This window comes from Sphingobacterium tenebrionis (genome assembly GCF_037126265.1).
Lineage (GTDB): Bacteria > Bacteroidota > Bacteroidia > Sphingobacteriales > Sphingobacteriaceae > Sphingobacterium > Sphingobacterium tenebrionis.
The window spans coordinates 1-57524 of sequence record NZ_JAYLLN010000014.1 but is presented as its reverse complement, the minus strand read 5'-3'; the positions used below and the strand labels follow the sequence as shown (position 1 = coordinate 57524).

The window sequence follows — 57524 nt, the reverse complement described above, 5'->3', positions numbered from 1 at the left end:
AGATCAAGGTGGATCTATGTTTATTGGGAACAAATAGTCTTTCTGTAGAGGAAGGGATCACTGATTCGGATTGGGAAGTAGTACAGATCAAGAAGGCGATGATCAAGTGTTCCAAAAAACTTGGTGTGCTGAGTATTGTGGAGAAATTGAATTCGAACCAGAAGATGCGGGTGTGTCCTTTAAAGGATATTAATTACTTGATTACGGATCTTGATCCGAAACACCCGAGTTTGAAGGATTTTAGTAATCAGATAACGGTTATTTAGGAAGGCTGGTTTTTCGGAAGGTTGGGTAGGAAGATTGCTTCGTCGTACCTCCTCGCAATGACGCGGGAGCACTTATTTATCAGACATTTTTTTACGAATGGCTCTTTCAACGAGCCATTTGTTGCTTTCGATAAATAGGTTATGCCAAATCATGTTATAATCCACCTTACGGTTAAAAACACTACGTTTAAGGTGTTTTAAAATTCCTTTCGGAGAATAGCTCATTAAACCATTAAAAGGTTTTGCATAATATCCAAGGTGATGCTTATCCCATTCCTGCACAGCAAAGCGGTCTACCAATTCCAGGTAATCATTGCCTTCCAATTTCTCCTGAAGATCCCCCAATAGTTCCTTTGAAGCAGCTTCTGAAAGCAGATCCAATTGAGCTCCTTTCTTTTCAACCACATGCATCTGAAAGCCGGATAGATTCTTTCCCTCAAATTGCAACTCTAATAATCCCCCGGTATTCCACTGCGGATGGTTTGATGGATAATCAAAATAAAAGTTACCCAAGCTGTAACAGATGAGTTTCCCTTTATAGGTTTCTATTCCTTGAAGCACATGGGGATGATGTCCCACAACCACATCAGCGCCAGCTTCAATCAATTCTTGATAACGCGTTTTCCATTCGGGGATGGGAACATCCAACAATTCCACACCAGCATGCACCTGGACGATCAGGACATCAACCTTTTCTTTACAGCGTCTTAATTTTTCATCAATACCATCGGCATTCACCCAAGCATGACCGAAGGATCTATCTCCGTTCAATGCCCCATATCCATTCTCCCCAAAAGCCATAAAAGCGAACTTCACCCCTTCCAGCTCCCGAACAACAGGCTCTAATGCTTCCCGTTCATCTCCAACTCCAACCACATCGTCCTTTTTAAATAAGGAAATGGTCTTTTTTAAAGCTTCCTTCCCATAATCGTTGATATGGTTATTGGCCAAAGAAAATAGATTAAAGCCTTCCTTATACAACCAATTGACCGACTCTGTATTCTGACAAACATGCGGTCCGGTTTTGGCAATAGCCTTCCCATAGCCCGCAACTGGAGCTTCAAAATTGCAGGACAAAACAGCGGCCGAAGCCAATAACTGCTGTAAGGCAGCCGAAAATTCGGGTTTACTGTTCATCACCACATCCCCAGCAAAAAGAAGTTTATGTTGTTTAGGCATTTTTGTCTCTCTTTTTTAATAGAATCTCGATCGGTTTTATGGTAATATAAGCAAAATAAGCTTCCAACAGTTCATTCTTTGCCCCCAATAATTTAAGGACACCCTTAACCTTAGGGGTATGCATTAAGGTCTGGAAAACCCTTTCCTTCTTGCCAATATGCTGAATCTTACTATTTATCCATTCCAGGTAAGCTGGTTTTAGGTGTTCCTTTAACAGGTCCACATCCAAAGGTGCCAGGTTCTCATGCAACAAGGAATAGTAATTCAACGAATTCTGATAGGTATATTTATGTTTCTCTTCTTCAAAAAGCAGGTTGTTTTTGCGGAAGAAATCCCTTTGCCAATTTCTGTTCTCTTTTCTTTCCTTCGGTAGGTTCAACATCGCTAGGGCGATCTCTTCCTCCACGAAAGGTGAATATCCAGGAAAGCCCATTTTAGAAGGCACCGAGATCAGGTATTGCAACAACATCATCTTGGTTCGCATGGCGGTAATGATCCGGAAATCAGGATCTTTCAGATGTTCCTTCTGCTTATCAAAAACAGGCTCCACAATGGATAGGTAATCTACGTCCATCGCCAACTTGGAATTGGCACTCATGCCGTGGGTATAGCCTAAGGTTCTATATTCCTGAGCGGAATGGATCATCGGTACATGTACCGCTCCGGCCCAGGCATCGCCGATAATCCCACTTAATAAGTGAAGTTTTTTGAAATTCTCCTTTTCCTTGATTTTTTGGTAGAACTCCATATGGTAAGTTCCCGATGCACCAACAGTAGGACCAAATTGGTCATACCACTGCTCCATGTACACATTGAAAATGCCCAAAGGAATTCTGGACCATTGTGTGCCCAAGCGTTCGGACAATAATCCCGCATAGACCGATTCCCGAGAAAGCCCTTGATTAAAGGAGGTTCCGTAAGTATAGGCATGGATACGAGATTTATCATCGATCAGCACATTCATTAGTCGGGAGTCAAAGCCTCCACTGGTCGGTATCAGAATATCTTCCTCAAAACCAGAAGCCCAGCTGTTCAACGATTGATGCAACTTCGCAAACACATCTTCTTCTTGACTTTTTTTACCGATCAATTGGATGGTGGAATCGGATTCTTCCCTAACCTCCAATTTACCATCATTCAACAGCAGGGTCTGATTCGGCAATAAAAAACGAACATATTTAACCGGAGTATGCCCAAATACACTGTATCCGAAATCGAGATAGGCCGCCAATCCTTCTGGATCGATTTCCAAATTGGTATAATCAATTACCTCATTGATGTCCTGGCTGAATTTTCCAGTTTTCTCATGGTAAAATACCGTTTCGTAACCAACCCAATTTCCTTTTGCAACTTCCATTAAACTTTTTTAGATATTTTTTTTTTTGCCAAATCCAGCACCTCCATCCAAATCTGGTTTTTGATAAAATGGTTGATGCCGATGTAAATCAAAGCGAATATAAGGGTTTGTACCACCAATAGGAACAAGTTATTGCTAATCCAACCGAAATATAGCGGCAAATAAGCAATGACCGCAGCGAGCAAGCTAATCAGAAAAGAAGAAAAAAGGTCTTTTGCTTGGGCAAAGATGGTGTATCCATATACTTTTACACTCATGCTGGCGGCAATGATATAACACAGGATTCGAATAGCCAATTGACCAAAAACAACCGCTAATAGGCCATGCTGGTAGGTGAAAAAGAAAATCCCCACTGCAGATCCAACCTTGATAACTTCCAGCATCAAGGCGAATTTCGACTTCCCCTTGATGTTCAGAAAATTCACATTCATATCCGTCAGGGAAATGAATAAGCCTGCAAAACAGAGCCATTGAAAAAGAGGGATGGCATCATTCCATTTCTCTTTTAGGAGCGTCTGAAATGCCGGTTCAGCAACACAAATAGCCAGAAAACTTACCGGAAAAAGTAAAAACGCAAGTGAAGACATGGTTTTCCGGCAGGCATTCAAAAAGCGTGGGAAATCATCCTGTAGCGGAGTCAAGGTAGACAAGGTAGTCCCTTGGACGACGGAAGAAATCAACAAATTAGGCGATTCTCCCAATTTATTTGCCATACCATAAATACCCACATCCTCGGTGGTATAATTCATTTTCAATAAATTATTGTACAAGGGGCTCAGGAGTTTCCCTAACAGGTTGGAGATCATGAAGGAGATGGAAAATCCCCAATGCGTCCGCATGGACTCCTTACTGAACGATAAATCCAGCTTCCAATTTCCCCATACCCATAACAGGACGGAGCGGAAGAAGGCATACAATACGGCTTGCAATAAAAGCCCCCAAAAGCCCAACCCTATCCAGGCCAAAAACACGACCACGATGGCAGAGCCCAATACCGCAATAAAGTTTACCCTGGCCGTCAGGTTGAACTGAAAGCTCTTGAGCATCTTTACATATTGGACAATCCCAAAGGCTTGGACCAAAATCTGCAGGAATAAAACCCGGGCATATAAACTGAGGTTATTGATCTGATAGAACTCTTCCAGATAAGGTGCAGCAATAAAAAGGATCAGATAAATAGCACCACTAACCAGCAGGTTGAAGACAAACATGGTGGAATAGTCGACATCCTTTACCACCTTTGAGCGCACGAGCGATGTCGCTAGGCCCGAATCCACCAAGGAAGTAGCAATGGTGGTAAAGATAGCCAGGACATAAATGACCCCAAAATCATCAGGAGCGAAGATTCTTGCCAGCACAATGGTGGTCAGATTGGTTATGACCTGATAGCCAAACCGATCTATGGCATTCCAAAAAAGCCCCTTAATGGTTATGTTTTTTGCGTTTTCGCTCATGAAATGGTATAATCAGCAAATTTAGGAAAGATTCCGACTTTATCTCCATATATTTGATTTTGAATTGATTGATTTTCGAGCATACATGTTAGCACCGATCGCACTTTTTGTTTATAATAGACCCCAACATACGAGAAAAACATTGACAGCTTTAGAGGCCAACCCTTTGGCAGAAGAATCTGACCTGTATATTTTTTCGGATGGCCCCAAATCAGCAAATGATATCGACATGGTGAACCAGGTTCGTTCTTTAATAAGAGAGCCTTGGAAATTCAAACACATCTATATTATCGAACGGGCACAGAATAAAGGTTTGGCCAACAGTATTATCGATGGTGTCAGTCAGGTTATTCAAAAACACGGCAGGATCATTGTCCTCGAGGATGACCTGGAAACTTCGCCATTTGCCCTACAATATTTCAATGATGCGCTGAACAGATATGAAGATGAAGAGCGGGTCATGGAGATATCGGGCTATATGTATCCCGTAGAAAGGCCTAAAAGCCTACAGCAATCTTTCTTTTTTCGGGTAGCCAATAGCTGGGGCTGGGCAACCTGGGAAAGAGCATGGAAGCATTTCAACCCAGATATTGAAGAATTGACGAAAGATTTTAAGCGTAAGGATCGCAAGGCTTTCAGCGTGGATGGAACGGAGAATTTTTGGAAACAGGTTCAGCAATTTAAGGCTGGAAAGATCAATTCCTGGGCCATTCGTTGGTATCTATCCATTTTTAATCAGCAGGGATTAGTGTTATATCCTCGTCGATCTTTTATTCAAAATACCGGCACAGATGGTTCTGGCACCCACTCAGATGTTGATCAGGTATATCGTGTGGAACTTTCTACCAAACCTGTGCATCGCTTTCCAAGCGTCATTCAGGAAGATCCAACGGCCTATGCAGCCATCAAACATTTCTTCAAACATCGGAAAGGTACCTTCTTTGAGCGTTTGGCTAGGTTCTTAGAGAAAAAGATTAATGCCTATAAAGCCAAGAAATCGAAAATCTCCTAAATCGATGGATTTAAATTTAGCGAGATAAAAAAATTAAAAATTCGTGAGATCGCTGCGTTTAAAAAACAAGGTCCGTTTTGTTTTTGCTACTAAGGAATATCCCTTGCTCAGCATCAATTGGTAAACCTCTGACTTATTCAATTCTGGAATAGAGAGCTCTTCTTCCACCAACACGAAAACCGGTTTATATTTCTCCCAATTATTGGATTTAAGGACAATCAGGTCAAATCCTTCCGCGTCTACTGAAAGAAAATCGATCTGTTTTCCAGGAGCCAAATATTTATCCAGCACATCCGACAAAGGCAAGGTAGGAACTGGAATGGTCTTTAAGAGGTGATATTTGGCGTGCAAACCATCCCTACTTTCCGAAACTTCTTGGGAGAACCCATTCAATGCAGGTTCGTTGAAACAGTAATAGGTCAATTCCTGAGGGCTTTCGCTGATGCCGATATTCAGATTCACATCCTTGGGTCTGAACCATTTAAACCAACGCATGGCATCAGGTGAGGGTTCAATATTGATTCCGCGCCATCCTTTTTTATAGAAATAATTGGTATTGGAAAATCGGTAAGGGTGGTGGGCACCCACGTCTACATAAACACCTTTATATCCTTTTTTAGCTTCGTAAAATCCACGAATAACCATATCCTCCCCTTCTTGGGAAAAAGATCGTGCATGGAAAAATTTATGGATAGGAAAGTATTTTAGAATGGTTTGTTTAAGTGTTGACATATTTTCTTGGAGACCTGGAATAACTATGACCTAAATTTATAAATGGATTAAAATCTCGCTTTAAATTAGCATTTATATTTAATTAATCAATGCTCTCCGTTTTTATATTGGTCCTTTATGTTTTAAAATGTGCTTACATTTGATGTCGGAATGGTCACATCATAACGATTATTATCCATTTTCTTAGCGAGATTCAGGACTTCATGGTTCAATATATGTTTGATTTTGGGTTAGAATCGTTGTTTAAGTATGCTTAAAGCAAGGTTAAAACATTGAAAAGTATGCAAAGCATAGGTTTTACATACTTTAACATTACTTTCAGTATGGTTTAGCAGCGAAGCCAACTTGTTAGATAATATTTATTTCCACTTAATTCCCTATTTTTGTGCCGTTGCAATACAATCCATCATGACATTCGCAAAACCCAAAATATCCATCATTACCATAGTGTACAATAATGTACGTGATATTAGGTATACCTTGGAATCAGTTGCCCAGCAGACCTATCCCAATATAGAATACCTTGTCATCGATGGAAATTCCAATGATGGAACCTTGGATGTCATCCAGGAATACAAAGACCATATCACCGTTCTTGTTTCCGAAAAGGATAAAGGTATCTACGATGCCATGAACAAGGGATTACGCTTGGCAACAGGCGATTATGTACTCTTCCTGAATTCTGGGGATGAACTTTATGCCCCTGACACCTTGGAAAAGGTTTTTAATTCCGGAGAAGATGCAGATATCTATTACGGCGAGACCAAATTGGTCAATGAAGATCGGGAGATCCTGGGCGATCGTCGACACAAATGCCCAGATACCTTTGATTGGAAGTCCTTCAAATACGGGATGAATGTATGCCATCAGGCGATCTATGTCAAAAGGGAAATTGCAGAACCGTATGACATGCAATATAAACTCAGCTCGGATATCGACTGGGTGATCCGTGCAGCTAAAAAAGCGAAGAAAACGGTCAATGTGAAAGACTATGTGGCCAAATACTTGGTCGGAGGCATGTCGCAACAAAGGCATAAACAAAGCTTAAAAGAACGTTACGAAATCTTCAAAAAATATTATGGCACGATTCCAAATCTCATCAACCATGGAATCATTGCCCTACGTCTATTAAAACACCGATTGACCCATGGCAAAACAAGAGACTAATTTCATGGATCCGAATATCTTGGTGGAATTGGCCAACATGAAGATGCCTTTCGGAAAATATCAGGGTTATCTTCTTTGCCGATTACCAGAGCCATACCTCGTATGGTTCAAAAAAAACGGCTTTCCGGCGGGTAAATTGGGCGTTTTATTGGAAACCCTGTACGAGATCAAACTGAATGGACTGGAGTATTTATTGACCCCCTTGATCAAAAAGTGATCGCCGTCAATTTTTATTTTTTCATTTTCCTTATCTTTGCATAAAATTTAAAAACATTAAACGCCGTTTGCAGCGGTATCAATGAATATATGGCACAATATCAAACATTGCTGTACTATTGCTACAGCCCTATCGAAAACGCGGAACAATTCGCGGATAATCATTTAGCATTTTGTAAATCCCTAGGTCTTGTCGGCCGTATCATCGTCGCAGATGAAGGTTTGAACGGTACAGTATCCGGTACTCCTGAGGCTTGTAAAGCCTATATGGAAGCGGTACATGCCGATCCTCGCTTTGCCAAGACTGAATTTAAGATCGATAATGTCGATGAACTTTCCTTTATCAAGATGCATTGTCGTTACAAAGAGGAGATTGTCCACTCCGGACTTCGCGACCCGAAAATCATCGACCCCAATAAACAAACTGGTAAGCATTTGGAGCCTCAGGAATTCATGCAGATGAAAGATGAGGAGGATGTGGTCATCCTGGATGTTCGTTCAAATTACGAACATAATGTAGGCCGTTTTAAGAATGCAGTTACGTTAGATATCGATAATTTTCGCGAATTCCCTGAAAAAGTGAAGGAACTGGAGCATCTGAAAGGTAAAAAGATCCTGACCTATTGTACAGGGGGTATCAAATGTGAGAAAGCTTCTGCATTATTATTGAAAGAAGGTTTTGAAGATGTTTACCAATTGCATGGCGGTATTATCAAATATGGTAAAGAAGCTGGTGGAAAGGATTTTGAAGGCGAATGCTACGTATTTGACAACCGGGTTACCGTACCTGTCAATTCGGTGAACCCATCCATCGTCTCAACCTGTAAGAATTGTGGAACGGTTACCGCAAAAATGATCAATTGCGCAAACCCTGTTTGCAATGAGCACTTCACCCAATGTGATGAATGTGGTTGGAAATTGGATGGCTGTTGTTCAGATGCCTGTAAAGAGAGCCCGAATAAACGAGAATACGATGGTACTGGCTATTATGTAAAAATTCCTCAGCCCGTTAACTTGGACAAAATTTCTAAGCGAAAGCACAAAAAATTTATAAAAAATTAAAGTTTTATCAGAAAATTGAAAAAATCCGTTTATCTTCATTATATAAACGGATTTTTTTATTCATCAATAACCAAAATAAAATGGAAAGCAATAGAGTAGACATGTTCTTAATGTCTAACAACAAATTTTTTGAATCCTATCATCTCATGGAGATCCGAGACTTATTGGCCAAAGCGGATGATAGTAAATTGACAAATGTTCAGATTCAACAATATAAAGATCCGACTACTGTCCTTATAGTTTCCCTTTTAGCTGGAACATTTGGTATTGATCGTTTTATGATCGGTGATACGGGATTGGGTATCGCTAAATTATTGACCTGTGGTGGTTTAGGAATATGGACCATCATTGACTGGTTTTTGATTATGGGATCCACTAAATCAAAGAATTTTGAAAAATTAGTAACTGCGTTAAATTACTAATTCATGATAGCGAAGAAGAACAGATTATACCTTATCACAGGTATAATCTGTTTTCTTGGAATAATATGGCTTGGGTTCTTACATTATTTCCATGCAGCGGTTACACTCTGCCCTGTCAAGAACCTAACAGGTTATCCTTGTCCTTCGTGCGGTTCTTCGCGAGCTATTGATGCCTTTTTGCATGGAAACATCTGGGAGGCCATACTGATCAACCCTCTAGGGATCATCTCTTTATTTTTGCTGGCCAGCATTATCTGCTTGATCCTGGTTGATCTGATCACCAAAAGGGATTATTATTTCAGGGTATACAACGCAGCGGAAGAGTTCCTCAAAAAAAACAAGCTTATTTCCGTTTTACTTATTATATTATTGATTGCCAATTGGATATGGAACATCAAGAAGGGATTATAACATTTACACCCCAACAGGTATCAGAAGACGAAAGAGAATATGCTTCCAACAGCTATTTGATGTCTTTATTTGCGCTATTTGCAGGACTGCCTTTACCCATTTTTAATTTATTGGCCACCATCATCTTTGTTGTGGGCAAAAAAAGATCCACCAAATTTGTTCGATGGCATGGGATGCAGGCATTGATATCCCAAATTTTCATCTTCTTTTTCAATACTGTGGGTTTCTGGTGGACCATCTCCGTGATTCTTCATAAAACGGAAATAACCAATTACTATATCGCTTATATCTTTTTGATAGTTATCATCAATATCATTGAAATTGTATCAACCATCTATACCTCCATTCAAACCAGAAAAGGTATTCATGTACGTTGGTTTTTGTTCTCAGACATTACGGATAATATTATTAAACCATGAAAATCTTAACGAAAACCCTCCTACTTCTTGTGGCAATCGCTGGTTCCTACTTTTTACTTGCCCAAATAAATTGGACCGGTATATTCCAGGTCCAAGAAAATGGAAAGAAGATGGAGAAAAAACTAGGATCCATGATCATGAACCATATCTATGATACTTATGAGGTATTGGATGGGGAAGATTCCATCATGACAACACTTGACTCCATCTGCCTGCCTATTTTAAGCAAAAATGATATCGATAGTACCAATTATAGCTTTCATATCATCGTGGATGAGGAAGTGAATGCCTTTGCTCTTCCTGATGACCAGATTTTGGTAACCACCGGTTTAATCGACTTTTTGGATAGTGCAGAATACCTTTCGGGGATTATAGCCCATGAAATCGCGCATTGCGAAAAGAACCACGTGATGAAATCTTTGGTCACCAATTTCGGATTGGACCTACTGCTTTCCAGTACAGGAACCGCAGAAGTGACTAACTTCCTAACCGGACAAGCCTTTTCAAGGAGTTTGGAAAAAGAGGCAGATGAAACGGCAGTGGAATATTTAAATGCCGCAGATATTGATCCTAAGAACTTGTCTAGGGTCATGGAACTCTTCGACATCCATGTGGCTGAGGATATAGATCTGACCTGGATCTCAACCCATCCTGCGCCCGCCGATCGAAAAGCGTATATCCAAAATCGTATAAAACGCTTGAATCCAAAGGCCTCTACTTATCAGCAGGCTTTAGATCCAAGCACTTGGACAAAATTTCAGGATCAGGTTAGGTATTAATTGCCCCATCTCCATTCTCCTGAAATTTGCAAAGGTTCTTTTAGGCCGGCCTTGTTCAGGAAATCCACCAATTCATTGTCTGCTAATTTTTTAGCAGGCAGCTCCTCTGCATTTGCCAATATATAAAGATAGGCTGCGCCGACACGGATGGTCTGCGTCAATCCGGCTTTGTCCACCAAACTAAAATCATCTTTATTAGAGTGGTAATACATTCCTGCATTATTCGGAAGCTTACCTCCTCGGCCGGTTCCCGTTGGGATCCCTCTTAGCATAAAAGGCTGATGATCACTATGCAGACCCACACTTATCGCATTATTGTTTTTAAATGTACTGTCCAAGGCAGCATAATTTTCACCTTGTGCGTTTGAGTAACGGGATCATTTCTTCCCTTGTAGTGGAAAAACCAGTAGGTGCATTGACCATGTCAAAATTCAGCATGTATTTGATCTGATCCAGAGAACCTTCTTTCAGCACGGCATCAACGTAGGCTTTTGCGCCTAATAATCCCTGCTCCTCCCCCATAAACAGGACAAAGTCAATGGATCTCTTGTTGGCTAATGCTAATTTTTTGAATGTCCTGGCAATATCCATTACCGCATAGGAGCCGATTCCATTATCAATTGCTCCGGTTGCCAGATCCCAGCTATCCAAATGTCCACCTATAACAATCTTTTCGTTGGGCAGCTCCGTACCTTTCATACGGACAAGTATATTTCTCGATTGGGTTTCCCCTGCCTTATTCCGCATGTTAATGCTCACCTTAACAACCTTGCTTGCAAGGGCTTCCTTCCATTTCAAACCATCCTCCAATCCAATACAAATGGCCGGAATATTTATTAATTGACCCGTAATCGAAGCTGTACCGGTTAATAACACATTATTTGCAACGCTATTGATGAATATAATCCCTTTTGCACCATATTTTTCGGCCAAAGCTGTTTTCTCTGATCGATGAAGGTTCTTGAGGTCTTTTCCGGAATTAGGGAGAATATGTAAATAGACTAATGCAATTTTACCCTTGATTTTATCACCCACCCGTTGATAATCTGCTTCCAAACCATTCCCTAAATCAATGATTTCTGCGTTTAAATCCACTTTGATCGGAGAATGAGCCAAGGCTACCGCAGCAATAGGATCTCCGTTGAAGGATAAGGAAAGAGATTCCCTAGACCAACTTTCGGATGAAAAAGGTTGATAGGAGACATCCAATCCATAGGATTGAAGAAGTTTGAATGCATATTCCTCCGCTTTTCTTCCATTTTCCGAACCTGTGAGGCGGTGCCCCAAATGTTCGGTACTGTATTTCAACCGGTCGTAAGCTTCAGCATGCTGATTTACTTCCGAAATAATGCGAGAGAAGGTATTATTTAGGTTTTCTTGTGCCTGAGCACTATTTGGGTTTTCCTGTGCTTGAGCCACAAAACCCGAAAGTAGGAGGCAGATTAGGTAAATTCTTTTCATAATGAAATGAAGTTACAAAATCTGCCTTTTAAATGCTTATCCTTTAGTCAATTTCCACTGCACGTAATTGATGTTCTTGTCGTGTGCAAGGTATTTTTTCTCGTAATAGGTTTTGATGGAAAGAACCTCATCCACTAAATCGGAATGGTAGAGATCGGTAGTTTCCTTTAGTTTAGGAAGTTCCTGTAAGGCGATCTGCTCAAGGGTATAGGCATAGAATCCGTCATTATCCGTTTTCAGGTGCATGATTCCACCTGGAACAAGGACATGTTTATAACGCTCCAAGAATTTCGGGTTGGTCAACCTTTTTTTCTCGCGGCTATCCTGCGGTTGAGGGTCTGGAAAAGTAATCCATATTTCCTCAACTTCCGCTTCTGCAAAATGCTCCAGCAAAGTTTCGATCTGTATGCGTAAAAACCCTACGTTGGATATTCCCTCTTCCAAGGCTGTTTTTGCACCTCTCCAAATTCGGTTTCCTTTATAATCGATACCAATAAAATTACGCTCTGGAAATAGTTTCGCTAAGTTTACTGTGTATTCCCCTTTGCCACAGGCCAGTTCAAGAACGATTGGCTTATCGTTTCTAAAGAATTCTTTGGCCCATTTTCCTTTATATGCTTTCCCGGCATCCATTTCCACTACATTCTCGAAGGTGGCAATCTCTGCGAATTTTCTAAGTTTATCCTTACCCATAACTGATAATTAAGTCGCAAAATTAACCTTATATTTGCAGTAAACAAGATATTCAGGTGGAAAAACAAGCGAAAATTTATGTTGCTGGACACCGCGGAATGGTGGGGTCTGCTATTTTGCGCAAATTACAGGAGTTGGGATATGAAAATATCATTACTAGAACATCCGGTGAACTGGACCTCCGTGACCAACAAGCGGTTAAGGAATTCTTTGAACTGGAAAAACCCGATTATGTATTCCTTGCGGCGGCAAAGGTGGGTGGCATCATGGCCAACAATACCTACCGTGCAGATTTCATCTACGAAAATCTAGCCATCCAGAACAATGTGATCCACTTTTCCCATGAAAATGAGGTGAAGAAACTGATGTTCCTGGGCTCGAGCTGTATCTACCCGAAGATGGCTCCGCAGCCGTTGAAAGAAGATTTCTTATTGACCGGACCATTGGAGTATACCAATGAGCCATATGCCATTGCCAAGATTGCAGGAATCAAGATGGTGGAATCCTATCGCTTGCAATATGGCGATAATTATATTTCCGTTATGCCGACCAATCTTTACGGCATCAACGACAATTACCATCCTGAAAATTCGCACGTACTACCTGCGCTGATCAGGAAATTCCATGAAGCCAAAATGAATAATGCGGCTTCTGTGAGCATTTGGGGATCCGGAAAACCTTTACGTGAGTTTATGTATGCGGATGACCTAGCGGATGCCTGTGTATTTTTGATGGAAAATTACGACGAGGAGCAATTTGTCAATATTGGCGTAGGTGAAGATATTTCCATTAAAGATCTCGCGCTGCTGATCAAGGAAGTGGTTGGTTTTGAAGGTGAATTGGAGTTTGATAGCAGCAAACCTGATGGTACGCCAAGGAAACTGATGGATGTTGGAAAATTAAAAGGGTTGGGTTGGTTGCCTAAAACCAGTCTGAAGGAAGGTATTGCTTTAGCTTACGAAGATTTCAAACAGAAAAACCAGGCTTAACAAAAAAAAGAAAAACCAAGGTCGAATGACCTTGGTTTTTTATTTTGCTATCAGGCCTCGCGCCTAATAAGCTTCGCTATCCTTTGGGATACCGTAAATATTATCCTGTACAGACTCCTCCGCCGTAATCATCGGTGGATGTTGTGGAGGAACGGGGTTTATCACCTCGCCCACCGGAGCCTCTACCTTGTTTTTCTTCTTTTTCTTTTTGGGTTTGATCATGTCTGTAATCTTCCCTATCCAGGAGCTTACATTATCTTGATTCACATTTTTTGCTGCAGTTTCCGAAGCTAACAAGACTAACCCTTTTTTGATCCAACCTGCATTCTTAAGTAAGGTCTTGTTCAACACCAATGGAAGGCCTAATTGAAGCGTTTTGGTCAACCAATCGGATTTGTTGCTTTTATTTGTAACCTCTCCGATTCCTTGAACCAATCCCTTGATGGTACTTACTCCAGGAACCCTATTCATCAACATATTGGCGATACGAGCTGGTGTCTCAATTTTATGTTTGAGCAGGGAATATTGATTTTTCAAGAAATCTTCTTGCTCTGTTTTGAGACTCTTCAACCTGGCAATCTCTGCATTTAGATCATCAATGTTGTTGACACTACGTCTTTTATTATTGCTGTCTATGATCATTTTCTATCGGTCCTTCCTGGTTAACATCTTGTTTCACTTCCTCCATATTAGGCTTTACGATGGGCTGTTCCTCCTCATCATCTTCATCGTCCCATTTTGTAAGGATTCTTTTGATGGTTACATTCATAAACTTGGCTTCCAATTTAGGTTCCATAGCTCGGATAATCAATAAGATCACCAAGAAAATACCACCTGTGGATAAGAAGCCTAATGAATAGCTACCCATTAATTCTCCTAAATAAAACCCTAAGGCAAGCGATACAAAGAACACAATCAATAGGGTCAATAAGACCTTACTGGCATCCACGATCAAGGATCCTAAAATCCTGGACATTCTGGAAATAGCTTTGAGTTTCAATAACTCAAATTGTGTTTCTACGTATTCCTTAGATTTATCAAAGGACTCAGAAAATGAAAATTTTTGTTCTTCCATGCAGCAATTCCCCTTTCCGCTTACGCGTGTTCTTCAATCTCTTCGTCGATATACGAATCTGCTTTACCAAGTTTCGTTTTTAATGTAGCTACGATTTTTTCTTTAAAGTCATTCAATTGATCGAATTGTTCTTCTGCGCGCTCTTTGATCGCATCGCCAAGATCGGCCAATGATTCATTGATTTTTTCTCTAGTTTCGCTTCCTTTTTCAGGTGCGAACAAAATTCCCAATACTGCGCCTGCTGCTAATCCAGCTAATAATGCTGTTACAATTTTACCGTTATCGTTCATTTTAGTATGTATTTTAATTTTTTGTAATTTCTTTACCGTTTTATATAGTGTTAACAAAAAATAGACCGAATCGTTTTAATAAATAATATTTTATCGATAATCAATAGTCATTCGGCTACAGCCTGTTCCCACGGTCACTTATAATATAAACATTTATCTCAAATTTTGAGCCCATTTTGTTCTGCAAATAATTTATTTTATCTGCAAATTGAATTATTTTCTTATATGTTGACAAAAACATACAGTAGCGCTGTCTTTGGCATTGGTGCCCGGACTATCACCGTAGAAGCGAACATAACGACCGGAACCCACTATTATATTGTTGGATTGCCAGATATAGCTGTCAGAGAGAGCTTATTACGGATAGAAAGTGCCATATTGTCTATTGGTTTTCACATGCCCAGACGTAAGATCCTGATCAATCTGGCCCCTGCGGATATACGAAAGGAAGGTTCTTCCTATGATCTCAGTATTGCTATTGGAATACTTGCTGCTTCCGAACAGATCCCTACCGATAAACTCGCTACGCATATGATCTTGGGAGAGCTTGCTCTTGACGGCAAAATCCTGCCTATTAAAGGGGTATTACCCATTGTCCTCCAGGCGAAGAAAGATGGTTTTCAAGGAATCATCTTACCCAAACAGAATGCGGAAGAGGCCGCCATTGTAGATGGGATTGCCGTATATCCGGTAGAAGATCTTTCGGATACTTGTTCTTTTCTATTGGGCATCAGGGAGGTTTCCCCGATGAGGATTGATGTGCAGGAAATATTTAATCAGCAGGTGAATGGATACGAGATGGACTTTTCGGATGTCAAAGGACAGGAGAATATCAAAAGAGCGTTGGAAATAGCGGCTGCTGGGGGGCATAATGTGATTTTGATTGGTCCTCCAGGTTCTGGGAAAACTATGTTGGCGAAGCGAATCCCCAGCATACTCCCGCCTTTGTCCATGGAGGAATCTTTGGAAACCACCAAAATACATTCTGTATCTGGCCAATTGGCTGCCACAGAGTCGCTATTGACGATTAGGCCGTTCCGATCTCCTCATCATACCATTTCCGATGTGGCTTTGGTGGGTGGCGGAGCAAATCCACAACCGGGAGAGATTTCCTTGGCGCATAATGGGGTTCTTTTCCTGGATGAGCTGCCTGAATTTAAAAGGTCTGTTCTGGAGGTTATGCGTCAACCTTTGGAATCTCGATCGATTACCATTTCCAGAGCAAAGATCACGGTGGATTATCCGGCCAGTTTTATGTTGATCGCGGCCATGAACCCCTGCCCTTGTGGTTTTTATAACCATCCCAGTAGGAATTGTACCTGTGGATATATTAATGTGCAGAAATATTTGAGCAGGATTTCAGGTCCTTTATTGGATCGAATTGATATACACATTGAAGTGACGCCTGTTGAATTCAATGAATTGACGACGGTTAGAGCAACCGAAAAAAGTGGAAGTATAAGGGAAAGGGTGATTCTTGCTCGGAGGATTCAGGAACAGCGGTTTAAGGATTTGGAGCATATTCATTCGAATGCGCAGATGCGGGTAAGGAATATTCGAGAATATTGTCTGATTGATGAAATCGGGAAAGGTTTGTTGAAAAAGGCAATGGATAAATTGAATCTTTCTGCGAGGGCTTATGATAGGATATTAAAGGTCGCCAGGACTATTGCTGATCTGGATAATTCTGTGGCCATTAAAATCGAGCATTTAGCTGAAGCTATTCAGTATAGGAGTTTGGATCGAGAAAATTGGACGAATTAGGAATAGAATTACTTTGATACTTTTAAATCGTAATCTTTTATAAGCAGCTGAGGAGGAATGTTTAATAATTCACTGAACATTCTAATCATTGTTAGTGATAAAGATTGTTTATAATTTAAGACTTTACTAATAGTTCCTTTATCCCCATATTGCTTTGCTAGATCAGATGGCTTATAGCCAAAATCTTCCATCCTACATTTTATTATTTCGATAGGATCTAATTCCATAAATTTAAAGGTGGATTTTTCATACTCTGAGATAAGATGTACCAAAAGTTGTTTTTCTTTGAAGGCAAGGCTTCCTTTAGGGGCGTACTTTATCTCTTCGTATCTTTTAACTACAATATTATATTCTTCTTCAGTTTCAATTAAAAACCATTGAGGGTATTTTCTCATAATATCTTTAAATTTTAGGATTTAAAATCCCGAAAGTCCTATATAGTCTCTGCATTGATAAGATCATATTCAGAGTGGGTTCCTATAAATCTAATTTCTACAATATGTTCAACATAGTTGACCTCTACAATTAGACGATACTTGTTTCCAACTATTTTGAATCTAGCTCTATTACCTTTTATGAGCTTCGCATTAGGGAAAGATTTTATAATATCATGAGGTTTTTGCCAATTAGCGTCTTTCGCTATAGAAAGCCAACCACTTAATGATCTAGCACAATCCGCATGCTTTTCAGCAAATTTGTGAATTTTTGAAATAAAAATTACATTCATTTCTATGGGTTAGCCTTAATCTCCCCACTCTTGGTTGAGAAATTAATTGTATACAAAATATTCCCAAATTATCTGTTTTTCAGTTGCTCTTTCAGACTACAATACAAGTATACAAAATAGTTGGTAATATACCAACTTAGCAATAGATAAATTTGTGGGAAATAGAACAATCTTAAAACTGCCCAATAAAATGATTGATAATTCCAGGGAACATCAGAATAGTAAGCACCAATCCCGTCAATGCGCCAAATAAATGCGCATCATGATTGATCCCATCATTGGAATTCTTGGAAGCCCATATACAATACACCAAATACAAACCAGCGAATAAAAAAGCCGGAAGCGGAAGGGCAAAAAAGATATAAAGCTTAGTAAGTGGGTTAAATAAAATATAACTGAACAGCACTGCAGAAATAGCTCCAGAAGCGCCTAAACTATGGTAACCATAATTATCCTTATGTCTCATGATCGTAGGAATATCGCTCAGCACCAATGCCACAATGTATAATACCGCAAACATCACATGCCCCAAAACCCCTAATTGTGCAACAAAAATAGCTTCCAGTCCGAAACCGAAATAGTAGAAGGTAATCATGTTAAAGATCAGGTGCATCCAATCTTTATGGATAAGCCCACTGGTAAAGATCAAATAGGCATATTTCTTATCTCTTGAAATACTATATGGATGCAACATCAATTTACCATACCATTGCGGATTTGCAAAAACATAGATGCTCAATCCGATAGTAAGGGCAAAAATAACACTGGCTACAGGTAGATTAAAAAGATAATAAGCTAACATTTAGAAACGGTCTTCGAGTAAAAATAAATAAAGTTCTTTAGGTCCATGGGCACCAAGTACCAAACGCTTTTCGATATCGGCAGTTCGGCTAGGCCCTGTGATGGTACTGATCATGGAAGGCAGGTCTGCTCCATATTTTTGACGAACCACCGCCATTCCGTGCTTCAGGTCCATCACCAATTGAGAGGCTCTTGCAATCACAATATGTACCGGTGGATAAACACTCAATCGGCGTCCCGATTCATTGGCATTGCTCAGCATGATGCTTCCATTACGGGCGATCAGGGCTTCACAACCCGTAATACTGGCCTCCACCTCCTCGAAATTCACTTGCGTGCTTCGATAAGGGAAACCATATTGATCCAACAGCTGTTGAACAGTCTTTTCCCAAACATATAGCTTGGAAATTTCCAGCTTCTCCACCAAAATGATCAGGTTTTCGATCAGATTGATCTCTCCATCACAATACACAAACTTTCCCGATACCTGCGTGAATTCACGGGCAAAAGTGACGTCCAACGGTTCTTCTTCATCCTTATACAGCGGGGTCTCCTCAAACATAGGATGAGGGTTCTCCTTCTTCTGAAGAAGTGCCTGACGGATCTTCTTCAACATCTTCTCTTTCGCCGTGGTATTTCGGGTGTTCATGCTATAATATAAAACAAAAAGCTAGCAATAGCTATAAAAAAAACAGACAAGGTTTGGGAAAGCCTTGTCTGTCTATGATTTGATTAAATATTTTCAGAATTTGTATTAGGCTTGTTGTCTGCTGCTTGTTCTGCATCATCCACATCGCCTGTCGGAATCGGAAGATCCGTTTGAGGAACACCGCCACCATCAGCCCCACCATTCACGAATTCATCGTAAGTAGTTTTATTGGCAAATGGACGCTTCCCTAAGATCTCTTCCAGATCTGCTTGGAAAAGGATTTCTTTTTCCAATAATTTCTCTGCGATTCTGATCAATCCCTCTTGTTTCTCCAGCAACAATTGTTTCGTACGCTCGTAAACTTCAGAGATCAATGTTCTCACCTCATCATCGATCAACTCTGCCGTTTGATCGGAATATGGTTTTTGGAATTGGCTATCGCCAGAGCTATCACGGAAAGAGACATTACCCACTTTGTGGTTCATACCGTAAACCGCTGTCATTGCATAAGCCAATTTGGTGATACGCTCTAAGTCGTTCTGTGCACCGGTAGATATTCTTCCAAAAGTAATATCCTCCGCAACACGACCACCCATTGTCATACACATACTGTCAATCAACTGCTCAGTGGTGTATAAGAACTGCTCTTTTGGCAGATATTGGGCATAGCCTAAAGCAGCAACTCCACGTGGAACAATGGAAACTTTAACCAAAGGGTCCGCATGTTCCAGGAACCAACCCGCAATCGCGTGACCTGCCTCGTGGTAAGCCACGATCTTTTTCTCATCCGGAGAGATGATTTTATTCTTTTTCTCCAAACCACCAATTACGCGGTCAATCGCATCTTGGAAATCCTGCATTTCAATTGCTTTCTTGTTCTTACGAGCCGCAATCAAGGCTGCCTCGTTACATACGTTCGCAATCTCTGCACCAGCAAAACCTGGGGTCTGTGCCGATAATTTCTTCGCATCAACCTCTTCCGCCAATTTCAATGGCTTCAAGTGTACATTAAAGATATGTTCACGACCGATCAAATCTGGTTTATCGATCGAAATCTGTCTATCAAAACGTCCTGGACGCAATAAAGCTGAATCCAATACATCTAAGCGGTTGGTAGCCGCCAGGATAATCACCCCAACGTTGGTTCCAAAACCATCCATCTCCACCAATAACTGGTTCAACGTGTTTTCGCGCTCGTCATTTCCGCCCATAATGGAATTCTTTCCACGAGCACGACCGATCGCATCGATCTCATCAATAAAGATGATACATGGCGCTTTTTCTTTTGCTTGCTTGAACAAATCGCGAACACGGGATGCACCAACACCTACGAACATCTCCACGAAGTCAGAACCTGACAAAGAGAAGAAAGGTACCTGTGCTTCGCCTGCAACCGCTTTCGCCAGCAAGGTTTTACCGGTTCCCGGAGGGCCTACTAATAGCGCTCCTTTAGGGATCTTACCCCCTAAATCGGTATATTTCTTCGGGTTCTTCAAGAAATCAACGATTTCCATCACCTCTTGTTTCGCCTCTTCCAATCCAGCAACATCGTTGAAGGTGATGTTGATCTGAGATTCTTTGTCGAAGAGTTGTGCTTTAGATTTACCGATATTAAAAATGGCACCGCCGCCACCTCCTGCTCCACCGTTCATTCTGCGCATCAAGAAAATCCAGATGGCAACAATAATCAACAATGGCAACATGAAAGATACGAACCATCCCGCCCAAGGGTTTGAACGGTCTTCGAAGCTAACTCCAACACGTGGTTGATTAGCCGCTAGGCTATCCTGAGATGCTTTTAATTTATTCTCTAATGCCTCGGCATTTGCTTCCGAAAATACATATTGTGGGCTTTGCGTTTTAGTGAAGTTCAACGAATTGCCTTTTGGTGCAACATCCTTATATTTCTCTTCTCCTAAACGATCTTGCTTAATATATACTTCCACATCCCACAATTCCCCATTTTTATAGGCAATCAATTTATCGACATCACCTGGGATTAGGGATTTCGTTTCAAATTCTTTATAGGTTATCTTTTTAGCTCCCTCGCCACTAAACAAATACTGGAGCCCAAAAAAACCAATAAAAATTGCTATCCAAAGCCATATCATATTAAATTTTGGTGGCATTGGCGTAATCTTCTTACTTGGAACTTTCTTCATTTATTCTCTATACTACGTTTCTATACAATCAATTCTTAAGCGCTCTGATAGCTGCTTGCTTCTGCATCGCCCCAAAGGTCTTCCATCCGATAATGCGAACGTTTTTCCGTTTGGAAAATGTGAACTACTACATCCACAAAGTCCAATAAAATCCATTCCCCATTTCCTTGGCCTTCTTTATGCCATGGATCTTGGTTAAAAGCCTTATAAACTTCGTCTTCTACACTTTTTGCGATAGCATTTACTTGTGCCGTGGAGTCGGCATGGCAGATTACAAAATAATCGGACAATGTCCCATTAACTTCCCGCATATCCAACCGCACTATTTCGTTTCCTTTTTTTTCCTGCATCCCATGAATCACAATGTCTGCAAGCTTTTCTGATAAGGAACCTTTTTTGTTTTTACTCATTAAGAAATATTATACTTTTGATAAATATTTTATTAAAACTCTTTCTTTTTGCAAAATAACACATTTTCGGGAGATTCACTACGCCAAAAGATAATTGTTTTGGAGCAAATTGGCTCAACAAATGATTATTTAAAATCTCAACTGTCAAATTTCAAGCCATTACCAGAATGGACTGCCATAATGGCAAGGCATCAGACCCATGGAAGAGGCCAAAGAGGCAATGTATGGACCGTTCCGCCAAATAAAAACATCACCGTAAGCACCTTGCTCTATCCAAAATTCCTAAGCTTGCAAGATCATTTCCTGTTGAATATGCTGATCAGTTTAGGGATCATCGATTGGTTGAAAAGTCTTCAAATTGATGCAGAAATTAAATGGCCGAACGATATCCTCTTGAACGGAAAAAAAATAGCGGGAATCCTGATCGAGAACAGTAGTACTTCAAAAACGATAAACAATGCCATAATTGGCATAGGCATCAACGTCAATCAACAGGAATTTCCAGCGGAAATCAAAGCAACCGCCAGTTCTATTTTAAAAGAGACCGGAAATGAAATCCACGATCTGGTAAAAGCATGCGAAGAGCTCCTGCAATCCATTCAAAATAAATACGATGCTTTTAAATCGGAGAAAATTACAGAAGAGGAATTATTGAATCATTATAACAAATTACTTTTTCAAAGGGACATTCCAGCTATTTACACGTCTAATGTTATACAATTCGAAGGAATAATCAGAAAAGTGGACAGAAATGGCCTTTTATATATAGAAAGTGCCAGTGAGTTAAAAAGTTACCAGTTCAAAGAAGTCGTATTTCATTTGCAAAAAATTGATTACACTCGAAAAAAAAATAACTAAATATGACAAACTTTGAAACATATTATTCTAACTTTGAATTAAACTATATTAAAAATTAATAGTCAATTACACAAACGGTTTTTTATGAAAAAAATAAATTTATTAATTGCCTTCGTACTATTCGCCATTTCAGGTGCATTTGCGCAGGTATTGAAACCAGTAGAATGGTCGGTTGCTACGAAGAAAATCAACGCTAAGGAAGCGGTTGTTTTTATCAAAGCGAAAGTAGATGAAGGATGGCATATCTACGGGTTAAGTGTTCCTGAAGGAGGCCCAATTGCTACCGAATTCAACATCACTGCAGACAATGGTGCAAAATTAAACGGTAAAGTTGCAGCGAAAGCACCAAAATCTAAGTACGAGGAAACCTTCAAAATGAATGTTCCTTACTACAATGGAGAAGTGATTTTCCAACAAAAAGTTAATTTAGCTAATGGTAAACCTACTAAAGTTAAAGGTACTGCTACCTTCATGGTATGTGACAAAGAACGTTGTCTTCCACCAGATGAGTACGAATTTGCTGTAACAATCAAGTAAAATATTATAAAATATCTTATCTAAAAAGGCAGGGTTCCCTGCCTTTTTCTTAGCTTTGCCGCGATAAACTAACAATTATGTTCAATTTAAAACATATTTTAATTGCCACATGTTGGCTTTTACTTTCATTAACCACACCTCTAGCAGGTTTTTCACAAGATTCTTTAATCAATACAGATGATATCGAGTTCAGTTCGGGGGAAGAACAAACGACATCTGATGACACATTGCTAACTGATGTTGGAGATCTAGAGTTCTCCGATGGTCAGGATACCAGTGCACAAGACACAACTACTACAACTGTTGCCGCTGCTCCATCTGATGCAGATGGGGAAGACACCAGCATGTGGGGGATTTTCATTAAAGGGCTGATCGGTGGATTTATTGCATTCTTAATGCCATGTATCTTCCCAATGGTTCCTTTGACCGTAAGTTTCTTCACCAAAAAATCAGGAAGCACAGCACAAGCTGTTCAACAAGCTTTCCTTTACGGATTATTCATCATCGTAATCTATGTAGCCTTAGGTATGTTGATTACCATCGCTTTCGGTGCCGATGCCCTGAATGTCCTCTCTACAAATGGTATATTCAATTTCCTATTCTTCCTACTCTTGGTGGTATTTGCAGCTTCTTTCTTAGGAGCATTCGAAATTACCCTTCCAAGTTCTTTTGTCAACAAAATTGATGCAAAATCAGACAAAGGTGGATTGATAGGTCTTTTCTTTATGTCCGCAAGTTTAGCGGTAGTATCATTCTCCTGTACAGGACCAATTATTGGTACTTTATTGGTTGATGCGGCTACAAAAGGTGATCGCTTAGGCCCTGCCATTGGTATGTTGGGATTCTCGATCGCATTAGCTATTCCTTTCGTACTATTTGCGATGTTCCCATCCCTGTTGAAATCAATGCCTAAATCAGGGGGTTGGTTAAACAGTGTGAAAGTGGTATTAGGTTTCTTAGAGTTAGCTTTGGCCTTAAAATTCCTTTCGAATGTCGATTTGGCTTACAACTGGCAATTCCTAGACCGTGAGGTATTCCTAGCATTATGGATCGTGATCTTTGGCTTGATGGGTCTATACCTGATCGGAAAAATCAAATTCTCTCATGATAGCGACCTGAAATTCATGTCGGTTCCAAGAACAATCTTGGCCATTATCGTATTCTCCTTTGTGATGTATATGGTACCTGGTATGTGGGGAGCACCGTTGAAATCTATTTCAGCATTCCTTCCTCCGATCGGAACCCAAGATTTTGATATCTCTGCCGGTGGCGGTGGAGGTCATGCAGCTCCTGCAGGTTCAGCCGATGCTTCTAGCCGTAAATATTATAACCATTTCCATCCAAGAACAACCTTGAAAGGAATGGATCCTTATTACGATTATGATGAAGCTTTAGCAGCAGCAAAAGCGCAGAACAAACCGCTTATGGTCGATTTCACAGGTTGGAACTGTGTAAACTGTCGAGAGATGGAAGCTAACGTTTGGTCTGATCCAAGCGTAAAAGCCATGATCAATGAGAAATTTATCCTTGTCGAACTTTATGTAGATGATAGCGCTTTGGAATTGCCAGAATCTGAACAGTATATCTCTAGAATCAATGGTAAAAAAGTAACCAAAGTAAGTAAGAAGAACTCGGAGCTACAGATCGAGCGTTTCAACTCCAATTCACAACCATTATATGCTTTATTGGATAATAATGGTGAATTACTGGTTCCAACCAGTGGAGCGAACATGGATATTGCTAGCTACAAAGCATTCTTGCAATCAGGTTTGGATAAATACAACGCGAAATAAGTTAACATAATCATACTTTTTAAACGTAAGTAAATCGGTATATTTGGCATATGAGTAACATTAAAAACATTGCCGTTTTAACTTCTGGAGGTGATTCTCCAGGTATGAATGCCGGTATCCGTGCAGTTATCCGTTCAGGTATTTACCATGGAATGAACATGTTTGGTATCCGTAGAGGATACGATGGCATGGTTCAGGGAGATATTATTGCGATGGATGCTAAATCTGTAGCCAATATCATCCAACGTGGTGGTACCATCCTGAAAACAGCAAGAAGTGATGAATTCAGAACTGTCGAAGGAAGAAAACAAGCTTACGAAAACCTTAAAAAACATGATATTGATGCCTTAGTGGTTATTGGTGGAGACGGAACCTTTACGGGAGCATCCAAATTCATTGAAGAATTTGATATTCCTATTATTGGTATGCCCGGTACCATCGATAATGACTTGAATGGTACAGACTTTACGATCGGTTATGATACGGCCATCAACACCGTAGTGGATGCTGTAGATAAGATCCGTGATACCGCAGAGTCCCACGACCGCCTATTTGTGGTGGAAGTGATGGGTCGCGACTCCGGTCTGATCGCTTTACGTTCAGGAATCAGTACTGGTGCTGAAGCCGTGCTTATCCCAGAACTGGAAGTGGATTATGATGCCATCATGAAACGCCTGGATAAAACCAGAAAGAACAAATCATCCCGTATCATCATCGTTGCTGAAGGTGATAAAGAAGGTGGATTGGTCGTTGCCGAAAAAATCAAGGCCAACTTCCCTGCTTATGATGTTCGTGTTTCCATTTTGGGACATATCCAACGCGGTGGATCACCAACCTGTATGGACCGTGTGTTAGCTAGCCGTTTGGGTGTTGCCGCGGTAGAAGGACTTCTCGAAGGTCGTAAAGGCGAAATGGCCGGATTGATCTGTGGAAATGTACAATTTACCCCGTTCAACAAAGCCATCAAGCATATTGATAAAATCAATACCAACCTTACTCGGATCGTTGAAATCCTTTCCTTGTAAGGAAAAAAAATACCTGAAATCCCGTTTCCAACAAAGAAACGGGATTTTTTATTTTATACCTTTGTTTAAAATTTTTGGAGATGCAAATAGCTGAACTTTATCAAATCTACCTAGACTATCCAACCATCTGTACGGATACGCGTCAGATCACTAAAGACTGTATATTTTTTGCCCTTAAAGGGGAATCTTTTAATGGGAATACCTTTGCCGAAAAAGCATTGGAGGCCGGGGCTAAATATGTGGTGCTGGATGATCGGGAATATGTTCAGGATGGCCCCGCTTATATCCTAGTAGAGGATGTGTTGAGCAGTTTGCAGGCCTTGGCTACCCATCATCGGAAACAATTGGATATCCCTTTTGTGGGGATTACGGGAACCAATGGTAAAACTACCAGCAAGGAATTGTTATACAGCGTCCTTTCCCAAAAATTCAAGGCTTTTGCTACGAAGGGAAACCTGAACAACCATATCGGTGTTCCTTTGACTATTCTTTCCTTACCAAAGGATCTGGAACTGGCCATTATTGAAATGGGTGCTAATCATCAGGGAGAAATTGAATTTCTATGTCATATCGCGCAGCCAAGCCATGGTTTGATTACCAATGTGGGCAAGGCTCATCTGGAAGGGTTTGGTTCTTTTGAGGGAGTGATGAAGACCAAAGGAGAGCTTTATGATTACCTGAAGGAGCATAATGGGCAGGTTTTTATTCAAGGGGATAATGAGTTTCTGATGAAGATGGCGGAGGATAGGAAGTTGAAAGATATTTTTTATTACGGTTTTTCGGATAAGAATGATGTTCAGGGAGGATTGGTGGTTGCTGATCCTTTATTGACTATTTTTTGGAAAGAGCGGGGGGAGAATGGAACGCATGAGGTGAATACGCATTTAACGGGGGCTTATAATACGGAGAATATGTTGGCTGCTGTTGCTGTTGGATTGCATTTTGGATTAAGTGCGGAGGAGATTAATGCAGGGCTGGAGGGATATGTGCCTCAGAACAATCGTTCACAGATTACAAAGACTGACGGTAATACTATTATTGCAGATTATTATAATGCGAATGCTAGTAGTATGGCGGCGGCAATTGAAAATATTAAGGTGATCAAGGCGGAGAGGAAAGCGGCGATATTAGGTGATATGTTCGAAATGGGGGATCAGAGTGTGGAGGAGCATAGGAAGGTCATTGCAGCAGCTACTGCTGTTGGACTGGATAGGTTGATTTTTGTAGGGAAAGCTTTTTTTGGATTGAGGGATGAGGTTGTTGAGGGCGATAAGGATGTAGAGAACCTGATGGTTGATGAAACAAAAGGGGTTGAATTTTATGAAACAACGGAAGAAGCAAAAGCGGCTTTGGTTAAGGATCCGATAAAGGATTTTATGATTTTGTTGAAAGCCTCTCGCGGGATGGCATTTGAAAGGTTAATGGAAGTTTTGTAGAAATACGGGGTTGCACTTTTAAATTCATTGTGTGGTCGCCTCCGTATTTGCGAGGCTTTAAAACGTCATTGCGAGGAACGAAGCAATCTTTCGACTTTGTCATCCTGAGCGTAGTCTTTGTCATCCTGAGCGTAGTCGAAGGATCTGTACGGTTACTTACGAACAGTTGCTTCGACTTCGCTCAGCATGACATGCGGGAAGATTGCTTCGTCGTACCTCCTCGCAATGACGAATATATCGCAATGACGAGTATAACGTAATGACATATTTATCGCAATGACGAGTATTAGGTTATGCTCATATATGTCGCAATGACAAAGAAACCTACCTCCCCGTCTCCAGGTTCAATTCCTTCTCCTTATTGATCAAATTCAAAATACTAGTATCATTCAAGATCTGCAGCATCGCATTCCTAACCTCAATAAACGTATCCCGAATCCCACAAGCATGCTCTTCCACACATTCCTCACAAGAGCGGTAAAAATTCAAACTCACACAAGGCAACAACGCAATCGGACCATCCACCAAACGCATCACCTGCGATAGATAAATATCCTCCGGCGCCTTGTTCAAGCTATAACCACCTCCAGCGCCCTTCTTGGAATACAAAATCCCCGCATTGCGCATCTCCAATAGTATCTGTTCCAAGAATTTCTTCGGAATACGTTCCTCCTCCGCAATCTTTCCGATCTGCATAGGCTCCTTTCCATAATTCCTTCCCAATACCATTAGGGCTTTGATAGCGTATTTTGTTTTCTTCGATAGCATATTTTTCCTCTACTAGCTTATCCTCAAAAATATGAAAATTTAAGGACTATTTCTGTAAGACCTCCACAATAGGCTGCCCTATAGAACCATTAGGTTCCATCACATGCAATAGCGCACTGATCGTAGGCGCAATATCCGTGATATGCACCATTTTATTCGTCTTGCCCTTATTCACACCCCATCCCATAAAAACCAATGGAATATGCGAATCATAAGGCGTCCAAGTACCATGGGTGGTTCCGGTAGATCTTGGCGTTCCATCATACCATTGCGGTTCCGTAATGATCTGAATAGCTCCACTACGTTTCCTGTTATAGCCATTCACGATCTTCTCGCGCAGCTGAGCCGGAATCATCATATTCTCACCGCCTTCCATATCCACCACAAAAGCTACCCCATCTTCATGACGGAGCATCTTAATGATCGACTTCTTGATCTTCTCCTCATCCAATTTCTGCTTTTCAATCAAGCCATAATTCAAATGAACCTGATAGTTCATCAAACTGGAAACGATCTTATCCAATCCGAATTCAGCCTGCAACTGTTCGTTCAGATTACGCATGATCTGGCGAGAAAAGAAATAGCCCCCATTACCACGCATATCCATAAAATAACGGGAGTTATAGGAAGCTGCATGGTCCGCTGTAAGGAAAAAAGTATAATTCCCCTTGCCAACAGTTTTATCCAAGTAATTGAAGAATTCAGCCAATTCTTGGTCCAAACGAAGGTAGATATCCTCAATCTCCACCGAAGAAAGCGAATAACGATGTCCCACGTAATCCGTAGCCGAAAGACTCACCGCCAGAAAATCTGTAGCTTTTGTCGGATTCTTGCCCAGATTCTCCTGCTTGATCGCTTCTTTGGCAAAATCCAAGGTAAATGTATTTCCGAAAGGAGTAGTTTTGATCAGTTCATAACCCGCATCCTTCATCAGCAACGAAGTTTTACGTGGAAATGTTGGAGTTTCCTCCCCTGCCCATTTACCTTCATACACATTATCATCATCTACACTGTTGTTCTTATAGGTTTCGATCGGATATAAAGTATTCCAATCCTGCTTCAACAACTTCTCCGCCAATTTCTGCTTATTGAAATCCTGCACCCAATTCGGCAGGTTTTGCATGTAATAAGTACTACTGATCCAATCGCCCGAATTTGCTTCAAACCAATAAGCGGCATCAGCAAAGTGACCTGCAGGTAAAATTCCTCCCCTATCCTTGATCGCAATACCGATCACCTTGGATTGAAAATTAGTTGCCAATTTCAACTGATCGGTAACCGTTGAAGCCAAAAGGTTTCTTGGGGATTGTTTTCCCTCCTTCTCCTTGGTCCCAACACCCTCTACCGCATCATCTTGTGTACAATACATCGACGTACCGGTCTGTTGTTCGATCCAGTCATTTCCAGCAATTCCGTGTATGGCAGGAACACTTCCTGTGTAAACGGAACTATGTCCGATAGCCGTAAAAGTAGGCACATAATCGATCAGGGTGTTCTCGCAGGAAAAACCATCACGAAGCAATCTTTTAAAACCATCATTACCATAACGATCTGCGAAACGGTAAAGGTAGTCCCATCGCATTTGGTCTACCATTAAGCCAACAACCAATTTAGGCCTTTCTACTTGTGCTGAAACGACATTGCTGAACAAGGCCAGCAACAAAAGAAAACTAAATTTTTTACGCATCATGTGTGTATTTAATTTATTTAGAAATGAGGTGACGTTTAAGGTAGTCACCTGTATAGGATTGATTGCATGTTATCAGGTCTTCCGGTGTGCCTGCAAATACCAGATTACCCCCCTTCTCACCTCCTTCAGGACCAATATCAATAACCCAATCTGCTGATTTGATCATATCCAGGTTGTGCTCGATCACCAGCACAGAGTTGCCCAGTTCGATCAATGCTGAAAATGCCTTAAGCAATTTGCTGATATCATGGAAATGTAGGCCGGTTGTAGGTTCATCAAAAATAAACAAAGTTTTTTTCTGATTGTTCCCTTTTATTAAAAAAGAGGCCAATTTAATCCTTTGCGCCTCACCTCCAGATAGGGTGCTGGAAGATTGACCCAACTTCACGTAGCCTAAACCTACTTCCTGCAAAGGTTTCAGCTTGTTCAAGATCTTTGGCTGATCAGCGAAGAATTCGATCGCTTCATCCACACTCAGGTCTAGGATATCCGACACCGATTTCCCTTGGTACTGCACATCCAACACGTGTTGTTTAAAGCGCTTACCTTCGCAGGCTTCACAAGGAAGCACAATATCCGCCATAAACTGCATCTCGATCTTCACGGCCCCTTCACCTTGACAGATCTCACATCTCCCTCCTTCTACGTTGAAGGAGAATGCTGATGGTTTTAGCCCGTTGGCCTTAGCCGCCGGAAGACTCGAAAACAAGGCCCTGATTTCATCCCAAGCCTTCACATAGGTAACCGGATTAGAACGTGTCGAACGACCGATAGGATTCTGATCCACCATTTCGACCTGTTCTACCTGATCGATAGCCCCTTCCAGACCATCAAACAAACCCGTCTGATCGCCGGAATAACTACCCACTGCCTTTTGCAGCGCAGGGTATAAGATCCGTTTCACCAAAGAGGTCTTACCCGAACCGGAAACCCCCGAAACGACCGTAAAGACATTCAAGGGGAAATCTACCGTGATTCCTTTCAGGTTATTTTCCCGTGCACCCAGTACACGGATGGATTCGTTCCATTTTCTTCTTTTATCAGGAACAGGGATTTGAAGCTTCTCGCTCAAATACTCCCCTGTCAAACTCTTCTTATCCGTTAATATTTCTTTATAGGTCCCTGCAAACACCAATTCACCCCCGTTGATCCCCGCTTCAGGGCCAATATCGATCAGGTAATCCGCAGCTTCCATCATCTCCTGCTCATGCTCCACCACGATCACGGTATTGCCCGCATCGCGAAGGGATTTCAATACCCCGATCAACCGTTGAGTATCCCGCGGGTGCAATCCGATACTCGGTTCATCCAACACATAAATGGAACCTACAAGGGAACTTCCCAAAGAAGTCGCCAGGTTGATCCGTTGGGATTCCCCTCCTGAAAGACTATTGCTCAGGCGGTTCAAGGTCAGGTAACTTAAGCCCACATCACTCAAGAACTGCAGCCTGTTGTTGATCTCTGCCAATAACCTTTTGGCAATGATGGCATCGTGGTCTGAAAGCTTCAGGGACTGGAACAAGGCCAAAGCCTCATCCAAAGGCATCAATACGATATCGGTGATCGAATGATCGTTTATCTTTACAAAACTCGCATCCTTACGCAAGCGCGTGCCCTTACATTCCGGACAATCCGTTTTTCCACGATAGCGGGAAAGCATTACGCGGTATTGGATTTTATAGGTCTGCTCTTCCAGCTCGGCAAAGAAATCATTCAAGCCGCGGAAATATTTGTTCCCTGTCCATAATACCTCTTGCTGTGCTTTGGTCAGGTCGCTATAGGAACGATGAATTGGAAAATCGAATTTCAGTGCATTTCGAACCAGTTTCTCCAACCACAGCCCCATCTTCTCCCCACGCCAAGGCGCAATCGCACCATCATATACGGAGCGACTTTTATCCGGAATAACCAAATCAGGATCTATTCCAATGATCTTTCCATAACCTTCACATCGTTTACAGGCTCCGTAAGGATTATTGAAACTGAAGAAATTAGGTGTCGGCTCTTCGAAAGTCATTCCATCCAGTTCAAACTTATCCGAAAAGGAGAAGCTTTCCGAGTTTACTTCCACCAAACACTCACCCTTTCCTTCAAAATAGGCTGTTTGGATAGAATCCGCCAAACGGTTGATGGTGTCATCGCTATGATCCAACATAACCCGATCGATCACGATATGGATATCACCCTCTTTAAAAGTTGAATTCGCGACCTCTTTATTCTCCAGTACCGATTCGATCTTCTGAATGCTATCCTGATGTTTGATCCGCACAAAACCCTTCTGCAAAAGCAGCGACAATTCTTCCTTTAACTTCCGTTTATTGGTTGGTATTAAAGGGCTATAAATCGTGATGGTCGAATCGTCCTCATAGGCTAGTAGACGATCCACAATATGGGTCACCGTATCCTTCTTCACCTCTTTGCCCGAAATGGGCGAGTAGGTCTTACCGATACGGGCAAACAATAATTTGAGGTAATCATAGATCTCGGTGGAAGTACCTACCGTCGATCGGGGATTGGAGGAGATTACTTTTTGTTCAATGGCAATTGCCGGAGCAATCCCTTTAATGTAATCCACATCCGGTTTATTCATTCTGCCCATGAACTGACGGGCGTAGGAAGAAAGACTTTCTACGTATCTCCGTTGCCCTTCGGCATATAAGGTATCAAATGCTAATGAGGATTTCCCGGAACCGGACATCCCTGTAATCACCACCAACTGGTTTTTAGGGATATCAACATCAATATTTTTAAGATTATTAACCCGCGCTCCTTTTATCTGAATATGTGTCCTAGGACTATGATTTGCAGTTTTTTGCATAACCATCAAAGGTAGGCAAAAGTCGTGAATTTCCTACCCTTATCGAGGTAATTTCTCCGGCCGGTTCATTCGGTATTTCGTGGCGGTCACCGATTGTAGGAAGGCGGCCAATTGTTGGATTTCCTCTTTTGTGAGGTCAAGTTTCTTCATCAAAGGATCAATGCGTGGATGCATGGGATCGGCCAATTGGGCTTCCGTTTTCGGGTTGTTCATCTGCATGCCGCTATTGTACATGTTCAGCACACCGATCATATTGTCGAACAGGCCATTGTGCATCCAAGGGTCGGTATTCATCACATCACGCAAAGAAGGTGTACGGAATTTGCCTACGTCTTTCGGATCTTTGGTCACGATATAGCGCCCCAGGTCCTCATATTTCCGTTTGTAGTAGGTCAAACCGATATTATGAAAATCCTCATCGGTCATAAACTGTCCATTGTGGCAGTTCATACAACGTGCTTTTGTCCGGAAGAGGTGCAATCCTGCGATCTCATCATCGGTCAAGGCATTATGCTTACCATCCAAGAACTCATCAAAACGGCTCCTTCTGCTGGTCAAGGTACGCTGAAAAGAGGCTAAAGCTTTCATGATCTCTGGCATGGAGAAATCTTCCTCTCCAAAAGCCTCCATGAACAATTGTTTATAAGCAGGAATAGCCTTCAATTTAGGCACTAATTTCGTCAGGTCCATCGCCATCTCATTATGGGCTTCGATCGGGCTTAAGGCCTGTTCTTCCAGGGAATGGGCTCTTCCATCCCAGAACATGGTCTTACGCGCATACACATTTAATAACGAAGGGGTATTTCGCGTGCCGACCAAATGGTCATGACCTACCGGAACGGTAGAATGGTCTGCCCAGGAAGTCTGTGGATTATGGCAGGAGCTACAGGAAATCTGGTTGGAACCTGAAAGGATCGGATCGAAAAAGAGGAACTTGCCTAATTTCACGTCCGGTTTTTCCATCAATGAGAAATAACTGCTATCAAGCTTAGGCAGGGATTTAAATTCCGACCAATTTGCTCCAGAGTCGATCGTTGGTTTTGGCCATTCCGATATAGGTTTGCTATATAACGCACGCAGATCAGACAATCCTTTATCTGATAAAAACGCGGTACTTAAAACTGTCAATCCTATTGCCAAAGCAATGAACATTATCCTCTTCATGCTGTTCTTTTCTGAAAAACCTCCGCAAATTTAAACTAATTCTAAATAATAGACTAATTTTTCTCTTCTTCTAATTTTTTGAGGAGTTTTTCGACCTCTTCTTCCGATGCTGTCAATTTGGCTTTACAGATGGTCAACAAGGCTGTTGCACGGTTAATCTTTACCGTCAATTCATCGACAGCAACATCGCCCGACTCAATCTCCGACACGATCTGTTGAAGCTCTTCATAAGCCTCTTGGTAAGTGTATTTATTTTCCATCTTGTTCTTGTTTTGAAAGTACCTCCGTTATCAATTTCCCATCCTCCAACTGAATGTCCAATCGATCCCCAATCTGCGCCTGATCCAATTTATGCACCGCTTTTCCATTCGATCGCACGATGCTGAACCCTCTTTTCAACACATGGATAGGGTTCAACAAAGCCAACATCCGTTCCATCTGCAATAAGGCCGACTGTTCATCCTTGATGGTTCTTCTGCTCAATTGCGCCAAATGATTTCTGACCTGTTCCATCTTGGTCTTCTCCTGCAGCAGAACGGTCTTCGAATTCCAGGTTATCGAACTGATCAGGTTCGCCAACTTGATGTGTTCATCCTCAAAGGTCTTTCGGGCTGCCCGGATAATCTTTTCGGTTGCCTGATCGACGGGAATAGCAAAGTTGTGAAACTTTTGAAGCAGGAAATCCGCCAGTTCGCTGGGGGTGATCGCATTCTTATAGGCCACCATTTCGCTCACGGTTTCATTGGTGGAATGCCCAATCCCTGTCAGTACCGGAATCGGGAATATCGCAATGGCCTTCGCCAAGAGGTAATTGTTATAGGAAGTCAACCCGACATCCCCACCGCCACCACGGATAATGGCCACCGCATCAAAATGTTCCATGCGTTCCGCGATCACCTCCAATTGTTTGATGATACTCGGGATGGATTTATCCCCCTGCAATAGCGCAGGGAACAAGGTCGTGCTAAAGGTATAGCCCCAAGGATTGCCATGAATGATCTTAAAAAAATCGGATAGCCCTTTACTGGTTTCTACCGATATGATCGCCAATCGTTTGGGCACTATGGGAAAGGGCAAGGACCGATTGGCATCGTAAAGCCCTTCAGCCTTTAACTTTCGGATACTCTCCCTTTTCTCTTTCTCCAGTTCCCCTAAGACAAAGGTGGGGTCGATGTCCACAATCTTTAAAGAAAATCCATATAAAGGATCGTAGGATATGCCCGCTTGAAAAAGCATGGTGATCCCTTCGCGAAGGGGTTCGCCCAAAACCTCCATAAATTGCCTATTGATGCGTTGATAATCCATTTTCCAAAGGATGGACCGCATTTCAGCAACCACCTTGCCATCGGTTTTTTCCAATAGTTCGGGATAGCAATGGCCCGAATGGGTATAATGGTTCAGCTTGTTCATCTCTGCCTTTATCCAATACAGACTTTTATACCGTTCAGCAATCGTTTTCTGGATGCTGCGCGATACTTCCAATAGGGTAAAAACGGTTTTATCAGCTAAGATTTCGGGCATATCTCAAAGATAATCAATTATTCTATGCTCTTAATGCATGTTTGTGCGTTTTATTAGTACATTTACAGTATAAATCCTAAAACAAACATGATCCGAAAGATAAACCTTGCTGTCCTAGGGCTTTTATGTCTATTCCAAGCCGCCAATGCACAATACAAACAGGTATTGGTCAATAAAACTCAGATTATCCATAACAAACAGTCTATCCTACCCTTCAAGAAGTTAGATCAATATCGCATTGCAGTGGTAACCACGGATAATCAAAAATATGCGCCATTTATCCAACAGCTTCAGCGCTATGCGGATGTAACGGTAAGCGATTTTCAGCATTTCGACGAGAATACCAAATATTACAACAGCATCATCGTTGCCGGATCTGCCAGAGATTTTAGGTCAGATTATGCTGCTATGGTCTTACAATCCGCAGTAAACAACAAAAATGTGATCCTCTGCCGATTTGGAACCGACCAGAATTATACCAACATCGGTCTCAATAGCCAGAATCTAAGTCGTTTTGCCAGTTTGGTCTATAGCCCCGAAACAGATGCTGAAGGCCAAGTTAATGCCGCTATGTCTATTTTTGGCGGCTTAGGTGTAACCGAGGGCAAAATCAAAACCACACAGACCCGATTACAATATACCCAGGGCAAACAATCGGGATTGAACATTGCGGAAATGACCCAAAAGATCGATGCCATTGCCAAAGAAGCCATCGAGCAAAAAGGAGCTCCAGGAATGACCGTGATGGCCGTAAAAGACGGACAGGTAATCTTTGAAAAAGCCTATGGCTACCATACCTATGAAAATCAACGGGCCAATTCCATCCATGATATCTACGACCTGGCTTCGATAAGTAAAATCGCCGGCACCACTCCTGTGGTTATGCACCTGCAGGAAAAGAAAATCATTAACCTGGACAGCACCATGGGCCATTACCTTTGGCAGGCCAAGAAAAGCAATAAAGCCAATATCACCCTTCGGACAGTCCTGCTCCATGAAGCCGGATTCACCCCTTTCATCCCTTTCTACAGGAGCCTGAAACCGGGCGATCTTGTCCATAGCCCTGATGAGAACCATCAGGTACAAGTGGCCGATAATGCCTATTTAAAGAATAATTATTACCGGGATGTCATGTGGCCAGAAATGCTAGCATCATCCGTAAAACCGATCGGCAACTATGTCTATTCGGATATCAGCATGTATGTGATGAAAGAGGTTTCGGAGCATGAAACATCCGTTCCCATGCAGGAATATGTACAACAGATCTTGTACCGCCCGATCGGTATGAAAACAGCGGGCTATAACCCAAGGACACGGTTCGCGAAGAACCGCATCGTTCCAACCCAAAATGACACCCTATTCCGTAAAACCCTTTTGGAAGGTTTTGTACATGATGAGGGGGCTGCCATGGCCGGTGGAGTTGCCGGACATGCGGGGCTATTTGCCTCCGCGAATGACCTTGCCATTTATGGACAATTGTTATTGAACCGTGGAAAATACGGTGGTGCAACCTATTTCAAGCCAGAAACCGTAGATCTTTTCACCTCCAAGCAATCGGCCACAAGCCGCCGAGGATTGGGCTTCGACCGTTTTGACCCGAACTCCAAATCTGGTTATCCTTCTAAATTGGCCAATAGTTCCGTCTATGGCCATACCGGTTATACCGGAACCTGTATCTGGATCGATCCGAAGAATCAATTGGTCTATATTTTCCTGTCCAACCGCGTGCATCCACAGGTCTCCACGAAATTATTGGATCTCAATATCCGCTCTCGGATCCAGGATGTGATCTATGAAACCATCAATAAAGCCAAGAAATGAAAACCCTATCATTCAGCCTAATCGCCTGTTGCCTATCCCTGCTTACAGCCAAGGCACAAGACCGTAACCTATCCAAGGATTATAAAAAAATCCATGAAGAGCTTCTGTTGATCGATGGCCATAACGATGTCATCATTGAAAGTATCCTTCCGGGGTTAGATATTGGCAAACGCATCAAATCAGGGCATACCGACCTTCCACGGTTAAAGGAAGGTAGCGTTGATGTGCAGGTATTCGCAGTTTGGTCTGATGATAAGAAATGGAAGAAAAATGCGTTTAAGCATGCCAATGATCAACTGGATGCGTTGGAAAAATTACTCCAAAACAATCCCGATAAAATCGAGTTGGCGAAGAGTTCCGCTGACATCGAACGCATACATCAGGCAGGCAAGATCGTCGCCTTGATCGGTATCGAAGGGGGAAACATGATCGAAGAGAAAATCGAAAACCTTGATAAATTATACGATCGTGGAGCCCGATACCTCACCCTGACCTGGAACTACAATCTCCCTTGGGTAACTGCCGCTGCCGAAGAGGTAAAGACCAAAGGGGATAAAGGAAAAGGATTGAGCGAACATGGAAGGGCCATCATCAAAAGAATGAACGAATTGGGGATGATGGTTGATCTTTCCCACGCGGGCAAGAAAACATTCTATGATGTGATGGAAATCAGTAGCAAACCCGTATTGGTATCCCATAGCAATGCTGCTGCCCTAACACCGCATTACCGCAACCTAGACGATCAACAATTGGCTGCCCTCAAAAAGAATGGTGGCGTCATAGGCGTTAATTTTTATTCGGAATTCCTGGATTCCGGCTATAAAAGCCGAGTGGAAAAAGTATTTAAAAAAAACCATCAAGTAGATCCAGCTAAGAAATTATCCCTAGATAAGATGTATGCCCAGTTAACCAAGAAACAAAGACAGCAGGTGGATGCACCCATGGAAATGGTGCTCAAACATATCGATTATTTGGTTTCCAAGGTAGGCATAGATCATGTAGCGATCGGTTCTGATTTCGATGGCATCAATTCGGCACCCATCGGCTTGGAAGATGTTTCCAAATTTCCCAACCTGACCAAAGCATTATTGGAAAGAGGGTATAATAAGGCCGATATCGCAAAGATTATGGGGTTGAATTTTCTAAGGATCCTAAAGGAAAACGAAAGGAAATAGCTTAATCCTCCAATTGCACCAATTCATCGTAGTTTTTATCCAACTTGTTGACCAATCGGATATAGATCAATCGGAAATAGAATTTCATCAATTTGATGATAAAAAAACCCATGATACTTACGGCAATGATTGTAAATATGGCATAAAGCATCATTTCTCCCGTACTTTTATCAAAAATATGCTTTTCAATAATGAAGGAAATCGATCCAATAGTCAAGGAAATAATAATCAAATAGATATTGAAGGAAATATACTGGTTTACGGTTTTGCGTGAAACTAATATATCGTTCAATAAATCCTTGGTATTATTGGTGTTCTTAATCTTATAATAGGCCTGAAAGAAGGTATAGATAAAATAAAACGTGATCACATAGGAAATAACATTGATCGATTGATCAATGATCTCCAACCAAAGAGGATCCGTATCACGTCCCGTTTCGACATCTGAAAAGAAAAAGAACCAAGCATTAAAAGCGAGTCCTAGAAAAAGCTCTATCACGGAAACGAAGAAAATCCATTTCGCCAGGGATGAGGAGCTTTTATAGAGCATACGACGGATCTCCTCCTTATTTACTTTCGGAAAATCCCCATCCTTATTCCAATGCTGTTTCAGTAAATCTAAGCCATCCATTATACGATTCCTTTTTTAGCCAATATTTCTTTTATTTTTCCTTTGATGCGGTTCATCTTCACCCGGGCATTTACCTCGGAGATACCCAATGTTTCGGAGATCTCTGCGTAATCCTTATCCTCCAGGTACATATAGACCAAGGCCTTGTCGATATCGTTTAATTGTCGGACAGCATCGTAAAGGAATTTCAGTTGCTCTTCCTCTTCCGAATTATATTCTTCATATTTGATATTGGCAAATGATTGGTCCCAATCCACCGTGGTGATTTTATTGCGTTTGGTTCGGTAGAGGGAAATCGCCGTGTTCAGGGAAACCCGGTAAGCCCAAGTCGAAAACTTGGAATCCCCCTTGAACTTCGGATATGACCGCCATAACTGAATGACCATCTCTTGGAAAAGATCTTGGTGCGAAGCCACATCTGAGGCATATAGCCTACAGATCTTGTGGAGAATATTTTGGTTATCCTCCAGCAGCGCCACAAATTCTTGCTCCAGGTTAGTATTCATTTTAGGCTATTTGTCGACAATATAGCCCTTATGTTACAACTTGTAGGTACATTTTTTTAAATTCGCTTAATGGCTAAAACGAAATCAGCATATTTCTGTCAATCCTGTGGTTATGAATCACCGAAATGGCTAGGACAATGTCCATCCTGTAAACAATGGAACAGCTTTGTGGAAGAAGTGGTGGAAAAAAGTTCCTCTCGGGTTCCTGAATGGCGAAGTACCAGTACGGTACCCGGAACCAATAAACGCAGCAACAAAGCGGCAATCATCCATGAAATCGTTTATTCGGAAGAGCAACGGATCTTAAGTCCGGACAAGGAGTTCAACCGCGTCTTGGGGGGTGGGATCGTTCCGGGATCCTTGGTCCTGATCGGCGGGGAACCGGGCATCGGTAAATCAACCCTGATGTTGCAACTTGCCCTTTCCATTCCGCAGGTGAAAACATTATATATCTCCGGGGAGGAAAGTGAACAGCAGATCAAGATGCGGGCGGAACGTCTCTCCCAGAGTTCCAACGCCAACTGTTATATCCTGACGGAAACCTCCATGCAGAACATCTTTAAACAGATCGATCAGGTAGAGCCGAATGTGGTGGTGATAGATTCCATACAGACTTTACATACCGCGCAGATAGAATCTGCCCCGGGTTCTGTATCGCAGGTAAGGGAATGTACCGCGGAGTTATTGCGTTTTGCCAAGGAAACCAATACCCCGGTTTTTATTGTCGGGCATATCACGAAAGATGGCAGTATTGCCGGGCCTAAAGTGCTGGAACATATGGTGGATACGGTGCTTCAGTTTGAAGGCGACCGGCATCATGTGTACCGCATCCTGCGGGCGGTGAAGAATCGTTTTGGTTCTTCCTCGGAATTAGGGATCTATGAGATGCAGGGATCGGGGCTGAGGGAGGTTTCCAATCCTTCGGAGATTATGCTGTCCCAGCGGGAGGAGCCTGTCAGTGGGATCGCTGTAGCGGCCATGCTGGAGGGTATTCGGCCTTTGATGATCGAGGTACAGGCATTGGTGTCGAATTCAGCTTTTGGCACTCCACAACGAAGCTCTACGGGTTTTGATACAAAACGGTTGAATATGTTGTTGGCGGTATTGGAGAAAAGGTTTGGCTTTAGGCTGAGTGCGCAGGATGTATTTTTAAATATTGCAGGAGGGTTAAGGGTGGAAGATCCGGCTATTGATCTGGCGGTGATTGCGGCAATTATTTCCTCCCAGCAGGATATCGCCTTGCCAGCGAATATTACTTTTGCGGGTGAGGTGGGATTATCGGGGGAAATAAGAGCGGTGAATAGGATTGAGCAAAGGATTCAGGAAGCTGAGAAATTGGGCTTTGAGCAGATTTTTATTTCGAAGTATAATAGTAAGGGCTTGGATGTGAAGAAGTATGGGATATTGGTGCGGCCCGTAGCGCAATTGGAAGATATTTTCAGGATATTGTTTGGGTAGTTTTATCCGTCATTGCGAGGCGCTCTACGTCATTGCGAGGAGGTACGACGAAGCAATCTTTAAACTATTCGAAAGATTGCTTCGTCCCTCGCAATGACGGGTAAAGTGTCTCGCAATGACGGGTAAAGAGCTCCGCAATGACGAGAAAGCCTACTTAATAACCTCAGCCAATTTTTCTTCCAAGGCCTTGCCTCTCAAATTCGAAGCAATGATCTTTCCACTAGGATCAACCAAAAAATTAGCAGGTATCCCCTCAATAGCATACAAAGGAACGACCTCCGATTGCCAGAATTTCAAATCCGACACATGCGGCCATTGCTCCAATTTATCCTCATGAATAGCTTTTACCCAATCATCCTTCTTACCCGGACGATCCAAGGAAACGCCAAATACCGTAAAATTCTTATCCTTAAACTTATTGAACGCTGCTACAACATTTGGGTTTTCATGACGGCATGGTCCACACCAGCTCGCCCAGAAATCGATCAATACATATTTTCCTCTCAACGAAGACAATTTGATCACATTTCCAGCTGTATCCGGCAATGCAATTTCCGGAGCCACAGCACCGATCGCTACACCTTTCAATTTCTCAATCTTCGCAGCAATGGCTTTTCCCTTTTCGGTATTCTTCAATGCAGGCGACAATTTCTCATAAGCTGGAATACCTAGGTCATTCACATTCTCTGCAGAGATCAAATCCCCAAGAATATTCAAACTTACATAGCTATTCGGTTTGCTCAAAACAAACTGCTGGCTCAATTCTTTCTGTTTTTCAAACAAAGCCATAGCTTGGTTCTGCAACCCGCCCACAAATTCCTCATTTTCTTGCTGTTCTTTAGGTGCATCCGCATACGTCTTGTTCAATTGTGCAAACTGATCCGTCACTGGTTTCATCGCATTCTTGTAATCCGTGAAATCCTTGTTGATATCATTTCCTGATACCGTCGCTGTGCTCAGTTTATCACCTTTTACATTGATCACGCCTTTTGCCAAATACAAACCACCCACATCAGGATTACTCAATTGACGAATGCCCTTACCTTCTGGCGAAAGTATCAACTGCGCCTGTGTAGGCTGCGATACAACTCCATTGAAGGTAAATGCGCCCTTTACCACATTGGCAGAATCCAAATGATTCTGACCACCATCCGAATACGATAAGAAAACTTTTGCCGGCGCATCGTGGGTACCGATGTTACCTTTTATGGAGTAATCTTCCTGTGCAAAGAGCAAGGAAGGAACTGCAACTAGTGCACTTAGAATTAATTTTTTCATTTTCAAGTATTTAATTTATATCCGATTAAATGTTCTATTACCATCTTCCGCTGGCACCACCGCCACCGAAGCCGCCTCCTCCGAAACCGCCGAAGCCACCGCCTCCGCCGCCTCCAAAGCCGCCGCCACCAAATCCACCTCCGTCATTATCACCACCACGGCCTAAGGAATTCAACAAGGTCCACCAGAACAGGTCTGAAGAACCACGACCGCCCATCACACGTCCGCCACCATTGTTCCCTCCACCTCCGCGTTTGGAAATAATGGATATGATGACAAATACGACGATAATGATGAAAATAATGGGAATACCACCTCCACCTTCTGTAGAATAGGTCTCCTTAGGCTCTGCTTTATACTCCCCTTTTGCATGGGAAATTAACGCATCCACCCCATTATTAATACCTGTATAATAATCGCCCTGTCTGAAGGCTGGTTTTATTTCATTTTCAATAATCCGGTAGGAAATCACATCGGGCACTGCACCCTCAATACCATAACCCGTACGGATCGTTACGGCACGATCGCCCAAGGCTACCAGTAATAGAATACCATTATCGTATTTCTTATTACCTACGCCCCATTTTTTTGCCAAGCGATCGCCATAATCAGCGATATCATAATCCCCGGTCGAATTCATCACCACCACCGCTAACTGGGTGGTTGTACTATCTTCAAAAGCCAATAACTTCTGCTCGAGCGCCTGTTGTTCACTGGCACTCAACGTATTGGTATAATCACTAACCAATCGGTTCGGAACAGCAGGAAAATCCTGCGCCAACGCCGTAAAGTGAATGATTAACCCTACAAATAATCCAAGGAATATCTTGATAGACGTACTCAATAAACGAGTTCTCTTGTCCATAAATTGTTGTTTATCCAAAATAAATATCATTTGGAAGTTCATTGACATCATCATCCCTTCTTGGGAAATAATGTGCCAGCTGCTCCCCTGCCTGTTCAATGCCCGCAATCAGTCCATGCACATAATCCGATTGCCTAAAATATGCCAACATGGATTCTTTTGTGGATTCCCAAAAATCCGCAGGAACTTTATCATTGATCCCCGAGTCGCCGATGATCGCAAACTGATGGTCATCGGTCGCCAAATAGATCAATACCCCATTACGCAATAAGGTCTGGTGCATCTTCAGCTTCTCGAAATACGCTGTTGCCTGCTCATATGCCTCTATGCCATGTAGCTTTCTTTCCACCACCAAACGGATCTCTCCTGATGTACGGTTCTCGGCCAAACTAATGGCCTGAACTACTTTTTCCTGTTCCTCTTGATTAAATATTTCCATGAGCTAAAAAAAGGAAAGATGAATGCGGATGGATTGCTCCACGCATTCATCTTTCTATATTAACAACAATAAAATTCATTAAAATTGAACTGTTGGAGCTTTATCTGATCCTTCAGTTGCTTTAAACGTACCTTTAGCTTTGAATCCAAAAATACCAGCCATCAAATTGTTAGGAAATGAACGAACCGTAGTATTGTACTCCTGAACAGCTTCGTTGTACGCTCTGCGTTCTACGGAAATACGATTCTCTGTTCCTTCCAACTGCGCTTGCAATTCTTGGAAGTTCGCATTCGCCTTCAAGTCTGGGTAAGCTTCCACACTAACCAATAAACGACCCAAAGACTGCGATAATGCATCCTGGGATTGTTGGTAATTTGCGATGGCTTCTTCTGACAAGTTGGATGGGTCAACAGTTACTGAAGTTGCTTTTGCGCGAGCTTCTGTAACAGCTGTCAAAGTGCTCTCTTCGTGGTTGGCAGCTCCTTTTACGGTATTAACCAAATTCGGGATAAGGTCTGCTCTACGTTGGTAAGCATTTTCAACCTGTGCCCATTTTCCTTTAACATTCTCATCCTGGGAAACCATGGTGTTGTAACCACAAGAACTGAAAGAAAGTGCTGTGAATAAACCTACTAAGGCGATTAATAATCTTTTCATGTGTAATGTTTTAACTTGTATTCTTTAAAATTAAGAAATTGTTTTTATAAAAATAACATATCAAACGATATACCAATCCTTGTAAAACGTGAAATTATGGCAGGAAATGGTAACTTTGTAGCGTTTTTGGGATAAAACCCCAACAGAATTATGCAGAAAGAAATTGAAATTGCCTTAGTTCCTGAGGCCATAGACGATGAAAAACGTATTTTAAACGAAGGATCCAAAAAACTTCGTATCCCTGTACAACGTATCCAAGGATTCCATATCCGGAAACGCTCTATTGATGCCCGAGGCAAACAAGTGCTTTTCCGCTTGAGGATCGTTTATTTCATTGATGAACCTGTTTCCCTACCGGATTTCCACAGTAAATTAAAGGACGTCAGCCAAGCTAAACCCGTGATCATCATTGGGGCTGGACCGGCCGGACTTTTTGCGGCCTACCGCTGCTTGGAAAGGGGATTAAAACCCATCGTGATCGAAAGAGGGAAAAAGGTACAGGACCGCCGTCGGGATCTGGCGAAGATCAACCGCGAAGGGATTGTCAATCCTGAATCCAATTATTGTTATGGAGAAGGTGGTGCCGGAACCTATTCGGATGGAAAACTATACACTCGATCGAACAAACGCGGCGATGTGCAACAGGTACTGGGTATTTTTGTGGAGCATGGCGCCACCCCAGATATCATGGTGGATGCCCGTCCGCATATCGGAACCAATAAATTACCGCATATCATTGAAAGCATCCGCGAACGGATCATCGAATTTGGCGGCGAGGTGCTGTTCGACTGCAAGGTGGTCGATATCCTGGAACAATTCGGACAGGTGGAAGGCGTTTTGACGGATGCAGGCGAGCGTATCCTGGCCAAACATGTGGTCGTCGCTACGGGACATTCGGCTCGGGATATCTACGAACTCTTTCGGAAAAAAGGCTGGTTATTGGAAGCCAAACCTTTTGCTTTAGGGGTTCGGATCGAGCATCCGCAGGAAATCATCGATCAGGCGCAATACCATTGTTCCATCAGACCGGAAAACCTACCGCCTGCCTATTACAGCTTGGTGGAACAGGTAGACGGCCGCGGGGTATTTTCCTTCTGCATGTGTCCGGGAGGGATTATTGCTCCCTGTGCAACGGATCATGAAGAGATTGTGGTCAATGGCTGGTCTCCTTCCAAACGGAATAACCCACATGCCAATTCCGGAACCGTGATCCAGATCAATCTGGAGGATGTGAAAAATGCAGATGCTGATCCTTTTGCCTTGTTGGATTTTCAGCGGGAAATCGAGCAGAGGGCGTTTCAGCTGGGTGGTGGGAATCTGGTCGCTCCGGCACAGCGCATGGTGGATTTTGTACAGCAGAAGGTTTCATTGGATCTTCCTATAAATTCTTATAAGCCTGGAACGCGGTCTGTGGATCTGCGGGAGGTACTGCCCGGATTTGTGCATCAGGCATTACGTGGGGCCTTGCCCATTTTCGGAAAGAAAATGAAGGGATATTATACGAATGAGGCTATTTTGGTGGGTGTGGAGTCCAGGACATCATCACCGGTGAGAATCCCGAGGGATAAGGATAGTTTCCAACATCCGCAAGTCGCTGGTTTATATCCATGTGCAGAAGGTGCGGGGTATGCGGGTGGGATTGTATCGGCAGCAATTGATGGGATGAATTGTATTGATGCGATTCAGGATTAAGGAGGATTTGGGTAGATTTTGGAATAAAACGGAGAAGTTTTGAAATAATATGTGGTTGGGGGTTGACAAGAATAAGGTTTTATTGTACTTTTGTGTCACCAAACGCGAAATGTTTAACGTTTAATGCGAAAGTAGCTCAGTTGGTAGAGCACAACCTTGCCAAGGTTGGGGTCGCGAGTTCGAATCTCGTCTTTCGCTCAGAGTTTAAAACTTGAAGCTTTCTGATTTTTCAGAAAGCTTTTTTTTGTGCTTCCTCCGTCATTGCGAGAAGGCACGACGAAGCAATCTTTCGATATACGTCTCCCTTTTGTCATCCTGAGCGTAGTTCTTTGTCATCCTGAGCGTAGTTTTTGTCATCCTGAGCGTAGTCGAAGGATCTTTACGGGTACCAGATGTAGATGCTTCGACTTCGCTCAGCATGACATGGGGAAAGATTGCTTCGTTCCTCGCAATGACGCACCCCCCTTTGCTCCAACCTTGCTCCCCCCTCTGCTCCGACCTGAAACCATACTGAAAGTAATGTGAAAGTATGCTTTTCCTATACCAACCATACTAAAAACCTACTTTAACCCTACTTAAACCCTATTTTAATACCATTTTCAACCCATTTACATAGAAAAACATACAGCTAAAACCTAAAAGCTAATAAATTACTCCTCAGGTTTTTTCAAACCCAAGGACATCAAGGAAGGAGTAAAAAAGGAACAAATCCCCAAACCGATCACCAGCAAACCAGCAATCACAAAAGCATTGGCTACGCCAATATAATCCCCAATATTACCCGCAAAAATCAACCCGATCAAGCTCGGAATAATCGCAAAGCTAAAATACAAGGAAAACACCCGGCCCAACATCTCCGGCGCTACTTCCTCCTGTATCGTCGTCATAAAAGCCGCCGAAAAAATAGACATCGCCATCCCCCCGATCCCTGTTAGTACCACGAAAACAATAAAAAGATTCGGATTTAAAATCCCTGAAAACACAAAAGTCAATCCCAACAAAATATGCATACAATTGATCAGCAGCACTTTCCTCAAATTAATCTTGAAAATACTCAAAATAGATCCCCCGATCAGCATCCCTACTCCCCAGATCACCTCGATCACGCTCATCTCAAATTCCTTCCCTCCAAAGTGATCGATGGTCAACAAAGGAAACATAATAGCCACCGGCATAATCCCTACGGTCGCCATTACCGAATACAGAAACATCCAAGCCAAACCCTTATTCCGATAAATCGCTGCCATGCCCATCTTGAGATCCTTCCATACCTGCCCAATAGAGCCCGAAACCTCTACCTTCAAATGCGGGATACTGATGAACAACAAGCTGCAAATGGCAAACACGGCACCGATCACATCCAGGTACAATACCCTATTGATCGGAAAATTGGCGATCGCCAGGGTTCCCAATGCCGGACCAGCGATGGAACTCACCGATTGCAACATCTGGTTGATACCAGAAACCCGCAGCAATTGGTTTTCCGGAACGATCAAGGGGGCAATGGCCTGCATGGCTGGAGAGTGGAAAGCTGATCCAATAGACCGGCAGACCATCAACAGGTACAACAGGTTCAGTTGCACATGTCCATCCTTAATAACGAGGGTCATCATGATGGTACATATGGCAATAAAGGCATCCGCAAAGATCATGATCTTCTTCCGGTCCCAACGATCGATATATACACCTGCAAAAGGTCCGATCAAGGCCTGCGGAAGCAGGGCCGCGATCGCAGAATAGCCTAATATCTCGGCCGATTTGTATTCCAGGCTCAACCAGATAATGATCGCAAAATTCACCGCCGAACTGCTCAGTAAAGAGACGAATTGCCCGAACCAGATAAATAGATAGGTCTTAAACCATTTTTCCTTTTGCATAAGGTAAATATCAAAAAAAAAGCGTCTAAGCCAAAGACCTAGACGCTTTATTACTAAAACTACACTACTAATTTCTCTCTAAACCCTTTGCTACGCGATCTTCAACAAATGCCCTAACCACTTCGTTAGAGAACCTGGATGTCACATCAAATGCAAAGGCGTGTACCAATAGGATACGAGCGTTCTCTTCACCGATACCTCTTGCACGCAGGTAGAACAATGCTTCATCATCAAACTGCCCCATGGTACATCCATGTGAACATTTTACATCATCTGCAAAAATCTCCAATTGAGGTTTGGTGAAAACAGTCGATTTATCCCCGATCAACATATTGTTGTTCTGTTGGAAAGCATTCGTCTTCTGTGCATCTTCGCGCACAAAGATCTTTCCATTGAAAACCGCTGTCGACTCGTCCTGTGGAATATTCTTATACCATTCATAAGATTCACCATGAGGTTTCATGTGATCCACGATGGTATGGTTGTCTACAAACTGTTTATCCGCCAACAGGTTGATCCCGTATAAATGGGATTCTACCTCCTGCGCATCCATACGAACATTCAGATCGTTACGTACGAAGGCAACACCTGGGAAATTACAGTTGTAGTTATTGTATAGACTATGTTTTGTCTGGTAGATCTCTACGTGGTTGATGTAGCTGCTGGTATCGGATGATAACTGCAGGTAATAATGCTGTAGTTTAGCATTCTCTTCCACAACGATCTCTGTTACTTTATTGTTCAGGTTTTTGGCTGCATCATCCAAGGCAATAAAGCTTTCGATGATCTCCACCTCTGCATTCGGTTCAACAACATAAAGGTTTCTGGTCTGCGCAAAGAAATCCTGCGCACCAGTAGCTACATGAACAATATGGATAGGTTTGGAAACAACCTTGTTTTTTGCTACCGAAAGGTAAACCCCGGAAGTATGTAAGGCCGTGTTCAAAGCCACCATCGCCGAGCCGGTCTTATCGGCATGCTTGGCAAAGTGCTTTTGGAAGTTTTCTTCATCCTGGGCGTCTTCGATCGATTTTACAGTCAATCCGATCTCATCTTCCAAGGAGGAGAATGCCAACACATATTGTCCATTGATCAATACGATCTGATGGGCATCCAAATTCGGGATATCGGCTTTGCTCAAGTCGATATCTGCCACATCCACATCTTCGTTCAATAAGTAAGTCTTATTGACCAAGGGTTGGATGTTGGTATATTTCCAATCTTCATTCTTCACGGTTGGGAAGCCCAATTCCTTGAAACGTGCGAATGCCTCCTGCCTCAAGGATTTTACCTCGGCAGTATCATTACTCGTTTCCAACTCTTGGAATGTTGCTGTCAACTGTTGGAATAAAGAGTTTGCTACTAATGTACTCATGTTATTTGTTGTCAATCCGCTCATTACCTTTCTAATTATAAATTAGGCATCCTGCGCATCTAATTCTTTTAACCAATCGTATCCTTTTTCTTCTAGCTCTAAAGCCAATTCTTTGGTTCCTGTCTTTACGATTCTACCATTGTGCAGTACATGGACAAAATCAGGAACGATATAATCCAACAAGCGTTGGTAGTGGGTGATCACGATAAATGCATTGTCTTTGGAACGCAATTGGTTTACACCATTTGCAACAATACGTAATGCATCGATATCCAATCCGGAATCCGTTTCATCCAAAATGGATAATTTAGGGTTCAACATCGCCAATTGGAAGATCTCGTTACGTTTCTTTTCACCACCTGAGAACCCTTCGTTCAACGAACGGTTTGCCAAGTTTGCGGAAAATTCCACCAACTTCTGCTTCTCTTTTACCGTTTGCAAGAACTCTTTGGCTTCCACTGGAGGAAGGCCTTTATATTCACGAATATCATTAACAGCTGTTCTTAGGAAGTTGATGTTTGATACTCCAGGGATTTCAACCGGATATTGGAAAGCTAAGAAAAGACCTTCGCGAGCGCGATCTTCCGGAGCCAGATCCAATAGATCCTTACCATCCAAGGTTGCTTCACCTTCGGTTACTTCATAGGCATCACGTCCTGCCAATACATTTCCCAATGTACTTTTTCCGGCGCCGTTAGGGCCCATGATCGCATGAACTTCTCCTGCCTTAACTTCTAAATTTAATCCTTTTAAAATTTGTTTGTCTTCAATAGACGCATGCAAATTCTTAATGCTTAACATAATCTCTTTTAAAATCTATCCAACTGATCCTTCTAATGAAATGGCAAGAAGCTTCTGTGCTTCCACTGCGAATTCCATAGGCAATTGATTTAATACTTCTTTTGCATATCCATTCACGATCAAGCCTACGGCTTTCTCCGAATCGATTCCACGTTGGTTCAAGTAGAACACCTGGTCTTCACCAATTTTTGAGGTGGTAGCCTCATGTTCCAATTTCGCCGTTTTGTTTTTACTTTCTATGTAGGGGAAGGTATGTGCACCACAACGATCACCGATCAATAAACTATCACATTGGGTGAAGTTCCTTGAATTATCTGCGTTAGGACCAATTTTTACCAAACCTCTGTAGCTGTTATGGCTGGTTCCGGCAGAGATACCTTTAGAAATGATCTTTGATCGGGTATTCTTGCCCAAATGTACCATCTTGGTTCCTGTATCAGCTACCTGCTTATTGCGGGTCATGGCAACCGAATAAAATTCGCCCACTGAATGGTCACCTTTCAGGATAACTCCTGGGTATTTCCAGGTAATCGCTGATCCGGTTTCCACCTGCGTCCATGAAATCTTGGAATGGTCGCCTTTACAGATACCGCGTTTGGTCACGAAGTTGAAGATACCACCTTTACCGTCCTTATCGCCTGGATACCAGTTCTGAACCGTAGAGTATTTGATCTCAGCATTCTTTTGAGCCACCAATTCGACCACCGCAGCATGCAATTGATTTTCGTCACGCATCGGTGCGGTACATCCCTCTAAATAGGAAACATACGAATCCTCATCCGCAATGATCAATGTACGCTCAAATTGACCGGTATTCTGTGCGTTGATACGGAAATAGGTAGACAATTCCATCGGACAGTGAACGCCTTTTGGAATATACACAAAGGAACCATCGGAAAATACCGCTGAGTTCAATGCCGCATAAATATTATCCGTTTGGGGAACTACTGTTCCTAAATATTCTTTTACTAATTCTGGATGTTCCTGAACCGCCTCACCAAAAGAACAGAAAATAACCCCTTTTTCTTTCAGTTTTTCACGGAAGGTCGTTTTTACCGACACCGAGTCGAATACGGCATCCACCGCAACCACTCCGGCCAATATCTTTTGTTCATCCAATGGGATACCAAGCTTCTCGAAAGTTGCCAATAACTCCGGATCAACCTCATCCATGCTTTCCAATTGCTTTTTTGCCTTTGGTGCTGCATAGTAAGAAATGTCTTGGAAATCTACATCGGGGTTCTCGAAGTTCTGCCAAGTAGGCAGGCTCATGTTCTGAAAATGGCGGAAGGCTTTTAAACGCCATTCCAATAACCACTCCGGTTCATTCTTCTTACTGGAAATCAAACGGACCGTATCTTCATTGAGCCCTTTTGGCGCAATATCCATCTCGATATCCGTTGTAAAACCGTATTTATATTCTTCGAGCTCTAACTCTTTTAATAAATCGTCGTCTTTGCTGCTCATTTCGCTTTCACTTTAATACAGGCAGATGCCTAATGCTTTTGATTTGCAAAGTTACGACATAAAATGCATAAAAAGGGCATGATTGTGTTCCCGCTACACAGTTTTCCACAAAAAAAATGACAAATATCATTTCTCCGCTGTTTTAAGCTATTTAGAATGATTATATTATGACAATAAACTGATTAGCATAGATATTTCCTATAATAATAGATGTTATCTATAACCCCAGGTTATTTTACACGGCTGCAAATTAACCTGTTCATGAATTTGAGAAAAACCAAATAAAATTTTGTACATTTATGGTTCTTTATTTTATTTGTAACCCTATGTCATTTCAGCCAGATAAAACGGACTTAAAGATTCTTAAACTGCTTCAGGAAAACGGAAGGATAACCAATTTGCAGTTGGCCACGAATATTGGCCTCTCTCCTGCCCCCACCTTGGAGCGGGTTAGAAAATTGGAAAATTCAGGATTCATCAAGAGTTACCATGCTTTTGTAGATGAGGAGAAATTAGGATTAGGCATCAAATCCTTCATCCAGGTTTCTTTGGATTTCCATACGCACAATGCCATCCCTGAATTTGTGGAGGCTGTTCGCGCGATTCCGGAAGTGACCGAATGTCATCACGTGACCGGAAACTGCGATTTCATGCTGAAAGTCTATGTAAAGGACATCAAGGCTTACGAAGGGGTTATCATGGAGAAGATTTCCAAAATACCATTTGTGAAGACTTTCCAGACCATGATGATCATGTCGACAAGTAAAAAAGAACCAATTGTTCCTTTGGAGTATTAATTTATCTATGTCTCAGAAAGATTCAGCGATCATATTAACTTGGCCCGATGCTACGATCCGTGGAGATGAAAAATGGATGATGTTTTTCAAGAAGATCGGTATTGTGAAAAACCTGAACTTTAAGGTTGGTCACACGGGAGTGGTATTGGTTAAGCATGAGACCGGTGAACTTTTCTTCTATGATTTCGGCCGATACATCGCCCCTCGCGGTTATGGTCGTGCCAGATCCAAAGATTCCGATCCCTTACTGAAGATTGCTGTTCGAGCAACCTTTAAGGATGGAAAGATCAACAACCTGGAAGAGATAGTCGCGCATTTTGAAACCATAAAACATGCGATGTATGGCGAAGGCCGGCTCTTCTTCAGCATTGCGGAAGATATTGATTTCGATATCGCCAAGGCTTATGGGGATGAATGTGTACGGCAAGGAACCTATCCTTATGGTGCTGTAGCGAAAAACAATAATAACTGCTCACGTTTCATCACCCGCATGCTGATGAAATCCAATCCTAAGTACCATTACTGGCACGGGATCAATCTTCCGGAAACCATCAAAGCAAGCCCTATAAGCAATGTTGTTAATGTAAACAAGGATCGAATGGTCTATAGCTATTCGCCAGAAGATGGTTTGAAGCACTTCCGGATGAACCGTTGGCAATCTTTCTTCTTTTTGGTAAAACAATTGGGGGATAATGTCTTCCAAAAGAAAGCCTCTCTATTGCCGAATGATCGGATCATCGGGGCGGTTAAATTCGGGTCGAAACCCATATCGGTTCCAAAATCTGCGAAATATCTCGGTGGTGTAGGCGATGGCGCTTGGTATTTCCTGAATGAACGCCACGATAACCATATCGAAATCAGCCGGTACAACAGTCAGGGCATGCTGGAATATGTTGTTTTGGGAGAAACCCCGGAAATCATTGATTTCAGCGAGGAATGGGATATTGCCTATGATAGCCACCTCCTATTCACCCATGTGGTTCAACAGGGTAAAAAGATCAGAATCGAGCATATTGAAGTGCTTCCAGTAGACTCTTATAAATTTAAGAACCTACAGGAAAAATACGCCTAAACCTGCCAATCAATTGGCTGCTCCCCCTTACTTATCAGAAAATCATTGGCCTTGGAAAAGTGTCTGCAGCCATAAAACCCGCGATAGACCGAGAGTGGTGATGGATGTACAGATGTGAGGATCAAATGTTTGCTGCTATCGATCAGACTGGATTTTTTGATGGCATAACTCCCCCATAAGAGAAAGACCACGTGTTCACAGTTGTAGGAAATCGCTTTAATGATTTCATCGGTGAACATCTCCCAACCTTTTTTCTGATGCGAACCAGCCTCATGTGCCCTTACGGTCAAGGTGGCATTGAACAACAAGACTCCTTGCTCCGCCCATTTCGTTAGATTTCCATGGTTTGGAATCTGGAAACCCTGAATATCCGTGCTCAGTTCGCTGTAGATATTTCTTAGGGAAGGAGGAATCGCCATGCCTTCCGGAACGGAGAAAGAAAGTCCATGTGCTTGCCCATGGTTATGGTAAGGGTCCTGACCGAGGATAACCACCTTTAGTTTGTCCAGAGGAGTCAATTGAAACGCGTGGAACACCAGATCGGTCGGTGGAAATACCTGGAATGTCCCTCTTTCTGCCTGTACAAAGGCGGAAAGTGCCTGCATTTTTTCGGATTGAAATAAGGGCTTGATAATGCTGTCCCAGCTGGGATCAAATCGATCTGACATAAATATGGATATAATTTTACATTATTTTACCGCAAACAAGTTGTATAACACGGTAATTAAACGGATATTTGCAAACTTACAGCATTAAGAATAATTATGTCAAATTTAGTTCGAATTATAATATGTAGTTTGTTGATTGTTGGGACGGTAGCCTTGTTCTGGTTTGGACACTGGGGATGGGGTATATTGGCAATCCTGATTACAATTTTAGCATGGGTAACGGTGTTTTTCAATGAGAAAATGTTGCTTGCGCAGTGGTTTCTTCGTAAGGAACGTATGGATAAAGCAGAGGTTTGGTTAAAGAAGATCAACAACTATGAAACGGAATTGATTTCGGCTCAACATGGTTATTATCATATGCTATTGGGATTGATCGAATCGCAACGTGCGCCGTTACAGTCGGAAAAGTTTTTTAAGAAGGCATTGGCTTTGGGATTGCATATGGATCATAGTGTTGCCTTGACCAAATTAAGTTTGGCGGGGATTGCGATGGCGAAAAGAAATAAACGCGAAGCAGAGAAGCTTTTGGCTGAAGCCAAAAAAGCGGATAAGAATAAGTTGTTGGAAGAGCAGATTAAGTTGATGAAGTCGCAGATGGGGATGATGGATAAACAGCAGTTTAGGTATTCGAGGTAGGTACTTCGTCATTGCGAGGAACGAAGCAATCTTTGGACTAATCGAAAGATTGCTTCGTTCCTCGCAATGACGTATACCTCGCAATGACGCGGGAAGATTGCTTCGTTCCTCGCAATGACGTAGAGCCCTCGTAATGACGGGGATCAAAACCGAATTCTCGCTTCGATAAACTTTCCTTCTTCCTCCAAAGACTCAAAAACCAATTTCATTTCCTTTGCTTTTTTCATCGCTGCACTCAATGGAGAGAACTTAACCGTTATACCCACAGGAACATCCTGCTTCAATAAATAATTCAAATAATTCTGTCTTTGGGAAAGCAGCACCAATACCCTACCCATCTTCACACTATGCAACATATGCGACTTTCCTTCCCCATCAACCAACGTACTTGCAAACACATTCAACCTAAAATCCCTCGGATCCTTTTCATAGGAAATCACAAATAGATCTACCTGCAAGGTATCCCCATTAACCACTTTAGACTTCAGATCAAACTGTATATCATCCACGATATTCACCGTCGTATCCTCTTGCCCAAAAACCAACCTAGGAACAAAAAACAGAAAACCCAACAGGGCAAGTACCATTAATTTTTTCATCATGAAATCTTAACGTAATCGGTCAGCTGATTTGATGAGTTTCTCATCATTCCTGATCCCACGGATCGCAAAACTCAAAAACAGGATCGAGATCGGTAAAATAAAATAACCCACCCCAATATTGCTTACCTTAATATCTTCATTGTTCATATCCCAGATCGAACTTGCAGAAAACCACATTCCAACCGCCAATAAACAGACTAAGATAACCTGCAAAAGGATCAGCTTCAACTGAAGCTTTCTGTCTTTGAAAAAGAAGATAATAAGGATGGGAATCAAGGCAAGTACCACTGTAGCAATCGTTAATAAAAGAAAACTGGACTCCTTGGTCTCCACATTGTTCAAGGAAGAGAAAACTCCTGTAACATAGATGCTTTTTCCAAGCCCAACAGGGTTACTGTACATTAAATAAGGAAATAAGAATAATCCGAAAAGACTGATCCCTGATAGTAACAACCAGATCGATTGTATGCGCTGTATCATAGTATTTTATTGTTTATCCACAAATATAATACAAACAACTTAATTTGTCTTTGGTTTCCCAGAATGTTTAAACGGCAGTTCAATGTTAATGGTTGTTCCTTTTCCCGGTTGGGATTGAACATCCATGGTGCCATGTAGGTAATTGATCCGAGTTTTTACATTCTTCAAGCCGGAACCTTCATTTTCCTCTTTTTCCATCAGATCCACATCAAATCCGGCACCATCATCTTCTACTGTGATCAGGATAGCATGTTCTTCCAAACTGCATTGCACAAGGATGTGTTGAGGATGGCCATGCTTCAACGAATTGTTCAGTAATTCTTGGACTATCCGATAGATATGGGTCTGTTTGTCGTGAGAGAGGCTGTTCAATTCGCCGTAAAGCTGCAGTTCTATCTGGGTATTGCTGTTCTGCAGGCTTTTGCAGAGGTCTTCTAATGAAACCTGCAATCCAAAACGCCGTAGGGCTTCCGGCATGAGGTTCAAAGATATCCTACGCATCTCAGTAATGGCAAAATCCATCTCGTTCAACATCTCATCCACCTTTTCTTCCTGCTTGGATTTGTCCACATCCAGCATTTTATATTTTATGGAGGCTAAAACCGAACCCAAACCGTCGTGGAGATCGCGGGACAAGCGATTTCGTTCCTTTTCTTCCCCCTGCAACATCGCATCCAAAGCCAATAAACGCCTGTTCTTCTGTTGGCTCTTGGAAAGGAAATACAGAATGATCAATATGATCATCAGGATGAGGGCGGCAATGATCCAGGTGTTGCGTATAATCAGATCCGACTTTTCCTTATCCGCTTTCAGCCCATTGATTTCCTTTTCTTTTTCCAGTGTTTTGTATTTTACTTCATAATCCAGGATGGACTCTCGGATTCTACGTTCGAACAAGGTATCCCGCAGTTCAATGTATTTTTTGGACCATTCAAAAGCATTTTTATGTTCGCCCAGCTTTTCATAAATCATGTAATATCGGACAGCCATATTCACACTGTCCTGAAAAAACTGAAAGTCTCTGCCGTTATAGGCCTTTTCACTTAACTGCAGGGAATTTAAGGCGGCTTTATAGTCGCCTTGGTCATATTGGATCAGACTCAATTGAAAATATAGAGAAGAAATCTCCCTGATATCAGTCAATTTCTCCGATTTAAAGGCCGAAATGGCGTTGTTCATAGCCGCTACGGCCGAATCATATTGTTTGGAAAACCTATAATATACAGCTTGGTTATAGTAATAATTGCTGATGGGGATTTCTCCAGCATTTGCTTTAACAAACTTTTCATACTTCGCGAGCGTACTTTTCGCTTCTTTTAACAGTCCCAATGAACATTGGGAAAGAATCAGCATTTTATAGGACTCTTCCAAAATCCAAACATCATAATTGCCCTTCTCCATATGCTGAATGGCCAACAAGAGGTATTTGTTGGCATTGCTGTATTGGATATTGTTCCAAAAATTTAAACCGATCTTGTAATGGACATTTCCGATAAGGACATCATCTTTGGCCTTCAGACTAGCGGGAAGTGCTTCTTTCATCAGCACGTCCATCATTTCAAGTTGTTTATCCTGCCATTGATAAATCGTGGCCATATTGCTCAAGCTTTTTGCCCGGTAATAATACGCCAAGGGATCTTGAAATTGTTGAAGGGCCTTTTCTGCCTCCCGAAATATTCGAATACCTTTTTCAAGGTCATAATCCATATAGAAAGCGCCTTCGTAGACTTTACCGATCGCCAACCACAGATCCGAATTTTTACTGAGTTGCAGCCCTTGTTCTAGATAGGCCTTTGATTGGCTGGAATCTGAATAGGAGTAAAAGAAAGAAAGTTCATAAACTGTCTTGGCCTTCTTCAGGGGATCCTTTTGTAGGCTATAATCCTTTTTTAGACTGTCAATTTCCTTTTGGTATGGAATCAGATCTCCCTGGATGGCGAGCACATCCAAACCCATTAATAGGCACATGATTAGAAAAAGACCGATTTTTTTCAAAGGCATCGTATAAAAAAATGAAGGTGTCTAAAAAGGCACCTTCTTCTGTTTTATAGCTTTCTGGAGCTCCATTATAATTTCATGAGCAATATTAGGCTGCAAGTCGATGTTTTGTACTTTTCAGC

At 42.1% G+C, this 57524-nt stretch carries 59 protein-coding genes and 1 tRNA gene (1 of these 60 running past the window's edge); 24 read left to right on the top strand and 36 right to left on the bottom strand.

The annotated features are described in order from the left end of the window. A protein-coding gene (locus VJ786_RS07620) for a DeoR/GlpR family DNA-binding transcription regulator (RefSeq protein ID WP_099367002.1) crosses the window boundary here: on the top strand, positions 1–266 show its end. 478 nt of this gene lie to the left of the window's left edge; the window shows 266 of its 744 coding nt (coding positions 479–744); the start codon falls outside the window, past its left edge; it ends in the stop codon at positions 264–266. A gap of 72 nt (positions 267–338) precedes the next feature. Here VJ786_RS07620 and VJ786_RS07615 read toward each other — a convergent pair whose 3' ends face one another. From VJ786_RS07615 to VJ786_RS07605, 3 genes are read right to left on the bottom strand one after another with little or no spacing between them, the layout of a single operon-like run. Beyond that, positions 339–1445: a CapA family protein gene (locus VJ786_RS07615; RefSeq protein WP_336557519.1), complete on the bottom strand. Its 1107-nt coding sequence runs from the start codon at positions 1443–1445 to the stop codon at positions 339–341. Next, positions 1438–2802, bottom strand: coding sequence for an asparagine synthetase B family protein (locus VJ786_RS07610; RefSeq protein ID WP_336557518.1), 1365 nt, complete (start codon positions 2800–2802; stop codon positions 1438–1440). Before VJ786_RS07610 ends, VJ786_RS07615 begins: the two co-directional genes overlap by 8 nt. Beyond that, the gene (locus VJ786_RS07605) at positions 2802–4256 is read right to left on the bottom strand and encodes a lipopolysaccharide biosynthesis protein (RefSeq protein ID WP_336557517.1); all 1455 of its coding nucleotides are present in this window, start codon (positions 4254–4256) and stop codon (positions 2802–2804) included. The genes VJ786_RS07610 and VJ786_RS07605 overlap by 1 nt, the downstream gene beginning before the upstream one ends. A gap of 85 nt (positions 4257–4341) precedes the next feature. On the opposite strand from VJ786_RS07605, the gene VJ786_RS07600 reads away from it, so the two are divergent. Further along, positions 4342–5268, top strand: a complete 927-nt coding sequence (locus VJ786_RS07600) for a glycosyltransferase (protein ID WP_336557516.1) — start codon at positions 4342–4344, stop codon at positions 5266–5268. 33 nt (positions 5269–5301) lie between these two features. On the opposite strand, the gene VJ786_RS07595 is transcribed toward VJ786_RS07600, so the two are convergent. Beyond that, on the bottom strand, positions 5302–6000 hold the full coding sequence (locus tag VJ786_RS07595) for an FkbM family methyltransferase (RefSeq protein ID WP_099367007.1): 699 nt from the start codon (positions 5998–6000) through the stop codon (positions 5302–5304). Positions 6001–6408: 408 nt separating this feature from the next. Between VJ786_RS07595 and VJ786_RS07590 the strand changes: the two genes are divergently transcribed. The 7 genes from VJ786_RS07590 (at position 6409) to VJ786_RS07560 (ending at position 10476) form a co-directional block, all read left to right on the top strand. Next, positions 6409–7167: a glycosyltransferase family 2 protein gene (locus VJ786_RS07590; RefSeq protein ID WP_336557515.1), complete on the top strand. Its 759-nt coding sequence runs from the start codon at positions 6409–6411 to the stop codon at positions 7165–7167. Continuing rightward, positions 7148–7384: a DUF3820 family protein gene (locus VJ786_RS07585; RefSeq protein ID WP_317128165.1), complete on the top strand. Its 237-nt coding sequence runs from the start codon at positions 7148–7150 to the stop codon at positions 7382–7384. Before VJ786_RS07590 ends, VJ786_RS07585 begins: the two co-directional genes overlap by 20 nt. A gap of 89 nt (positions 7385–7473) precedes the next feature. After that, positions 7474–8445, top strand: a complete 972-nt coding sequence (trhO, locus tag VJ786_RS07580) for an oxygen-dependent tRNA uridine(34) hydroxylase TrhO (RefSeq protein WP_134776119.1) — start codon at positions 7474–7476, stop codon at positions 8443–8445. Between the two features lie 80 nt (positions 8446–8525). After that, the gene (locus VJ786_RS07575; RefSeq protein WP_099367010.1) at positions 8526–8867 is read left to right on the top strand and encodes a TM2 domain-containing protein; all 342 of its coding nucleotides are present in this window, start codon (positions 8526–8528) and stop codon (positions 8865–8867) included. A 3-nt stretch (positions 8868–8870) separates the two neighbouring features. Beyond that, positions 8871–9278: a DUF2752 domain-containing protein gene (locus VJ786_RS07570; RefSeq protein ID WP_336557514.1), complete on the top strand. Its 408-nt coding sequence runs from the start codon at positions 8871–8873 to the stop codon at positions 9276–9278. Further along, entirely contained in the window at positions 9254–9697 is a 444-nt protein-coding gene (locus VJ786_RS07565) for a magnetosome magnetite crystal formation protein family (protein WP_099367012.1), read from the top strand. The genes VJ786_RS07570 and VJ786_RS07565 overlap by 25 nt, the downstream gene beginning before the upstream one ends. Further along, positions 9694–10476, top strand: coding sequence for a M48 family metallopeptidase (locus VJ786_RS07560; protein ID WP_336557513.1), 783 nt, complete (start codon positions 9694–9696; stop codon positions 10474–10476). Before VJ786_RS07565 ends, VJ786_RS07560 begins: the two co-directional genes overlap by 4 nt. On the opposite strand, the gene VJ786_RS07555 is transcribed toward VJ786_RS07560, so the two are convergent. The 3 genes from VJ786_RS07555 to trmB are packed head-to-tail and all read right to left on the bottom strand — an operon-like array spanning position 10473 to position 12630. Then, the gene (locus VJ786_RS07555) at positions 10473–10814 is read right to left on the bottom strand and encodes a hypothetical protein (protein ID WP_336557512.1); all 342 of its coding nucleotides are present in this window, start codon (positions 10812–10814) and stop codon (positions 10473–10475) included. The genes VJ786_RS07560 and VJ786_RS07555 overlap by 4 nt on opposite strands. Positions 10815–10827: 13 nt before the next feature. Next, the gene (locus tag VJ786_RS07550; protein ID WP_336557511.1) at positions 10828–11937 is read right to left on the bottom strand and encodes a M28 family peptidase; all 1110 of its coding nucleotides are present in this window, start codon (positions 11935–11937) and stop codon (positions 10828–10830) included. A gap of 36 nt (positions 11938–11973) precedes the next feature. Beyond that, complete coding sequence (gene trmB, locus VJ786_RS07545; protein WP_336557510.1) at positions 11974–12630, bottom strand: tRNA (guanosine(46)-N7)-methyltransferase TrmB; 657 nt, start codon at positions 12628–12630, stop codon at positions 11974–11976. Between the two features lie 56 nt (positions 12631–12686). On the opposite strand from trmB, the gene fcl reads away from it, so the two are divergent. Beyond that, entirely contained in the window at positions 12687–13619 is a 933-nt protein-coding gene (gene fcl, locus VJ786_RS07540; protein WP_134776114.1) for a GDP-L-fucose synthase, read from the top strand. A gap of 63 nt (positions 13620–13682) precedes the next feature. Here fcl and VJ786_RS07535 read toward each other — a convergent pair whose 3' ends face one another. The 3 genes from VJ786_RS07535 to VJ786_RS07525 are packed head-to-tail and all read right to left on the bottom strand — an operon-like array spanning position 13683 to position 14984. Next, positions 13683–14261: a hypothetical protein gene (locus VJ786_RS07535; protein WP_099367017.1), complete on the bottom strand. Its 579-nt coding sequence runs from the start codon at positions 14259–14261 to the stop codon at positions 13683–13685. Then, positions 14242–14694: a hypothetical protein gene (locus tag VJ786_RS07530; RefSeq protein WP_180268484.1), complete on the bottom strand. Its 453-nt coding sequence runs from the start codon at positions 14692–14694 to the stop codon at positions 14242–14244. Before VJ786_RS07530 ends, VJ786_RS07535 begins: the two co-directional genes overlap by 20 nt. A 20-nt stretch (positions 14695–14714) precedes the next feature. Continuing rightward, positions 14715–14984 carry a YtxH domain-containing protein gene (locus VJ786_RS07525; protein WP_099367018.1) on the bottom strand — a complete coding sequence of 90 codons (270 nt, stop codon included), beginning with the start codon at positions 14982–14984 and terminating at the stop codon, positions 14715–14717. A gap of 225 nt (positions 14985–15209) precedes the next feature. On the opposite strand from VJ786_RS07525, the gene VJ786_RS07520 reads away from it, so the two are divergent. Next, the gene (locus VJ786_RS07520) at positions 15210–16748 is read left to right on the top strand and encodes a YifB family Mg chelatase-like AAA ATPase (protein ID WP_336557509.1); all 1539 of its coding nucleotides are present in this window, start codon (positions 15210–15212) and stop codon (positions 16746–16748) included. A gap of 8 nt (positions 16749–16756) precedes the next feature. On the opposite strand, the gene VJ786_RS07515 is transcribed toward VJ786_RS07520, so the two are convergent. The 6 genes from VJ786_RS07515 to rsfS all read right to left on the bottom strand — a co-directional run bounded on the left by VJ786_RS07515 (position 16757) and on the right by rsfS (position 21497). Beyond that, a complete protein-coding gene (locus VJ786_RS07515) occupies positions 16757–17143 on the bottom strand; it encodes a helix-turn-helix domain-containing protein (protein ID WP_336557508.1) in 387 nt (128 codons plus the stop codon). A 38-nt stretch (positions 17144–17181) separates the two neighbouring features. Then, positions 17182–17475, bottom strand: coding sequence for a type II toxin-antitoxin system HigB family toxin (locus VJ786_RS07510; protein ID WP_336557507.1), 294 nt, complete (start codon positions 17473–17475; stop codon positions 17182–17184). A gap of 172 nt (positions 17476–17647) precedes the next feature. After that, entirely contained in the window at positions 17648–18277 is a 630-nt protein-coding gene (locus VJ786_RS07505) for a rhomboid family intramembrane serine protease (protein WP_099367111.1), read from the bottom strand. Beyond that, positions 18278–18925, bottom strand: a complete 648-nt coding sequence (locus tag VJ786_RS07500; RefSeq protein WP_336557506.1) for a LutC/YkgG family protein — start codon at positions 18923–18925, stop codon at positions 18278–18280. Positions 18926–19008: 83 nt separating this feature from the next. Beyond that, positions 19009–21087: an ATP-dependent zinc metalloprotease FtsH gene (gene ftsH / locus VJ786_RS07495; RefSeq protein WP_336557505.1), complete on the bottom strand. Its 2079-nt coding sequence runs from the start codon at positions 21085–21087 to the stop codon at positions 19009–19011. A gap of 35 nt (positions 21088–21122) precedes the next feature. Continuing rightward, entirely contained in the window at positions 21123–21497 is a 375-nt protein-coding gene (rsfS, locus tag VJ786_RS07490; RefSeq protein ID WP_099367108.1) for a ribosome silencing factor, read from the bottom strand. A gap of 48 nt (positions 21498–21545) precedes the next feature. Here rsfS and VJ786_RS07485 point away from each other — a divergent pair, with 48 nt between their 5' ends. From VJ786_RS07485 to VJ786_RS07465, 5 genes are all read left to right on the top strand, one after another. Then, positions 21546–22355 (top strand): biotin--[acetyl-CoA-carboxylase] ligase, encoded by an 810-nt coding sequence (locus VJ786_RS07485; RefSeq protein WP_336557504.1) that lies wholly within the window; start codon positions 21546–21548, stop codon positions 22353–22355. A gap of 84 nt (positions 22356–22439) precedes the next feature. After that, positions 22440–22892 carry a protein-disulfide reductase DsbD domain-containing protein gene (locus VJ786_RS07480; protein ID WP_099367106.1) on the top strand — a complete coding sequence of 151 codons (453 nt, stop codon included), beginning with the start codon at positions 22440–22442 and terminating at the stop codon, positions 22890–22892. 77 nt (positions 22893–22969) lie between these two features. Continuing rightward, positions 22970–24685 carry a protein-disulfide reductase DsbD family protein gene (locus VJ786_RS07475; protein ID WP_336557503.1) on the top strand — a complete coding sequence of 572 codons (1716 nt, stop codon included), beginning with the start codon at positions 22970–22972 and terminating at the stop codon, positions 24683–24685. 50 nt (positions 24686–24735) lie between these two features. Continuing rightward, positions 24736–25710: a 6-phosphofructokinase gene (gene pfkA / locus VJ786_RS07470; RefSeq protein WP_099367104.1), complete on the top strand. Its 975-nt coding sequence runs from the start codon at positions 24736–24738 to the stop codon at positions 25708–25710. A gap of 80 nt (positions 25711–25790) precedes the next feature. Then, on the top strand, positions 25791–27146 hold the full coding sequence (locus VJ786_RS07465) for a UDP-N-acetylmuramoyl-tripeptide--D-alanyl-D-alanine ligase (protein WP_336557502.1): 1356 nt from the start codon (positions 25791–25793) through the stop codon (positions 27144–27146). Between the two features lie 324 nt (positions 27147–27470). Here the strand turns inward: VJ786_RS07465 and VJ786_RS07460 are convergent, their stop codons facing one another. From VJ786_RS07460 to xseA, 6 genes are read right to left on the bottom strand one after another with little or no spacing between them, the layout of a single operon-like run. Then, positions 27471–27914, bottom strand: coding sequence for an RrF2 family transcriptional regulator (locus VJ786_RS07460; RefSeq protein ID WP_134776106.1), 444 nt, complete (start codon positions 27912–27914; stop codon positions 27471–27473). Positions 27915–27960: 46 nt separating this feature from the next. After that, the gene (gene pafA / locus VJ786_RS07455) at positions 27961–29601 is read right to left on the bottom strand and encodes an alkaline phosphatase PafA (RefSeq protein ID WP_437129009.1); all 1641 of its coding nucleotides are present in this window, start codon (positions 29599–29601) and stop codon (positions 27961–27963) included. A 16-nt stretch (positions 29602–29617) separates the two neighbouring features. Next, positions 29618–32422, bottom strand: a complete 2805-nt coding sequence (uvrA, locus tag VJ786_RS07450; protein ID WP_336557500.1) for an excinuclease ABC subunit UvrA — start codon at positions 32420–32422, stop codon at positions 29618–29620. Between the two features lie 39 nt (positions 32423–32461). After that, positions 32462–33586, bottom strand: a complete 1125-nt coding sequence (locus VJ786_RS07445) for a cytochrome-c peroxidase (RefSeq protein WP_099367099.1) — start codon at positions 33584–33586, stop codon at positions 32462–32464. A 53-nt stretch (positions 33587–33639) separates the two neighbouring features. Further along, positions 33640–33846, bottom strand: coding sequence for an exodeoxyribonuclease VII small subunit (gene xseB / locus VJ786_RS07440; protein WP_099367098.1), 207 nt, complete (start codon positions 33844–33846; stop codon positions 33640–33642). After that, entirely contained in the window at positions 33836–35107 is a 1272-nt protein-coding gene (xseA, locus tag VJ786_RS07435; protein ID WP_336557499.1) for an exodeoxyribonuclease VII large subunit, read from the bottom strand. Before xseA ends, xseB begins: the two co-directional genes overlap by 11 nt. An 87-nt stretch (positions 35108–35194) precedes the next feature. On the opposite strand from xseA, the gene VJ786_RS07430 reads away from it, so the two are divergent. Together VJ786_RS07430 and VJ786_RS07425 are read left to right on the top strand one after the other, a co-directional pair. Beyond that, positions 35195–36928, top strand: a complete 1734-nt coding sequence (locus VJ786_RS07430) for a serine hydrolase domain-containing protein (protein WP_336557498.1) — start codon at positions 35195–35197, stop codon at positions 36926–36928. Beyond that, positions 36925–38103: a dipeptidase gene (locus VJ786_RS07425; protein WP_336557497.1), complete on the top strand. Its 1179-nt coding sequence runs from the start codon at positions 36925–36927 to the stop codon at positions 38101–38103. The genes VJ786_RS07430 and VJ786_RS07425 overlap by 4 nt, the downstream gene beginning before the upstream one ends. A gap of 1 nt (position 38104) precedes the next feature. Here the strand turns inward: VJ786_RS07425 and VJ786_RS07420 are convergent, their stop codons facing one another. Next, positions 38105–38734: a DUF8845 family protein gene (locus tag VJ786_RS07420; RefSeq protein ID WP_336557496.1), complete on the bottom strand. Its 630-nt coding sequence runs from the start codon at positions 38732–38734 to the stop codon at positions 38105–38107. After that, positions 38734–39240 (bottom strand): RNA polymerase sigma factor, encoded by a 507-nt coding sequence (locus VJ786_RS07415; RefSeq protein WP_336557495.1) that lies wholly within the window; start codon positions 39238–39240, stop codon positions 38734–38736. Before VJ786_RS07415 ends, VJ786_RS07420 begins: the two co-directional genes overlap by 1 nt. 69 nt (positions 39241–39309) lie before the next feature. Here VJ786_RS07415 and radA point away from each other — a divergent pair, with 69 nt between their 5' ends. After that, positions 39310–40698 carry a DNA repair protein RadA gene (radA, locus tag VJ786_RS07410; protein ID WP_099367092.1) on the top strand — a complete coding sequence of 463 codons (1389 nt, stop codon included), beginning with the start codon at positions 39310–39312 and terminating at the stop codon, positions 40696–40698. Positions 40699–40848: 150 nt separating this feature from the next. Here the strand turns inward: radA and VJ786_RS07405 are convergent, their stop codons facing one another. From VJ786_RS07405 to VJ786_RS07390, 4 genes are all read right to left on the bottom strand, one after another. Then, positions 40849–41976 (bottom strand): TlpA disulfide reductase family protein, encoded by a 1128-nt coding sequence (locus tag VJ786_RS07405; RefSeq protein ID WP_099367423.1) that lies wholly within the window; start codon positions 41974–41976, stop codon positions 40849–40851. Between the two features lie 37 nt (positions 41977–42013). Next, positions 42014–42841 (bottom strand): TPM domain-containing protein, encoded by an 828-nt coding sequence (locus VJ786_RS07400; protein ID WP_336557494.1) that lies wholly within the window; start codon positions 42839–42841, stop codon positions 42014–42016. 10 nt (positions 42842–42851) lie between these two features. Beyond that, positions 42852–43280, bottom strand: coding sequence for a TPM domain-containing protein (locus VJ786_RS07395; protein ID WP_134776097.1), 429 nt, complete (start codon positions 43278–43280; stop codon positions 42852–42854). Positions 43281–43358: 78 nt separating this feature from the next. After that, a complete protein-coding gene (locus tag VJ786_RS07390; RefSeq protein ID WP_099367421.1) occupies positions 43359–43937 on the bottom strand; it encodes a LemA family protein in 579 nt (192 codons plus the stop codon). Between the two features lie 150 nt (positions 43938–44087). Here VJ786_RS07390 and VJ786_RS07385 point away from each other — a divergent pair, with 150 nt between their 5' ends. Beyond that, positions 44088–45629: an NAD(P)/FAD-dependent oxidoreductase gene (locus tag VJ786_RS07385; RefSeq protein ID WP_336557493.1), complete on the top strand. Its 1542-nt coding sequence runs from the start codon at positions 44088–44090 to the stop codon at positions 45627–45629. A gap of 125 nt (positions 45630–45754) precedes the next feature. Next, a tRNA-Gly gene (locus VJ786_RS07380) sits at positions 45755–45827 on the top strand. Between the two features lie 452 nt (positions 45828–46279). Here VJ786_RS07380 and VJ786_RS07375 read toward each other — a convergent pair. From VJ786_RS07375 to sufB, 4 genes are all read right to left on the bottom strand, one after another. Next, positions 46280–47506, bottom strand: a complete 1227-nt coding sequence (locus VJ786_RS07375) for an MFS transporter (RefSeq protein ID WP_336557492.1) — start codon at positions 47504–47506, stop codon at positions 46280–46282. Positions 47507–47573: 67 nt separating this feature from the next. Next, complete coding sequence (sufD, locus tag VJ786_RS07370; protein WP_134776095.1) at positions 47574–48881, bottom strand: Fe-S cluster assembly protein SufD; 1308 nt, start codon at positions 48879–48881, stop codon at positions 47574–47576. A 42-nt stretch (positions 48882–48923) separates the two neighbouring features. Beyond that, positions 48924–49682 carry a Fe-S cluster assembly ATPase SufC gene (gene sufC / locus VJ786_RS07365; RefSeq protein WP_099367417.1) on the bottom strand — a complete coding sequence of 253 codons (759 nt, stop codon included), beginning with the start codon at positions 49680–49682 and terminating at the stop codon, positions 48924–48926. A 15-nt stretch (positions 49683–49697) separates the two neighbouring features. Next, positions 49698–51149: a Fe-S cluster assembly protein SufB gene (sufB, locus tag VJ786_RS07360; RefSeq protein WP_099367416.1), complete on the bottom strand. Its 1452-nt coding sequence runs from the start codon at positions 51147–51149 to the stop codon at positions 49698–49700. A 326-nt stretch (positions 51150–51475) separates the two neighbouring features. Here sufB and VJ786_RS07355 point away from each other — a divergent pair, with 326 nt between their 5' ends. Continuing rightward, positions 51476–51946, top strand: coding sequence for an Lrp/AsnC family transcriptional regulator (locus tag VJ786_RS07355; RefSeq protein WP_099367415.1), 471 nt, complete (start codon positions 51476–51478; stop codon positions 51944–51946). A 7-nt stretch (positions 51947–51953) separates the two neighbouring features. After that, positions 51954–53018, top strand: a complete 1065-nt coding sequence (locus VJ786_RS07350; protein WP_245153258.1) for a DUF6695 family protein — start codon at positions 51954–51956, stop codon at positions 53016–53018. Here VJ786_RS07350 and ung read toward each other — a convergent pair. Beyond that, positions 53015–53686, bottom strand: coding sequence for a uracil-DNA glycosylase (ung, locus tag VJ786_RS07345; RefSeq protein WP_336557491.1), 672 nt, complete (start codon positions 53684–53686; stop codon positions 53015–53017). The two genes, VJ786_RS07350 and ung, sit on opposite strands and share 4 nt — an antisense overlap. 96 nt (positions 53687–53782) lie before the next feature. On the opposite strand from ung, the gene VJ786_RS07340 reads away from it, so the two are divergent. Continuing rightward, on the top strand, positions 53783–54322 hold the full coding sequence (locus VJ786_RS07340; RefSeq protein WP_099367413.1) for a hypothetical protein: 540 nt from the start codon (positions 53783–53785) through the stop codon (positions 54320–54322). A gap of 143 nt (positions 54323–54465) precedes the next feature. Here the strand turns inward: VJ786_RS07340 and VJ786_RS07335 are convergent, their stop codons facing one another. From VJ786_RS07335 to VJ786_RS07325, 3 genes are read right to left on the bottom strand one after another with little or no spacing between them, the layout of a single operon-like run. Further along, positions 54466–54924, bottom strand: a complete 459-nt coding sequence (locus tag VJ786_RS07335) for a hypothetical protein (protein WP_134776093.1) — start codon at positions 54922–54924, stop codon at positions 54466–54468. 6 nt (positions 54925–54930) lie between these two features. Beyond that, positions 54931–55404 (bottom strand): DUF4293 domain-containing protein, encoded by a 474-nt coding sequence (locus VJ786_RS07330; protein WP_099367411.1) that lies wholly within the window; start codon positions 55402–55404, stop codon positions 54931–54933. Positions 55405–55443: 39 nt separating this feature from the next. Further along, positions 55444–57405, bottom strand: a complete 1962-nt coding sequence (locus tag VJ786_RS07325; RefSeq protein ID WP_134776092.1) for an ATP-binding protein — start codon at positions 57403–57405, stop codon at positions 55444–55446. Between the last annotated feature and the right edge of the window lie 119 nt (positions 57406–57524).

Bases quoted from the DNA above. Each gene is read 5' to 3' on its own strand.
- VJ786_RS07615 (WP_336557519.1), bottom strand. From the start codon at position 1,445: ATGCCTAAACAACATAAACTTCTTTTTGCTGGGGATGTGGTGATGAAC.
- VJ786_RS07610 (WP_336557518.1), bottom strand. From the start codon at position 2,802: ATGGAAGTTGCAAAAGGAAATTGGGTTGGTTACGAAACGGTATTTTAC.
- VJ786_RS07605 (WP_336557517.1), bottom strand. From the start codon at position 4,256: ATGAGCGAAAACGCAAAAAACATAACCATTAAGGGGCTTTTTTGGAAT.
- VJ786_RS07600 (WP_336557516.1), top strand. From the start codon at position 4,342: ATGTTAGCACCGATCGCACTTTTTGTTTATAATAGACCCCAACATACG.
- VJ786_RS07595 (WP_099367007.1), bottom strand. From the start codon at position 6,000: ATGTCAACACTTAAACAAACCATTCTAAAATACTTTCCTATCCATAAA.
- VJ786_RS07590 (WP_336557515.1), top strand. From the start codon at position 6,409: ATGACATTCGCAAAACCCAAAATATCCATCATTACCATAGTGTACAAT.
- VJ786_RS07585 (WP_317128165.1), top strand. From the start codon at position 7,148: ATGGCAAAACAAGAGACTAATTTCATGGATCCGAATATCTTGGTGGAA.
- trhO (WP_134776119.1), top strand. From the start codon at position 7,474: ATGGCACAATATCAAACATTGCTGTACTATTGCTACAGCCCTATCGAA.
- VJ786_RS07575 (WP_099367010.1), top strand. From the start codon at position 8,526: ATGGAAAGCAATAGAGTAGACATGTTCTTAATGTCTAACAACAAATTT.
- VJ786_RS07570 (WP_336557514.1), top strand. From the start codon at position 8,871: ATGATAGCGAAGAAGAACAGATTATACCTTATCACAGGTATAATCTGT.
- VJ786_RS07565 (WP_099367012.1), top strand. From the start codon at position 9,254: ATGGAACATCAAGAAGGGATTATAACATTTACACCCCAACAGGTATCA.
- VJ786_RS07560 (WP_336557513.1), top strand. From the start codon at position 9,694: ATGAAAATCTTAACGAAAACCCTCCTACTTCTTGTGGCAATCGCTGGT.
- VJ786_RS07550 (WP_336557511.1), bottom strand. From the start codon at position 11,937: ATGAAAAGAATTTACCTAATCTGCCTCCTACTTTCGGGTTTTGTGGCT.
- trmB (WP_336557510.1), bottom strand. From the start codon at position 12,630: ATGGGTAAGGATAAACTTAGAAAATTCGCAGAGATTGCCACCTTCGAG.
- VJ786_RS07535 (WP_099367017.1), bottom strand. From the start codon at position 14,261: ATGATCATAGACAGCAATAATAAAAGACGTAGTGTCAACAACATTGAT.
- VJ786_RS07530 (WP_180268484.1), bottom strand. From the start codon at position 14,694: ATGGAAGAACAAAAATTTTCATTTTCTGAGTCCTTTGATAAATCTAAG.
- VJ786_RS07525 (WP_099367018.1), bottom strand. From the start codon at position 14,984: ATGAACGATAACGGTAAAATTGTAACAGCATTATTAGCTGGATTAGCA.
- VJ786_RS07520 (WP_336557509.1), top strand. From the start codon at position 15,210: ATGTTGACAAAAACATACAGTAGCGCTGTCTTTGGCATTGGTGCCCGG.
- VJ786_RS07515 (WP_336557508.1), bottom strand. From the start codon at position 17,143: ATGAGAAAATACCCTCAATGGTTTTTAATTGAAACTGAAGAAGAATAT.
- VJ786_RS07510 (WP_336557507.1), bottom strand. From the start codon at position 17,475: ATGAATGTAATTTTTATTTCAAAAATTCACAAATTTGCTGAAAAGCAT.
- VJ786_RS07505 (WP_099367111.1), bottom strand. From the start codon at position 18,277: ATGTTAGCTTATTATCTTTTTAATCTACCTGTAGCCAGTGTTATTTTT.
- VJ786_RS07500 (WP_336557506.1), bottom strand. From the start codon at position 18,925: ATGAACACCCGAAATACCACGGCGAAAGAGAAGATGTTGAAGAAGATC.
- ftsH (WP_336557505.1), bottom strand. From the start codon at position 21,087: ATGAAGAAAGTTCCAAGTAAGAAGATTACGCCAATGCCACCAAAATTT.
- rsfS (WP_099367108.1), bottom strand. From the start codon at position 21,497: ATGAGTAAAAACAAAAAAGGTTCCTTATCAGAAAAGCTTGCAGACATT.
- VJ786_RS07480 (WP_099367106.1), top strand. From the start codon at position 22,440: ATGAAAAAAATAAATTTATTAATTGCCTTCGTACTATTCGCCATTTCA.
- VJ786_RS07475 (WP_336557503.1), top strand. From the start codon at position 22,970: ATGTTCAATTTAAAACATATTTTAATTGCCACATGTTGGCTTTTACTT.
- pfkA (WP_099367104.1), top strand. From the start codon at position 24,736: ATGAGTAACATTAAAAACATTGCCGTTTTAACTTCTGGAGGTGATTCT.
- VJ786_RS07465 (WP_336557502.1), top strand. From the start codon at position 25,791: ATGCAAATAGCTGAACTTTATCAAATCTACCTAGACTATCCAACCATC.
- VJ786_RS07460 (WP_134776106.1), bottom strand. From the start codon at position 27,914: ATGCTATCGAAGAAAACAAAATACGCTATCAAAGCCCTAATGGTATTG.
- pafA (WP_437129009.1), bottom strand. From the start codon at position 29,601: ATGCGTAAAAAATTTAGTTTTCTTTTGTTGCTGGCCTTGTTCAGCAAT.
- uvrA (WP_336557500.1), bottom strand. From the start codon at position 32,422: ATGCAAAAAACTGCAAATCATAGTCCTAGGACACATATTCAGATAAAA.
- VJ786_RS07445 (WP_099367099.1), bottom strand. From the start codon at position 33,586: ATGAAGAGGATAATGTTCATTGCTTTGGCAATAGGATTGACAGTTTTA.
- xseB (WP_099367098.1), bottom strand. From the start codon at position 33,846: ATGGAAAATAAATACACTTACCAAGAGGCTTATGAAGAGCTTCAACAG.
- xseA (WP_336557499.1), bottom strand. From the start codon at position 35,107: ATGCCCGAAATCTTAGCTGATAAAACCGTTTTTACCCTATTGGAAGTA.
- VJ786_RS07430 (WP_336557498.1), top strand. From the start codon at position 35,195: ATGATCCGAAAGATAAACCTTGCTGTCCTAGGGCTTTTATGTCTATTC.
- VJ786_RS07425 (WP_336557497.1), top strand. From the start codon at position 36,925: ATGAAAACCCTATCATTCAGCCTAATCGCCTGTTGCCTATCCCTGCTT.
- VJ786_RS07420 (WP_336557496.1), bottom strand. From the start codon at position 38,734: ATGGATGGCTTAGATTTACTGAAACAGCATTGGAATAAGGATGGGGAT.
- VJ786_RS07415 (WP_336557495.1), bottom strand. From the start codon at position 39,240: ATGAATACTAACCTGGAGCAAGAATTTGTGGCGCTGCTGGAGGATAAC.
- radA (WP_099367092.1), top strand. From the start codon at position 39,310: ATGGCTAAAACGAAATCAGCATATTTCTGTCAATCCTGTGGTTATGAA.
- VJ786_RS07405 (WP_099367423.1), bottom strand. From the start codon at position 41,976: ATGAAAAAATTAATTCTAAGTGCACTAGTTGCAGTTCCTTCCTTGCTC.
- VJ786_RS07400 (WP_336557494.1), bottom strand. From the start codon at position 42,841: ATGGACAAGAGAACTCGTTTATTGAGTACGTCTATCAAGATATTCCTT.
- VJ786_RS07395 (WP_134776097.1), bottom strand. From the start codon at position 43,280: ATGGAAATATTTAATCAAGAGGAACAGGAAAAAGTAGTTCAGGCCATT.
- VJ786_RS07390 (WP_099367421.1), bottom strand. From the start codon at position 43,937: ATGAAAAGATTATTAATCGCCTTAGTAGGTTTATTCACAGCACTTTCT.
- VJ786_RS07385 (WP_336557493.1), top strand. From the start codon at position 44,088: ATGCAGAAAGAAATTGAAATTGCCTTAGTTCCTGAGGCCATAGACGAT.
- VJ786_RS07375 (WP_336557492.1), bottom strand. From the start codon at position 47,506: ATGCAAAAGGAAAAATGGTTTAAGACCTATCTATTTATCTGGTTCGGG.
- sufD (WP_134776095.1), bottom strand. From the start codon at position 48,881: ATGAGTACATTAGTAGCAAACTCTTTATTCCAACAGTTGACAGCAACA.
- sufC (WP_099367417.1), bottom strand. From the start codon at position 49,682: ATGTTAAGCATTAAGAATTTGCATGCGTCTATTGAAGACAAACAAATT.
- sufB (WP_099367416.1), bottom strand. From the start codon at position 51,149: ATGAGCAGCAAAGACGACGATTTATTAAAAGAGTTAGAGCTCGAAGAA.
- VJ786_RS07355 (WP_099367415.1), top strand. From the start codon at position 51,476: ATGTCATTTCAGCCAGATAAAACGGACTTAAAGATTCTTAAACTGCTT.
- VJ786_RS07350 (WP_245153258.1), top strand. From the start codon at position 51,954: ATGTCTCAGAAAGATTCAGCGATCATATTAACTTGGCCCGATGCTACG.
- ung (WP_336557491.1), bottom strand. From the start codon at position 53,686: ATGTCAGATCGATTTGATCCCAGCTGGGACAGCATTATCAAGCCCTTA.
- VJ786_RS07340 (WP_099367413.1), top strand. From the start codon at position 53,783: ATGTCAAATTTAGTTCGAATTATAATATGTAGTTTGTTGATTGTTGGG.
- VJ786_RS07335 (WP_134776093.1), bottom strand. From the start codon at position 54,924: ATGATGAAAAAATTAATGGTACTTGCCCTGTTGGGTTTTCTGTTTTTT.
- VJ786_RS07330 (WP_099367411.1), bottom strand. From the start codon at position 55,404: ATGATACAGCGCATACAATCGATCTGGTTGTTACTATCAGGGATCAGT.
- VJ786_RS07325 (WP_134776092.1), bottom strand. From the start codon at position 57,405: ATGCCTTTGAAAAAAATCGGTCTTTTTCTAATCATGTGCCTATTAATG.